We start from the raw sequence: 57671 nt of genomic DNA, 5'->3' as shown, positions 1-57671 counted from the left end.
CCGACCTCGTGGCCACCTCCCAGGAGTTCCTCCAGGCCTCCTGGGCGGCCACCGCCGGCGGCGGCGAGGCCCCGATCGACGTCGGCGCGGCTTCCCTGTGGTCCATCGCCGACATCCGCGACCGCGCGCGCGAGCTGGACATGATGTGGTGGTCCGTCTCGCCGTTCGCTGCTGACGCGGCGGGCGACGCGGACACCCTCAAGCTCGGCATGCACGCGCCCGAGAGCTACCGCGGCGACACCGCGCGGGCGCTCGCCGACACCAAGGGCTGGCTCGCCGACGGCTGGCGCGCGGTGTTCGTCACCGAGGGCCACGGCCCGGCCGCCCGCACGGTGGAGGTGCTCGGCGGCGAGGGCATCGCCGCCCGCCTCGACGCCGACCTGGTCGAACCGACCCCCTCGGTGGTGCACGTCTCCTGCGGCTCGATCGAGTACGGCTTCGTGGACCCGGGTCTGAAGCTCGCCGTGCTCACCGAGACCGACCTGTCCGGCCAGCGCACCGCGGGCCGCGAGGGCGCGCGGATGCCGGCCCGCCGCCGCAAGACCATCGACCCGCTCAGCCTGGAGTCCGGCGACTACATCGTCCACGAACAGCACGGCGTCGGCCGCTACATCGAGATGGTGCAGCGCACCGTCCAGGGCGCCACCCGCGAGTACCTGGTCGTGGAGTACGCGCCCGCCAAGCGCGGCCAGCCCGGCGACCGGCTGTACATTCCGACCGACCAGCTGGAGCAGATCACCAAGTACGTCGGCGGCGAGGCACCCACCCTGCACCGCCTGGGCGGCGCGGACTGGACGAAGACCAAGGCACGCGCGAAGAAGGCCGTCAAGGAGATCGCCGCCGACCTGATCAAGCTCTACAGCGCGCGCATGGCGGCCCCCGGACACACCTTCGGCCCGGACACCCCCTGGCAGCGCGAGCTGGAGGACGCCTTCCCGTACGCGGAGACCCCGGACCAGCTCACCACCATCGCCGAAGTCAAGGAGGACATGGAGAAGTCGGTCCCCATGGACCGCCTGATCTGCGGCGACGTCGGCTACGGCAAGACCGAGATCGCGGTGCGGGCCGCCTTCAAGGCCGTACAGGACGGCAAGCAGGTCGCCGTCCTCGTGCCGACGACGCTGCTGGTGCAGCAGCACTTCGGGACGTTCTCCGAGCGGTACGGCCAGTTCCCGGTCAACGTCAGGGCCCTGTCCCGCTTCCAGACCGACACCGAGGCGAAGGCCGTCCTGGAGGGCCTGAAGGACGGCGCGGTGGACGTCGTCATCGGTACCCACCGGCTGTTCTCCTCCGAGACCAGGTTCAAGGACCTCGGCCTGGTCATCGTGGACGAGGAGCAGCGCTTCGGCGTCGAGCACAAGGAGCAGCTGAAGAAGCTCCGCGCCAACGTCGACGTGCTGACCATGTCGGCCACGCCCATCCCGCGCACCCTGGAGATGGCGGTCACCGGCATCCGCGAGATGTCCACGATCACCACGCCCCCGGAGGAGCGCCACCCGGTGCTCACCTTCGTCGGACCGTACGAGGAGCGGCAGATCGGCGCCGCCATCCGGCGTGAACTGCTGCGCGAGGGCCAGGTCTTCTACATCCACAACCGGGTCGAGTCCATCGACAGAGCCGCGGCCCGACTCCGCGAGATCGTCCCCGAGGCACGCATCGCCACCGCGCACGGCCAGATGTCGGAGCAGGCGCTGGAGCAGGTCGTCGTCGACTTCTGGGAGAAGAGGTTCGACGTGCTCGTCTCGACCACGATCGTCGAGTCCGGCATCGACATCTCCAACGCCAACACGCTCATCGTGGAGCGTGGTGACACCTTCGGGCTGTCCCAGCTGCACCAGCTGCGCGGCCGCGTCGGCCGAGGGCGTGAGCGCGGATACGCGTACTTCCTGTACCCGCCGGAGAAGCCGCTCACCGAGACCGCGCACGAGCGGCTCGCCACCATCGCCCAGCACACCGAGATGGGCGCCGGCATGTACGTGGCGATGAAGGACCTGGAGATCCGCGGCGCCGGCAACCTGCTCGGCGGCGAGCAGTCCGGCCACATCGCGGGCGTCGGCTTCGACCTGTACGTCCGCATGGTCGGCGAGGCGGTCGCCGACTACCGGCGCCAGCTGGAGACCGGCGAGATCGAGGAGGAGACGCCGCTCGAAGTCAAGATCGAGCTGCCCGTCGACGCGCACGTCCCGCACGATTACGCCCCCGGCGAGCGCCTGCGTCTGCAGGCCTACCGCGCCATCGCCTCCGCCAACTCCGAGGAGGACATCAAGGCCGTCCGCGAGGAACTCACCGACCGCTACGGCAAGCTGCCCGAGCCGGTGGAGAACCTGCTGCTGGTGGCCGGGCTGCGGATGCTCGCGCGCGCGTGCGGCGTCGGCGAGATCGTCCTGCAAGGCACCAACATCCGCTTCGCGCCGGTGGAGTTGCGCGAGTCGCAGGAGCTGCGGGTCAAGCGCCTGTACCCGGGCACGGTCATCAAGCCGGCCGTACACCAGATCCTGGTCCCGCGCCCGAAGACCGCGAAGGTCGGCGGCAAGCCGCTGGTCGGCCGCGAACTGCTGGGCTGGGTCGGCGAGTTCCTCGCCTCGATCCTGGGGTCGTAGGAGCCGGAGGGGCATGAGGATCGGAGAGCTGGCGGCGGCGACCGGGGCGTCGCCGCGCGCCCTGCGGCACTACGAACAGGCCAGGAGGTTGGTCTCCAGCAGCGGTCGTACCGAGGTACGGGTGTAGGTGCGCAGGGAGTCGGTGGTGACCACCCCCGCGTTGTTGACCAGGACGTCGATCCGGCCGTACCGCTCCAGTGCGGCCCGTACGACGGTCTCCGGGCCGTCCTCCGCGGTCAGGTCGGCGGGCAGCGGGGTGACGCCAGGGTGCCCGTCGGCGGTCTCGGCCAAAGGCTCCGCGCGGCGGCCGACGGCGACGACCCGGGCGCCCTCGGCGGCGAACGCGCGCGCGGTGGCCCGGCCGATGCCGGTGCCGGCGCCGGTGACGAGGACGGTACGGGGCTGCTGGGCGCTGTCGTTGTTCATGCGGGGATCGTCGGACCCTGACACCGGCGTCAAGGTCAAGCCGCCGGGGCGCGGAGTGACCGGGCGCACAGGTTCCGCCGTCACGCTCCCCCGGACAGGCTCCGCATGTCCCAACTGGGCCACGGATTGCCCCGAAGCACCCCTTCAGGTCTCATCTGCACTCGGGCGCTGGGCGGTTAACGTGAGGGAAGGAACGATTCCCCCTGTGACCGAGGGGGACCAGGCCGAGCGAGGGGACGTACCGTGAGGCGTCTGAGGGGCGGGGCGATCACCGCGATGGTGGTGCTGGCGGCCGTGACCGGCTGCAGCAAGGACAAGACCACAGGGGCCTCCGGGCCCGAGCGGTCCGGCGGCGGGGGCGCGGTCATGGCCGCCGTCGACTCGCTGACCGTCAAGGGGCGGGCCCCGCAGACCGGTTACTCCCGTGCCCGGTTCGGCACGGCCTGGGCGGACACCGACTCCAACTCCTGCGACACCCGCGACGACATACTCAAGCGCGATCTGAAGGACGTGAAGTTCACCGGCGGCACCTGCCGGGTCACCTACGGCCTGCTCGAACCCGACCCCTACTCCGGCAAGGAGATCACCTATCGGCGCGGCGCCAGCCAGGTCGACATCGACCACGTCGTCCCGCTCTCCGACGCCTGGCAGAAGGGCGCCCAGTACTGGGACGCCGGCAAGCGCATAGCGCTGGCCAACGACCCCCTCAACCTCATCGCGGTCGACGCGAGCACCAACCGCGGCAAGGGCGACGGCGACGCGGCCACCTGGCTCCCGCCGAACGGGGCGTACCGCTGCACCTATGTCGCCACCCAGGTCGCCGTGAAGAAGAAGTACGGCCTGTGGGTCACCGCAGCCGAGAAGGCCGCGATGAAGAAGGTCCTCGCCGGCTGCCCGAACCAGAAACTCCCCGCCGGCGGCAACCCGACCGAGGCACCGCAGCGCTTCAAGGCGCGGTGAATCGGCGCGGACAAGAGCGAGCCGGCGCGAACAAACCGGTACGCGCCCCAGGAGGCCGGCACCTACCGTGGGCGTCATGAACGTCCAGGTGAGCAGCATCGCCGAGCGGCCCGACCGGCTGCGCGCGGTGTTCGAGATGGCCGACACATGGCCCGAGTTCGTGACCAACGACCCCGTGGGCGGCGCGTGCTACGGCCGTATCCCCGCCGAACTGCCCGAGTACGTGCTGTTCGCCGAGGACCAGCACGGCGAGATCGTCGCCCACGCCTTCAGCGTGCCCTTCGCCCTCGACGCCGACGGCCGGGGCGCGCTGCCCGCGCGGGGCTGGGACGAGGTCCTGCTCTGGGCCTTCGCCGACCTGCGCCGCGGCACCCGCCCGGACACGGTCAGCGCCATCTCCGTCACCATCGCCCCGCACGCCCAGGGCCACGGCCTGCCCGCCGTCATGCTCGCGGCGATGCGGGACAACGCGCGTGCCCACGGCTTCCGCGAGGTCGTCGCCCCCGTCCGCCCCAGCGCCAAGCACCGCGAACCGCGCACTCCGATCACCGAGTACGCCCACCGCGTGCGCCCCGACGGGCTGCCGGAGGACCCGTGGCTGCGCGTCCACGCGCGCGCGGGCGCGCACATCGACTCGATCGCCCCCGCCTCCATGACGGTGGGCGCCCCGCTGGCGGACTGGCGCCGCTGGACGGGGCTGCCGTTCGACACCACGGGGGACGTCGAGGTGCCCGGCGCGCTGGTACCGGTGCGCTGCGAGGCGGAGCGCGGGTACGGCGTGTACGTCGAGCCGAACGTGTGGATGCGGCACGCGCTCTGAGGCGCACACGCGTGAGCCGCGACCCGGAGGCCGCGGCTCACGCGCGGTTGGTACACGGGCGGGGACGCGCCCCTTGGATCAGGCGGTCTTGAGGTCCTTCAGGGAGCCCAGGATCCGCGTCGTCACCGTCCGTGCGGACGCGGCGCCGTTGTCGCTGCCCGCCGTGGACAGCACGGTGACCACCGAGGTGCCGGAACGGACCGCGATGAGCGTGGTGCCGTTCTGCCAGGCGCCGCTGGTCAGGGACATCGTGTAGGCCTCGTCGCCGAGTCCGGACACGGACCGGCCCGCGAGCTTCACCTTGGCGTGGGCATCGGTGTCCGTGAACACGGCGCACTCGGCGGCGACGGACCGCAGATCCTTCATCACCGCGGCCGCCGACGTGCCCTGGAACTCGTCGATCTCCTGGGCCACTTCCTCGGTCTTGTCCTTGTTCGCGTAGTCGTTCTGCGCGAACGACACGCCGCCCTTCAGGCCGGTCACCTGGATCCAGGACGTGCCCTCCAGCCGGGTGCAGTCCGGCTTGCCGGCGCTCTTGCCGGACTGCGGGAGGAGCTGGCCGCCGCTGTCCGCGGTGCCGTCCGCCTCGGGGGTGAGCCCGGCCGGGAAGGCCGACGCGGGCGCCAGCGCCTCCTTCAGCCGCGTACCGGTGACGAGACCGGCGTTCACGTCCTTCGCCTTGGCCGGCGCGGCGCTCGCCGTGGTGCCGGCGGACGCGTCGGAGGAACCGGAGGAGCAGGCGGTGAGGGCCAGCGGGAGTGCCGCGACGGCAAGCAGCGTGGCTACACGGGACGAGTGGCGCATGACGATCCTTCAGAGGATGGTTGAACAGGGAGAACAGAGAATGGAGCGTGTGAACGGCGTGCGGTGTTACCGGCGGGTCCCGGTCAGGAGGCCTTCTTCCAGTCGCCGCAGCCGGTGGTCTTGAAGTAGGCGTCGCCGGGGGCGATGGTCACGACGGCGGTGCCGGTCACGTTGTCGTTGGCGATGACCGAGTCCGTGGCGTGCTCGGCGTCCTTGGTGCGCTCCCAGTAGCAGGAGTCGTCCTTGTTGCCGGTCGACCGGTAGGTGCCGGGCGCGACGTCCGTGCCGACCTTGAACATCCCCCCGTTGCCCTTCATCGAGGAGGCGGGCGTGCCCTTCGCCTTCGGGTCGACGGCCTCCCAGCCCGTGCAGCCGCTGGACTTGAAGATCTTGTCGGTGGCCTTGATCGTCACGTAACTCGTGCCGGAGACGTTGTCGTTGGCCAGCAGCGAGTCCGTGTTGCCGGTGGCGTCCTTGGCGCGCTCCCAGTAGCACATGTCGTCGGTGTTGCCGGTGGTGCGGTACGTGCCCGGCTTCACGTCGGAGCCGACCTGGAAGTCGCCGTCGCCGGCGATCGCGGCCTTCTTCGGGGCCGCCGTGCCGTCCCCCGAGCCCTTCTCGCCCTTCTTGCCGCCGGGCTGGTGCTCGGCGGAGGCGGAGGAGTCCTTGCCGCTCGTGCCGGAACCGTCGCTGCTCTTGCCGTTGCTTCCGGCGTTCGCGGACACGGTACCGATGACGACGACGCCCACAACGGCACCCAGCGCGATCTTGGCCTTCATGCCCATGGCGAATTCCCTCCCCAACGTGGCGGCCTCCCCCTCCGGCGGCCGCTCGTTCGCTGGGTCAATAAGAGCAGAGCGTGTGAACCGAGTCAACATGGTTCGCACGGTTAGTCTTGTACACGGCCGTGAATGCATCGATTCCGTGTACGCCGGTATGCTCGGCGCACACACGGGACGAGGGGAGCGGGGCCGTGCAGGAGAACGCGACAGAGGTGACCGCGGCCGGTATCGCCCGGCTCGCCGGAGTGGGCCGCGCCGCCGTCAGCAACTGGCGCCGTCGGCACGCCGACTTCCCCAAGCCGGTCGGCGGCACCGAGACCAGCCCGTCCTTCGCGCTCGCCGAGGTCGAGGCCTGGCTTCGCAAGCAGGGCAAACTCGCCGAGGTGCCGCTGCGGGAACGCGTCTGGCAACAACTCGTCGGCCACCCCGAGGGTCCGCTGACCGCCCTGGTGCACACCGGCTGCGCCCTGTTGCTGATCCACGAGCGCCCCGCGGTCTGGCTCGACGCGAGCGCGGGCTCCGACGCCCGCCTGGCCGCAGTGCTGACCGGCGCACTGGAGCAGGTGCTGACCTCGCGCTTCGGTGGGGCGCCGTGGGGAGCTCACGGAGGCGGGTACGGGGGCACGGGCGCGAGCGCCGCGGCGGCTGTGAACTCGGTGGGCGCCGGATCGGGTGTGAACACCTCGGGTGGCGCGCCGGGTGTGAACACCTCGTGGGAGGCGCGGGATGTGGACACTGCTCCGGCCGCCTCCGGCGTGAACGCGCCCTCGGCGGCGCTCGCTGCGGATGCGGTGACCACAGGCCGTGGTGCGGATGCGGTAGCCACAGGCCGTGGTGCGGACGCGGCAACCACAGGCCGTGGTGCGGACGCGGCAACCACAGGCCGTGGTGCGGACGCGGTGACCACAGGCCGTGGTGCGCATGCGGTGACCACAGGCCGTGGTGCGGATGCGGTGACCACAGGCCGTGGTGCGGACGCGGCAACCACAGGCCGCGGTGCGGACGCGGCAGCCGTACCCGATGGTGTGAACCCCGCACGCACCCAGCCCGCTGTGAACCCTTCACCAGCGGGGCAGCCTGTGAACACCCCGCCGACGGCTCACAGCGCGCCGACCCCGCAAGCCCCGCACGCGACCCCCACGCCAAGCCCCACCCCCACCCCCACCTCCGCCTCCGCGCACCCCGCCTCCGTGCACCCCACCTCCGCCCTGCGCCCTCCCACCGGCCCCCAGCTCCTCTCCTCCGTCTCCCTCCTCCGGGGCGCCGCGGAGCTGGCCGCCGAGGTGGGGGCGCGGCAGGCCTTCGAGTTCCTGGTGGGGCGGCACCTGGACGCCAACCCCCGCCAGTACACGCTCACCCCGGCCGACCTGGCCGGACTCATGGCCGACCTCGCCGGTCCCGCCCGTATCGTCCTGGACCCGGCCTGCGGCACCGGTGCGCTGCTGCGCGCCGTGGACGCCCGCCCCGACCAGGAGCTGTACGCCCAGGACAGCGTCCCCGAGCTGGCCGCGCTGACCGCGCTGAGGCTCGCGCTGCACTCCCGCGCCGGCGTGCGCGGTGCCGCCGGGGACACCCTGCGCGCCGACGCCTACCCGGAGCTGCGCGCCGATGCGGTGCTGTGCCACCCGCCGTTCAACGAGCGGAACTGGGGTCACGACGAGCTCGCCTACGACCCCCGCTGGGAGTACGGCTTCCCGGCCCGCACCGAGTCCGAACTGGCCTGGGTGCAGCACGCGCTGGCCCGGCTGGCCGACGGTGGCGCCGCTGTGCTGCTGATGCCGCCGGCCGCCGCGTCCCGCCGCTCCGGGCGCCGGATCCGCGCCGACCTGCTGCGCCGCGGGGCGCTCAGGGCCGTGGTCGCGCTGCCGGTCGGGGCGGCGCCGCCGTACAACATCCCGCTGCACGTGTGGGTGCTGCGCCGGCCCGAGCGGACGCCTGTGGCGCCCGAGGTGCTGCTCGTGGACACGGGCAGGTTCGCGAGCGAGGGGCGTGGCGGTCCGGACTGGGCGGCGGTGCGCGAGGCCGTCCTGGACGCCTGGCGGGCCTTCGAGCGCGCCGGGCGGCTGGCGGAGCGGCCGGGGCTCGCGCGGTCCGTGCCGGTCATCGAACTCCTCGACGACGACGTCGACCTCGCGCCCGCCCGCCATCTGCCGCCGGAGGCCGTGGCCGACGGCGCGGAGCAGCTCACGGCGGTCCGCGAGCGCCTCGGCGCGACCCTGCGCCTGACCGCCGACCTCACGCCGCCCCCGGCCGCCCCCGCGCCGGGCGCGCGCTGGCCGCTCACCACCATCGGTGAACTCGCGCGCGGCGGCGCCCTGGTGATGCGCACGGGCGGAAACGGCGGCCACGTGCGCGTGCCCGTGCTCACCGACCACGACGTCCTCGCCGGAACGGCACCCTCCGGAGCGCTTCCGGAGAGCGAGGAGGAGGCCGTGCTGACCGAGCCGGGCGATGTCGTCGTACCGGTGCTCGGCGGGGGCTCGGTGGCGCGCGTGATCGACGAGGCGACGGAGGGCGCCGCCCTGGGGCGCAACCTCGTGCTTCTGCGCCCCGATCGCACGGCGCTCGACCCATGGTTCCTCGCCGGCTTCCTGCGCGGTACCGCCAACAACCGGCAGGCCAGCAGCTATGCCTCCACCGCGACCCGGCTGGACGTGCGCCGTCTGCAACTGCCCCGGCTCCCGCTGGACGAACAACGGCGCTACGGCGCCCGCTTCCGCGCACTCGACGAGTTCGAGCGGGCGCTGCGCCGCGCGAGCCGGCTCGGGGAGCACCTCGTGCGCGGGATGTACGACGGGCTGACGGACGGGACGGTGGCACCGGACTGAGGGCCCGGCGCACGGCAACGGTTCGGTACACCCGGAACCGGCTGTCCGTGGCGGCCTATACGCTCGGACTCAGCACACACGTCCGCACGCATCAGGCCTCCAGGAGCAGCCATGCAAGGCCACGGCTACGCGCCGCCTCCGCCGCAGCCACCCTCGACCTGGGTGCTGGTCCTGTGGCGCGTGATCTTCGTGGCAGTGGCGCTTCTCAGCATCGGATTCCTGGCGTGGGTGGCGCCGCTGCGCGCGGCGATCGTGTCCCGCAGGCCCGCCGAGTGGTGGTTCTTCGGTGGATCCGTGGTGGTCCTCGGCATGTGCTTCGCACTCTTCAGCACCGACCACACCGACGACTTCAGCTCGCCGAACGGCACCCTGGGCATGAGCATGCTGCTGCTGAACGCCGTCGCCTGCACCGGCTACTACCTCTACGCGGACATACGCCACTTCCATCGACTCCGTCAGGCCTACGCCGGGCAGGTGCCGTTCGTGCCGGGCTACGGATACCCGCGGCCCGCGTCGCCGTTCACCGTGACGACCGCTCCGAGCAGGCCGAGCACGCCACAACTCCCGTACGCCCCGCCCCCGATGCCGCACACCTCCGCGCCCCAGCCGCATGTCCCCGCACCCCCTCGGCGTCCGGCGCCCTCCCACATCGAACAGGTGCGTGCCGAACTGGACGAGCTGAGCGACTACCTGCGCCAGCACGACGGCCGGCACGACGGCGGGCAGGGCAGCCACGAGGGCGGAAGGTGAGCGTGGCGACAGGACGTGTCGTCGCCGGCCGGTACGAACTGTCCACGCTCATCGGGCAGGGCGGCATGGGCCAGGTGTGGACGGCGTACGACCGGCGGCTGGACCGGCGTGTGGCGGTGAAGCTGCTGCGCCCCGACAAGGTGGCGGGCCACGAGGCGGACGAGCTGCGCCGCCGGTTCCTGCGCGAGTGCCGGGTGACCGCACAGGTCGATCACCCCGGTCTGGTCACCGTGCACGACGCGGGCAGCGAGGGCGAGGAGCTGTTCCTCGTCATGCAGTACGTCGACGGCGCCGACCTGTCCGACCATCTCGCCGAGCACGACCCGTACCCGTGGCAGTGGGCGGTCGCGGTGGCCGCGCAACTGTGCGCCGTGCTGAGCGCCGTGCACGCCGTGCCGATCGTCCACCGCGACCTCAAGCCGCGCAACGTGATGGTGAAGCAGGACGGCACGGTCACCGTGCTCGACCTGGGCGTGGCCTCGGTCATGGACACCGACACCACCCGCCTGACCCACACCGGCTCCCCCATCGGCTCGCCCGCCTACATGGCGCCGGAGCAGGCGATGGGCGGTGCGGTCGGCCCGTACACCGACCTGTACGCGCTCGGTGTGCTGCTGCACGAACTGCTCAGCGGCGACGTCCCGTTCGCCGGCTCCACGGCGCTCGGCGTGCTGCACCGGCACCTGTACGAGCCCCCGCAGCCGGTGCGCCGTATCCGCCCCGAGGTCCCCGAGGCGCTGGAGACGCTCGTCCTGCGGCTGCTCGCCAAGGACCCGCAGCACCGGCCGGCCTCCGCGCAGGAGGTGTACGAGGACCTGGCGCCGCTCCTGCCCGCGCGCGGGATGCCCACCGGGGCGCCCCTGGACCCCACGCGCCCCTTCCTGCGCCCGCACGCCCCTTGGCCGGACCGCGCGCGGACCCCCGCGCCCCGGCCTGCCTCCGTCGCGCCCGCGCCGCCTGCGGCCGGGAGGCCCGACGTCGCCGCGGCCGTGGACGAGGTCAAGCGGCTGCTGGGGGAGGGGCGCATCACCCAGGCCGTGGACATCCTGGGCGCGATCCTGCCCGCCGCCGCCGAACAGCACGGCGAGCACTCCCCGGTCGTACGCACCCTGCGCAAGCAGTACGCGGCCACGCTCATGGACGACGGCCAGTACCGGCGCGCGCTGCCCGAACTGCGCCGGCTCGCCGCCGAACGCGCCGCCGAGGCCGGCCAGGCCGACCCGCAGTCCCTGCGCTACCGCTACGAGGCCGCGCAGTGCCTGGAGCAGTTGGGCGATCCGGCGGCGGCGCTCGCCGAGTACCGCGCGCTGCTGCCGTACTACGAGAACCAGTACGTCTCCGGCGACCCGCAGCTCGCCCACGAGGTGCGCCGGCGCATCGGCCATCTCCTGCTCGCCCTCGGCGACCGGCCGGCTGCCCACGACACGCTCGCGCGGCTGCTGATGGACGTCGAGCGGCTGCACGGCCCCGGTCATCCGATGGCCCTGGAGATCCGGCGCACGCTCCAGTGGCTGGGCCAGGTGCGCGGCTGACGGGAGCAGTTGATACCTTGCGCTTCGCTCTGCCAGGTGAGGCAGAGGCGACATACGCAAGGGGTGGGCTCATGGCCGGGCATCGGCAGTCGAAGAAGCGCAGATACATCACCTGGGCGGTGGCGGGTGCCGCCGTGGTCACCGGAGCCGGAATCGCCGCGCAGACCTCCATGGCCGCCACCACGTGGCCGGCACAGAAGACGTTCACGGGGCGCGCGTTCGACACCTGCACCGCGCCCTCGCTGTCCGCGATGAAGGCCTGGAACACCGGCTTCTACGGCGCCGCCGCCGTCTACGTGGGCGGCAAGAACCGCGGCTGCGCCCAGCCCAACCTCACCGCCTCCTGGGTGAAGTCGGTCAGCTCGACCGGCTGGAAGCTCATCCCGATCTACGTCGGCGCACAGCCGCCCTGCCAGTCCGGCTCCAACCCGGAGAAGCTGACCGCGTCCACGGCCGCCTCCCTCGGCACCCAGGACGCCGCCGACGCCGTCACCAAGGCCTCCGCGCTCGGCATGAAGGCGGGCAGCCCGGTCTACCTCGACATGGAGCCGTACGACATCACGAACACGGCGTGCAACAACGCCGTGCTCACCTACGTGCGTGCCTTCGACAAGGGGCTGCGCGCGAAGACGTACCGCAGCGGCTACTACGGCTTCTCCAGCTCCAGCGCCAAGGCCATCGCGACCGCCACGGACAAGACGGATCTGCCGGGCAACCTCTGGTACGCGCTGTGGGACAAGCAGAACACGACGACCACGGACTGGCCGTGGGGCGCGACCCAGTTCACCAACCACAGCCGCGGCCACCAGTACCTGGTCAACAGCAAGGAGACGTACGGCGGCGTCACCCTCACCGTCGACCGCGACGCCTGGGACGCGCCGGTGGCCATCACCGGCTGAGTCCGCAGTGGCGGGAGCGGCGGGCGTGACGGTGCCCGAAGCACGCGTGAATCGTTGGTCGAATGGGTTGGCCCCAGCCTTCCCACTGCCTACCATCGATCACCGCAAGACTTTGTGCACCGTCGCACAATCTCCCCTTGGAGGTTTCCTTGCACCGCCGCCGTCGCACCGCGTTCGTCCTCACCGCCGCGATCGCCGCCGCGGCACCCCTCCTGACCGCCTGCGGAAACGATGCGCATCCGGGCGCCGCGGCCGTCGTCGGAGGGCAGCGGATCACCGTCGGCCAGCTGGAGAGCCGGGTCAACGAGGTCCGCAGAGCGCAGCGGGCCGCGGTGCCGGACGAGGCCCAGTACCAGCAGGTCCTCGCCTCCACCAGCAGCCTCACCCGCGACACCCTGCACAACATGGTCCTCGACCAGGTGCTGCAGCGGGCGGCGCACGACGAGGGCATCTCGGTGACCCCCAACGAGGTCGAGCAGATGCGCGCGGGCCTGGAACAGCAGGCGGGGGGCGCCAAGGCCCTGGAGACGGCCTGGCTCCAGAAGTACGGCATCGCCCCGGCCCGCCTCGACGACAACCTCCGGCTCCAGCTGGAGGCGCAGAAGCTGGCGACGAAGCTCGGCACCGACACCAGCCAGCCCGCGTTCTGGAAGGCGCTGTCCACGGCCTCCCAGGAACTCCACATCGACCTCAACCCGCGCTACGGCACCTGGGACGTGCAGAAGAGCAGCCGGGTGGACGCGAAGACACCGTGGGTGCGGGAGGTCACGACCAGCGCCGCGGGCGGAGCGCCGGCGATCGCGTAGCGAGGGCCGGACCACAGCGCCGGGGCGGGTGCCGGAACGGTACGGCAGACCGCCTCGGGCGCAGGCCTCGGGCATACGATCACAGAATCTCCCCGGCCTGTGGATAACCAAATCCGCTCTCTCCCGCCGTGGGTTACGTTCGGATCGTGAACGCATCCAGCTCCGACCTCGCCCCCGCGGCCGACCCCGGCCGTATCGTCCTGCTCACCACCAGCCACCGCGTCGCCCCCGGCCTGCTGTCCTGGCCCGCCTGGCAGGCCCTGCACGCGGCCGACGCCGTGCTGTGCGCGGACGGCGCGCATCCGCAGCTGCCGTATCTGCGCGAGGCCGGCATAACGGTGGCCGAGGCGGCCCCCACCGCACAGGAGCTGGTGGACGCCTGCGCCGACGGGCGGACGGTGGTGGTCGTGGCCACGGCCGAGGGCGAGCCCGCGCTCACCGACGGCCTGGCCCGGCTGGCCGGCTCCGGCCGGGTCACCATGCCGGAGCTGGAGCTGCTGCCCGCCTCCTACGACCTGCCCGGCGCCCGTCTGCTGGACCTGGTGCAGGTCATGGACCGGATCCGGGCCGAGTGCCCCTGGTCCTCCCGGCAGACGCACGAGGGCCTCGCCAAGTACGGCATCGAGGAGGCCTACGAGCTGGTCGAGGCGATCGAGGCCGGTGACCGGGAGGAGCTGCGCGAGGAGCTGGGCGACGTCCTCCTCCAGGTCGTCTTCCACTCCCGGATCGCCGAGGAGCATCCGGACGCACCGTTCTCGGTCGACGACGTGGCGGGCGGCATCGTCGCCAAGCTCATCCACCGCCATCCGCACGTCTTCGGCGACGAGAAGGCCGAGACCCCGGAGGACGTCAAGGAGCACTGGCTGCGCACCAAGGCCGAGGAGAAGCGCCGCACCTCGGTCACGGAGGGCGTCCCGCTCGGCCAGCCCGGCCTGGCCCTCGCCGCCAAGCTCACCTCCCGCGCCCGCACGGCCGGCCTGGAGGTCCCGCTGCCCCAGGGACAGGGCATCGGCTACGAACTCCTCGCGCTGGCCGCCCGCGCCGACGCGGAGGGCGTGGACCCGGAGGCGGCCCTGCGGGCGGCGGCGCGTGCGTACCGGGACGCGATACGACAGGCGGAGGGAGTCGCACCCGAGGCGATACGCGCGGCCGGCGACGACCACCAGGACGCGGAGGCCCACCCGGATCCGGATACGGTCGAGGAGTGACCGACCAGCACGACCCCTCGACCGCCCCCGCCTCCCTGGCCTCCGCCGCCGACCCGGCAGCAGCGTCCGCCGAGGGCTCAGCCGCCGACCCGGCAGCAGCGTCCGCCGAAGGCTCAGCCGCCGCCTCCGCCGAGGGCCGCAACGCCCCCTCGGCGGCAGCGTCCGCCGACGGCTCAGCCGAGGGCTCCACCGCCGACGCAGCCTCCACCGCCGACCCGGCCGCCGCCTCCGCCGAGGGCCCCGCGGCCGAGGGCTCAGCCGCAGCCCACGCCGAAGGCACTGCCTCCGCCCCCGAGCTGTTCACCTGGGAGTTCGCCGCCGATCCGTACCCGGCCTACGCCTGGCTGCGGGAGCACGCGCCGGTGCACCGGACGCGGTTGCCCAGTGGGGTCGAGGCCTGGCTGGTCACCCGGTACGGCGATGCCAAGCAGGCCCTCGCCGACCAGCGACTGAGCAAGAACCCGGCGCATCACGACGAGCCCGCGCACGCCAAGGGGAAGACTGGTATCCCCGGCGAGCGCAAGGCCGAGCTGATGACGCATCTGCTGAACATCGACCCGCCGGACCACACCCGGCTGCGCCGGCTGGTCAGCAAGGCGTTCACGCCCCGGCGCGTGGCCGAGTTCGCGCCCCGGGTGCAGGAGCTGACCGACCAGCTCATCGACCAGTTCGCGGAAAGGGGGTCGGCCGACCTCATCCACGAGTTCGCCTTCCCGCTGCCCATCTACGCCATCTGCGACATGCTCGGCGTCCCGCGCGAGGACCAGGACGACTTCCGGGACTGGGCGGGGATGATGATCCGGCACGGGGGAGGGCCCAGGGGCGGGGTCGCGCGGTCCGTCAAGAAGATGCGCGGCTACCTCGCCGAGCTGATCCACAAGAAGCGCGAGGCGCTGCCCGCCGAGCCCGCGCCCGGCGAGGACCTGATCTCCGGTCTCATCCGCGCCTCCGACCACGGTGAGCACCTCACGGAGAACGAGGCCGCCGCGATGGCGTTCATCCTGCTGTTCGCCGGTTTCGAGACGACCGTGAACCTGATCGGCAACGGCACCTACGCGCTGCTCACCCACCCCGGGCAGCGCCGGCGGCTGCAGGACTCCCTGGCACGCGGGGAGCGGGACCTGCTGGAGACCGGGGTCGAGGAACTCCTGCGCTACGACGGCCCGGTGGAGCTGGCCACCTGGCGGTTTGCCACCGAGCAGCTCACCGTCGGGGGGCAGGACATCGCGCCCGGCGACCCGGTGCTCGTGGTGCTCGCCGCGGCCGACCGGGACCCGGAGCGGTTCGCCGACCCGGATGTGCTGGACCTCTCCCGCCGGGACAACCAGCACCTCGGCTACGGCCACGGCATCCACTACTGCCTCGGCGCGCCGCTCGCCCGCCTGGAGGGGCAGAGCGCGCTCGCCACGCTGCTCACCCGGCTGCCCGATCTGCGCCTCGCCGCCGATCCGGCCGACCTGCGTTGGCGCGGCGGGCTCATCATGCGGGGCCTGCGCACACTGCCCGTGGAGTTCACGCCGACCGCCCGGTAGCGCCGGCTGCGCGGGAGCCGGCGGCCGTCAGTAGTCCAGTCCCGCGAACCAGTCGCCACGGCCGCCCGGCGTCAGGTCGAGGAGGTGCCAGACGGGGTTGAGGAGGTCGAGGCCGCGCTGGTCGATGTCCTCGGCCATACGGGGGTGGGCGGAGTAGAAGTGGCGGACCGTGCCGTCCGGGTCCCGGGTGAAGACGGAGACGGTGGAGTCCTGAACCCCGTCCTCGTCCTCGCTGCCCAGGTCGTACTTGAAGGTGCTGTCCCCGGCGCTCAGCAGACGCAGCCGGGACCAGTCGCGGCTGCGGGCGTGCTGCCGCAGGACGGGCGGGTCGGCGGCCGCGACGACGACGAGGTCGGCGTTCCGGGCGACGTGGTGGGCGACGCCGTTGAAGCCGTCGATCCACAGGGTGCACATCGGGCACGGGTCGGTCTGCCGTTTGCCGTACATGAGGTGGTAGACGATCAACGGCCGGCCGGGGCCGGTGAACAGTTCGCTCAGCCTGACCTCGCGGACGGGGGTGTCGCCGGCATGGAGGTCGGCGGGGCCTTCGAGAAAGACGTAGTCGTCGACGCCGGCGCCCTGCGGAAGCGCCCTGCGCAGGGCCGCGACCTTCTCGCGGTGGCGCATGAGCTCGATCTCGGCGTGGCGGAGTTCCTCGCGGGCGGCGAGGTAGTCCGCGGACTCACCGGGCAGCCGGGTGTGCAAAACCATCGTCTCCTCCTGGGTGGGAAGCCCCCGGGGTCATGTCGAGTCCATGGTCGCGGCCGCTCCACGCGCCGGGCGTGAGGCGCCGCCGTTCCCGGCGGGTGACGAAGACGGGTGACAAAGCGGACGGAACCGGAGCGTCGGGCGTGGTGTGAGGACGCGTGAGGAGGAGATGACAAACCTTCAACTCTGTGATCTTCACGTGATCTGCGCGGCATTAACTTGTGACTAGTGATCGTCTGCCGATACGTTCACCCATCAGCGTGGCGACAGGCATCACCCGCCGCGCCGGCCCTGCTGTCGCACGAAAGGTTTCCGCATGCTCACCGGGAACGGTCGTCACCGTCGCCCCCGTCAGGCTCCGGCTCTCCTCGTCGCGGCCGGAGTGACCGGCTCCGCCATCGCGATCCCGCTGCTCGGTGCCGCGAGCGCCAGCGCCGCCGACGGCACCACGTGGGACAAGGTCGCCGAGTGCGAGAGCGGAGGTTCCTGGAGCGCGGACACCGGCAACGGGTACTACGGCGGCCTGCAGATATCGCAGGACGACTGGGACAAGTACGGCGGCACGCAGTACGCCCAGAGCGCCGACCAGGCCAGCCGCTCCCAGCAGATCGCCGTCGCCGAGAAGATCCTCGCCGACCAGGGCACCAAGCCGTGGACCATGTGCGCGCTGACCGCCGGGCTGACCTCCAGCTCGGGTTCGGTCGACGTCGACACGGGCGTCGGGGGCTCCGGGAGCAGCGCGAGGTCGGGTGGCGGCTCCGGATCGGCGGACGGCTCCAACTCGTCCGGTCTGTCGGATTCATCCTCTACTGGCGCCGGTTCCGGTTCCGGCTCGGGGTCCCAGTCCGGTTCGAAGTCCGGCTCCGGTGCGGACTCTTCGCCGGGTTCCAGTGCCTCGACGGCCCCGGGGCGGGGCGGCGGTGCCGGCAAGGCGCAGGGCGCGGGCGGCGGTTCCACTGAGAGCGGCAACCCCAAGACGGACAAGACCGACAAGGCGGGCTCATCCGGTTCCTCGGGTTCGACCGGTTCCGCCGGTTCCAGCGGCTCCCCCGGTGGCGGGAACTCGCCGGGGGGCGACAGCTCGCCCGCGGCCACCCCCGGGACCGACGAGTCGGACAATTCCCGGCAGAGTGTCGGCTCTTGGAGCCTCGTCGACACCGGAGCCCTCAGCAGTGGCGGACGTCACCGCGGCGACAGTGCGGACGAAAGCCTCACAAACGGTCAGAACGGCCAACCCTCCGGCCGTCACGCGAACCCTCAGCCGGGCACCTACACCGTCCAGGCGGGCGACACCCTCGCCTCCATCGCCGACTCCCTTGGCGTCCACGGCGGATGGCATGCGCTCTACGACGACAACAAGAGCGTCGTCGGCGCCGACCCGAACCACATCACCGCCGGTCAGACCCTGGAAGTGCGTCACGAAACGGACGCGAAGCAGGGGGAATTGACGCCCTGATTGATCGCTAAATGTCCGGTTTGGCGAAAGTGTGGGATGAGTCTCAGAAGCCCTGATCGTCTTTGAAATTCCGTCGATTCCGTGTCTACGGTCAGGACCGCTCGTCACCACGAGCCCCGGCAGCCGCAACGCCGAATCCTGCCAGCGGTCGTCCGGGAACAGTCGTCGCGTCATGCGCCGTAGGCAGGAGCGGGGGACCCAAGGTAGGCGCCGGAACCGGCAGTTGAGGCTGCCGGCACCGGCTTGGGGTGAAGCCGCAGGCCCGCGACAGCGGGCGTGCGACCGGGCAACTCAACCGGCCCGAACCCGACAGCTCACCTCGCAGGCGTCGGTGAGGGGATCGATCCATGCTGTTTTCCGGCAAGGGCAAGCACCGTCGCCCGTCCAAGGCCGTCCGTGTCGTCGCGCTCGCCGGTGTCACCGGTGCCGCTGTCGCCGCCCCGCTGATGGCGGCCGGCAACGCCTCCGCCGCCACCGCCTCCGAGTGGGACGCGGTCGCCCAGTGCGAGTCGGGCGGCAACTGGTCCATCAACACCGGCAACGGCTTCTACGGCGGCCTGCAGTTCACCAACTCCACCTGGGCCGCCTACGGCGGCACCGCCTACGCCGCGCGCGCCGACCTCGCCTCCAAGGCGCAGCAGATAGCCGTCGCCGAGAAGGTCCTCGCGGGCCAGGGCAAGGGCGCCTGGCCGGTCTGCGGCACGGGCCTGTCCTCCGCGGCGTACAACGGCTCCGCCCCCACCGCCTCGTCGAAGACGGCCGCGCCGAGCACGAGCAGCGGCACCGCCACCCGCTCCACCGACCAGCAGGCCGCCACCCGCTCCACCACGCGCACCGCGCCCTCGGCGAGCAAGACCGTCACCACCCCGACCGGCAAGACGGTCAAGAAGGGCGACGGCGAGTACAAGGTCGTCAAGGGTGACACCCTCAGCGCCATCGCCGAGAAGCACCACGTCGCCGGCGGCTGGCAGAAGCTGTTCAAGCTGAACAAGGACATCGTCCAGGACGCCAACCTCATCTACCCGGGCCAGCAGCTGCACCTGAAGTGACATCCGGCTCCGGCCGGACGCACAGTGCTCTCACAGCCCTTCCCCCCACACTGAAGCCCCCGTGAGGGCCACCCCCCGTCCCCACGGGCTCCCCGCCCCGGCGCGTGTTCCCCCGTACGCGCCGGGGCGGGGTTTTCATGTCCGCTCCTGTTTCCCCTCCCGTTTCCCCGTTCTTCACCCCCACCCCTCTTTGTTCCGCTCATGAACAATGGGTACCGTCTGCATGTCCCTCCCCGTCCACGGGACGGTCGGTCGGTGGCCGACAGCCCCGGGACGGTTAGGCTCTAGTCGCAAGGCACAGCCGTAAGGCAGACAGCCCCGCACTTCCAGCGTCACATCCAAGAAGGAGATGCTCGTGCCGTCCATCGACGTCGTCGTAGCCCGGGAAATCCTGGACTCCCGAGGCAACCCCACGGTCGAGGTCGAGGTCGGCCTCGACGACGGCAGCACGGGTCGTGCCGCCGTCCCGTCCGGCGCCTCGACCGGTGCCTTCGAGGCCATCGAGCTGCGCGACGGTGACCCGAACCGCTACCAGGGCAAGGGTGTCGAGAAGGCCGTCCTCGCCGTCATCGAGCAGATCGGCCCGGAGCTGGTCGGCTACGACGCCACCGAGCAGCGCCTGATCGACCAGGCCATGTTCGACCTGGACGCCACCGACAACAAGGGCTCCCTCGGCGCCAACGCCATCCTCGGCGTCTCCCTCGCCGTCGCCCACGCCGCCTCCGAGGCCAGCGACCTGCCGCTGTTCCGCTACCTGGGCGGCCCGAACGCGCACCTGCTGCCGGTGCCGATGATGAACATCCTGAACGGTGGCTCGCACGCCGACTCCAACGTGGACATCCAGGAGTTCATGATCGCCCCGATCGGCGCGGAGTCCTTCTCCGAGGCCCTGCGCTGGGGTGCCGAGGTCTACCACACGCTGAAGAAGGTCCTGAAGAGCAAGGGCCTGGCCACCGGCCTCGGCGACGAGGGCGGCTTCGCCCCGAACCTGGAGTCCAACCGCGCCGCGCTCGACCTCATCCTTGAGGCCATCAAGGAGGCCGGTTACATCCCCGGCCAGCAGATCGCCCTCGCGCTCGACGTCGCCGCCTCCGAGTTCTACAAGGACGGCAAGTACCTCTTCGAGGGCAAGGAGCGCTCCGCCGCCGAGATGACGGAGTACTACGAGGAGCTCGTCGAGGCCTACCCGCTCGTCTCCATCGAGGACCCGCTGTTCGAGGACGACTGGGCCGGCTGGAAGGTCATCACCGACAAGCTCGGCGACAAGGTCCAGCTCGTCGGCGACGACCTGTTCGTCACCAACCCCGAGCGCCTCGCCCGCGGCATCGAGGAGGGCACCGCCAACGCCCTGCTGGTCAAGGTCAACCAGATCGGTTCGCTGACCGAGACCCTGGACGCCGTCGAGCTGGCCCAGCGCAACGGCTTCAAGTGCATGATGTCGCACCGCTCCGGCGAGACCGAGGACGTCACCATCGCCGACCTCGCCGTCGCCACCAACTGCGGCCAGATCAAGACCGGCGCCCCGGCCCGCTCCGAGCGCGTCGCCAAGTACAACCAGCTGCTGCGCATCGAGGAGATCCTCGACGACGCCGCGGTGTACGCCGGCCGCAGCGCCTTCCCCCGCTTCAAAGGCTGAGCCTTCCCGGACGTCCGCTCTGCGGACCATCAGGCACAGCAAGGGCTGAGCCAACCTGGCGTAAGGCTTAGCCAGTCGTACGTACGTCCCCGTACCCGGTCCCGTACCGTGTCCGGGGACGTACGCGCGTGTGTGTACGGGACCGACGGGATGGACGGGAGGCGGGGATCATGGCCGTGAAGGACCGGGACCGGTTCTCCACCGCGACCCGGCTGCGGCTGCTCGGCGAGCAGACGGCGGCGCGGGTCTACCGCTCCCAGACCAAGCGGCAGGCCCGCCGCTCCCGGCTCACCGGCCGCGCGGCCCTGCTCGCGCTGGTGCTGTGCTCGATCATCGTCGCCCTCGCCTATCCGATGCGCCAGTACGTCTCCCAGCGCGCGCAGATCTCCGACCTCCAGCGGCAGCAGGAGCAGGCCCGTGAGCGCGTGGAGCAGCTGCGCGACCTCAAGGCACGCTGGCAGGACGACGCCTACGCCGAGCAGCAGATCCGGCGCCGGCTGCACTATGTGATGCCGGGGGAGACCGGGTACGTGATCGTCGAGCCGGGCGCCGCCCGGCAGTCCCGCGCCGACCTGAGGGCCGCCCAGCGTCCCTGGTACGCCAACGTCTGGGACGGAATCGACAAGTCCGACGCCTCGGACCAGTGAACCGACAGTCCGACGCCTCGGACCAGTGAAACGACAGAAAGCCGATCTGAAGCAGTCATGGAAACGCCTCCGCCGCCCACCCCGCGCACCGAGCCCACCGCCGCGGACGTAGCGGCCTTCAAGCAGCAGCTCGGCCGTCCGCCGCGGGGTCTGCGGGCCATCGCGCACCGCTGCCCCTGCGGTCAGCCGGACGTCGTGGAGACGGCGCCGCGGCTGCCCGACGGCACGCCGTTCCCGACGCTGTACTACCTGACGTGCCCGAAGGCGTCCTCCGCCATCGGCACGCTGGAGGCGAACGGCGTGATGAAGGAGATGACGGAGCGGCTGGGGACCGACCCGGAGCTGGCCGCCGCCTACCGGGCCGCGCACGAGGACTACATCCGGCGCCGGGACGAGATCGAGGAGCTGACGGGCTTCCCGAGCGCGGGCGGCATGCCGGACCGGGTCAAGTGCCTGCACGTCCTGGTGGCCCACTCGCTGGCCGCGGGGCCGGGTGTGAACCCGCTCGGCGACGAGGCCCTGGCGATGCTGCCGGAGTGGTGGCGCAAGGGCGCGTGCGTGACGCTCGGCGAAGGCACCGAGCCGCTCCCCACCGAGGAGGACGAGAAGTGACCCGCGTCGCCGCCATCGACTGCGGCACCAACTCCATCCGGCTGCTCGTCGCCGACGCCGACCCCGAGACCGGTGAACTGGTCGACCTGGACCGCCGGATGACGATCGTGCGGCTCGGCCAGGGCGTCGACCGCACCGGGCGGCTCGCACCGGAGGCGCTGGAGCGGACGTTCGCCGCGTGCCGCGAGTACGCCGCGATCATCAAGGAGCACGGCGCCGAGAAGCTCCGCTTCGTCGCCACCTCCGCCTCCCGGGACGCCGAGAACCGCGACGAGTTCGTGCGGGGCGTGCTGGACATCCTCGGGGTCGAGCCGGAGGTGATCACGGGCGACCAGGAGGCCGAGTTCTCCTTCACCGGCGCCACGAAGGAGCTGACCGGTCGGGCCGACCTCACCCAGCCGTATCTCGTCGTGGACATCGGCGGCGGCTCCACGGAGTTCGTCGTGGGGAACGAACACGTCCGGGCCGCGAGGTCCGTGGACGTCGGCTGTGTGCGGATGACCGAGCGGCACCTGGTGCACGGCGGCGAGGTCTCCGACCCGCCCACTGAGGAGCAGATCGCGGCCATAAGGGCCGACGTCGAGGCCGCCCTGGACCTGGCGGAGCAGACGGTGCCGCTGCGCGAGGCGCACACGCTGGTGGGCCTCGCCGGGTCCGTCACCACCGTCTCGGCCATCGCCCAGGAGCTGCCCGAGTACGACTCCGCGCGCATCCACCACTCCCGGGTCTCGCACGACCGCGTCCGCGAGATCACCGAGTGGCTGCTGCGCTCCACGCACGCCGAGCGCGCCGCGGTGCCGTCCCTGCATCCGGGCCGGGTCGACGTCATCGCCGCGGGCGCCCTCGTCCTGCTCGCGATCATGGAACGCGTCGGTGCCGAGGAGGTCGTGGTGAGCGAACACGACATCCTGGACGGGATCGCCTGGTCCCTCGCATGAGCCTCGCAGGGGGCGTGAGGGTCTCTTTCCCGCCCCTTTGCTACTCACCGGTAGCCTCCGTTGAGCAGGTTGGATAACGTGTGAGCGGGCTGTTCGAGGGTTCCGATGACACGCCGTCGGAAAAGTTCGTGAAGTTCTTCACAAGGAAATCGGTCCCGGCGGGGGATCAGAAGCCCCCGCTTGGCCCTTTCGGGGGCTCAATGGGCCTTTGAGCGTGCTCAGCCGAGTGGTACGAGGGTGTTTCGGGAGGGTGTCCGCGAGGGCTCTCCCGGGCGCCTCACGCGACGGCCGCCGGGGCAGAGAGGCAGCTCACGCGGCCTTGACAACGGGTCAGACCGCCCGTGGGTTCCCCTTCCCCGACATGACCTGCGTCACGCGGGCCGCGGAGTTTAGCACAGGCCCTGTAGGACCTTGTGAAGGGGCGCACGAGCACCGCTCAAGAGGCGGGTGGATACTCGATGCCATGAGCACCACGGAGCGTCCCAGGATCCTCGTAGTAGGCGGTGGGTACGTAGGCCTGTACGCAGCTCGGCGCATCCTCAAGAAGATGCGCTTCGGAGAGGCGACCGTCACGGTCGTCGACCCCCGGTCGTACATGACCTACCAGCCCTTCCTCCCCGAAGCCGCCGCCGGCAGCATCTCCCCTCGCCACGTCGTCGTCCCGCTGCGACGCGTGCTGCCGAAGGCGGAGGTCCTCACCGGCCGGGTCACCACCATCGACCAGGACCGCAAGGTCGCCACGATCGCCCCGCTGGTGGGCGAGGCGTACGAGCTGCCCTTCGACTACCTCGTCATCGCCATGGGCGCGGTCTCCCGCACCTTCCCGATCCCCGGCCTCGCCGAGCAGGGCATCGGCATGAAGGGCATCGAGGAGTCCATCGGCCTGCGCAACCACGTCCTGGAGCAGCTGGACAAGGCCGACTCCACGACCGACGAGGAGATCCGCCGCAAGGCGCTCACCTTCGTCTTCATCGGCGGTGGCTTCGCGGGCGCGGAGACCATCGGCGAGGTCGAGGACATGGCCCGGGACGCGGCCAAGTACTACAAGAACGTGTCCCGCGAGGACATGCGCTTCATCCTGGTCGACGCCGCCGACAAGATCCTCCCCGAGGTCGGTCCCAAGCTCGGCCAGTACGGCAAGGAGCACCTGGAGGGCCGGGGCGTGGAGATCTACCTCTCCACCTCGATGGACTCCTGCGTCGACGGCCACGTGGTGCTGAAGAACGGCCTGGAGGTCGACTCCAACACCATCGTGTGGACCGCCGGCGTCAAGCCGAACCCGGCCCTCGCCCGCTTCGGTCTGCCCCTCGGCCCGCGCGGCCACGTCGACTGCGAGCCGACCCTCCAGGTCAAGGGCACGGACTACATCTGGGCCGCCGGTGACAACGCACAGGTCCCGGACCTCGTCGGCCGCAAGGCGGGCAACGAGAACGCCTGGTGCCCGCCCAACGCCCAGCACGCGCTGCGCCAGGCCCGGGTCCTCGGCGACAACGTGGTCTCCGGTATGCGGGGCTTCCCGCAGAAGGAGTACGAGCACGCCAACAAGGGTGCGGTCGCCGGTCTCGGCCTGCACAAGGGCGTGGCGATGATCGTCATGGGCAAGATGAAGATCAAGCTCAAGGGCCGCCTCGCCTGGTACATGCACCGTGGCTACCACGGTCTGGCGATGCCGACCTGGAACCGCAAGATCCGCGTCTTCGCCGACTGGACCCTGAGCATGTTCCTCAAGCGCGAGGTCGTCTCCCTCGGCGCCATGGAGAACCCCCGCGAGGAGTTCTACGAGGCCGCCAAGCCGGCGCCGGTCGCCGCCGCGAAGACCGAGGAGAAGGCCAAGGCCTCCTGACCTTCGACGGTCGCTGAACCAACCGGAGGACCTCCCGCCATCCGTGGTGCGGGAGGTCTTCCGGCGTTTTCGGGGGTGATCGGGGGTACTTGGTAGGCCGATTGCGGGATTACGGGGAGTGGCCGACGTCGTTTACGTGGTAACCGGCATCCGGGATCTCGTCTTGGAGGTGTGCCATGGCGGACGCCGCGTCGCGGCTGAGGAGTCTTGCCGAGCAGGTACTGGGAACACCGCTGCCGCTCCGGCTGCGGGCCTGGGACGGATCGCAGGCCGGGCCGCCGGACGCGCCGGCGCTGGTCGTGCGCAACCGCCGCGCCCTGCGCCGGATGCTGTTCAAACCGGGTGAACTCGGCCTCGCCCGCGCCTGGGTCGCCGGTGACCTGGACATCGAGGGCGACCTGTACACCGCCCTCGACGCGATGGCGGCCCTGGTGTGGGAGCGCGAGGAGGACTCCAGGACCCTCCTTCAAGCCCTGCGCGACCCGGACGTACGCGCCGCCGCCCGCGACCTGCTCAAGCTCGTCGGCCCCCCGTTCCCGCCCGCCCCGCCGCGCGAGGAGGTGCGCAGGCCCCGCAGGCATCTGCACAGCCGGCATACCGACAAGCGGGCCATCAGCCACCACTACGACGTCGGCAACGACTTCTACGAGCTCGTCCTGGGCCCGTCCATGGTGTACTCCTGCGCATACTGGGAGGACGGCGGCTCGCTTGAGTCCGCCCAGCGCGACAAGCTCGAACTCATCTGCGCCAAGCTCGGCCTGAAGGAGGGTCAGCGGCTGCTGGACGTCGGCTGCGGCTGGGGCTCGATGGCCATCCACGCGGCCCGCGAGCACGGCGTGAGCGTCGTCGGGATCACCCTCTCCCAGGAACAGGCCACCTACGCCCGTAAGCGGGTCGCCGACGAGGGACTGGCCGACCGGGTGGAGATCCGCGTCCAGGACTACCGGGACGTGACGGACGGGCCCTTCGACGCCATCTCCTCCATCGGCATGGCCGAACACGTCGGAGCCGAACGCTATCTGGAGTACGCGGGCCAGCTGTACGCGCTGCTGAAGCCGGGCGGACGGCTGCTGAACCACCAGATCGCCCGCCGCCCGCAGCGCGACGAATCGGCGTACGAGGTGGACGCGTTCATCGACGCCTATGTCTTCCCCGACGGCGAACTCGCACCCGTGGGCACCACGGTCACCCAGCTGGAGCGCGCCGGGTTCGAGGTGCGGGACGTGGAGTCGATCCGCGAGCACTATGCCCGCACCCTGCGGCAGTGGGTCGCCAACCTGGAGGCGGACTGGGCCCGCGCGGTCCGGCTCACCAGCCCCGGCCGGGCCCGCGTCTGGCGGCTGTACATGGCCGCCTGCGCGCTGGCCTTCGAACGCAACCGCATCGGCGTCAACCAGGTCCTGGCCGTCCGCACCCCGGAGTCGGGTTCTTCCGGGCTGCGGCTGCGCCCCCGCACCTGGCACGACTGACACGGCGAGGGGCCCCGCTCCGGTGACGGAACGGGGCCCCTCGCACTGCCGTACGGCTACTCGGCCTTGATCGCCGTCAGCATGTTCAGCCTGGCCGCGCGCCGGGCCGGCCACAGGGCGGCCAGGACGCCGACCGCGCCCGCCAGCAGCAGGAAGACCGCCATCCGGCCCCAGGGCAGGACCAGTTCGTACGTCGGCATCTTCGTGCCCAGCAGCTGCCCGGCCGCCCAGCCGAAGAACACGCCCAGGCCGACGCCGAGCACGCCGCCGAACAGGGAGATCACCAGGGACTCCAGCCGGACCATCCGCTTGACCGCCTTGCGGTCCAGGCCGATCGCGCGGAGCATGCCGATCTCCTGGGAGCGCTCGAAGACCGACATGGCCAGGGTGTTGATGACTCCGAGGACCGCGACGATCACCGCCATGCCGAGCAGGCCGTAGAGCATGTTCAGCATCGTCGTGAACAGCTGGGCGATGTCATTGGAGATGTCCTTCTTGTCCTGGATCTTGATCGCCGGGTTGGTGCCGAGGACCTTCGCCAGCCGGTCCTTCGTCGCGCTGGAGGCGCCGTCCGCCGTCTTGACCATGACCTGCATGTCGGCCGGGTCCTTCAGATGCGGGGTGAGGACCTTGTTGTCGAGCATGATCCCGTTGATCATCTGGTTGCCCTCGTAGATGCCGGCGACCGTGAGCGTACGGGCCTTGCCGTCCTCGAAGTGCGCGGTGACGTGCGAACCGGGCGTCCAGCCGTACGACGTGGCCAGCTTCTTGTCGACGACGATCTGCGAGCCGCCCACCGTGAAGGAACCGTCGTCCACCTTCAGGTCCGTCAGCTTGCCGATGGACGCGCCGTCGACGCCGGTCAGGTACTCGGTCTTGCCGTCGATGCGGGACACGGCGTTGCGCAGCGGGCTGCTCGCGGTGACACCGTCCGCCGCGGCGAGCTTCGTCGCCACCTCCGGGGAGAGCGGGGAGCGGTTGGCCATCGAGACGACGTAGTCCGCGCGGATCGCCGAGGACGCCATCTTGTCGATCGCCGTCTGCAGGCTGCCCGCCATCACCGTCATGCCGGTGATCAGGGTCAGGCCGATCATCAGCGCGGAGGCGGTGGCCGCCGTACGGCGCGGGTTGCGCACCGAGTTCTGCCGGGCCAGCTTGCCCGAGACACCGAAGACACGCAGCACCGGGGCGGCGGCCGCGATCAGCGGGCGGGACAGCAGCGGGGTCAGGATGAACACGCCGATGATGAGCAGCACGGCGCCGATGCCCATCGGGGCCTGGGCGGAGTCGGTGCTCATCGTCGTGGCCGCGAGGACCACCGCGATGCCGGCCCCCGCGAACAGCGCGCCGAACGTGTTGCGCAGCACCAGCGACTTGGTGGTGGCCTTGGCATGCACGCTGCTCATCGCCGCCACCGGCGGGATCTTCGCGGCGCGGCGGCCGGGCAGCCAGGCGGCCAGCATGGTGATGAGGATGCCGACCGCGAGGGCGGACATGACGGTGCCGGGGGTGATCACCAGCGGCCCGTCGGGCACGCTCGCGCCGAAGGAGCCGAGCAGCGAACGCAGTCCGGCGCCGATGCCGACACCGGCGGCGAGCCCGGCCACACCGGCGACCGCGCCGACCGCGAACGCCTCGATCAGCACCGAGCGGGTGACCTGGCGGCGGGAGGCGCCGACCGCGCGCAGCAGGGCCAGTTCGCGGGTGCGCTGGGCGACCAGCATGGTGAAGGTGTTGGCGATGATGAACGTGCCGACGAACAGCGCGATACCGGCGAACACCAGCAGTGCCTGCTTCAGGCCGCTCATCGAGTCGGCGATCTGCTTCGCCTGGTCGTCGGCGAGCTGCTTGCCGGTGGTGGTCTCCACCAGGTGCGTGGGCAGGGCCTTGTCCAGCTCGGCCTTCAGCGCGGACTGGCTGGTGCCGGGCGCGGCCTTGACGTCGATCTCGTCGTACGTGCCCTTCTTGCCGAACAACGCCTGCGCGGTCGGGGTGTCGAAGAGTACGAGGCTGCCGCCCGCGGCGACATTGCCGTCGTCGGTGGTGAAGACGCCCGCGACGGTCGGGGTGAGGACCGGGCCGTCGACGGAGAGCCGTACGGTGTCGCCGGCCTTGTAGCCGGTGCGCTCGGCGGTCCTGGAGTCGATCAGCACCTCGCCCCTGCCGTGCGGGGCGTGACCGCTGACCAGCGGGTAGCGGGCGTCCTTGGTGCCCCAGTAGTTGCCGCCGGCGGACTGCCAGTCGCCGCCGGCCAGCTTGCCGTCCTTGCCGGCGAGCGCGGTGAAGCCGCCGACGACACCGGTCGCGGAGGCGGCGCCCGGGACCTTGGCGGCCTTGTCCAGCGTGGCCTGGGTCAGCTCGGGCGTCCGGCCGACCTGGTCGCCCTTGGAGTCCTGGTACTTGGGCTGAACGGCGACGTCGACCTGGTCGAAGCCCTTGGCGGAGCTCTTCTGGTAGGCGTCGGAGACGGTGTTGGTGAAGACGAGCGTCCCGGACACGAACGCCACGCCGAGCATGACGGCGAGCACGGTCATCAGGAGCCGGGCCTTGTGCGCGAGGACGTTGCGCAGGGCGGTGCGGAACATCAGGAGGTCCGGCCCTTCGCGTCGAACTGCTTCATCGTGTCGAGGACGGCGTCGGCGGTCGGGCCGTAGATCTCGTCCACGATCCGGCCGTCGGCCAGGAAGACCACGCGGTCGGCGTAAGCGGCGGCGACCGGGTCGTGGGTCACCATGACGACGGTCTGGCCCAGTTCGCGCACGGAGTTGCGCAGGAAGCCCAGCACCTCGGCGCCGGAGCGCGAGTCGAGGTTTCCGGTCGGCTCGTCGCCGAAGATGATGTCCGGCTTGGAGGCGAGGGCGCGGGCGACCGCCACGCGCTGCTGCTGGCCGCCGGAGAGCTGGGAGGGCCGGTGGCTGAGCCGCCCGGACAGTCCGACCATCTGGATGACCTGATCCAGCCACTGCTTGTCGGCCTTCCGGCCCGCGATGTCCATCGGGAGGGTGATGTTCTCCAGCGCGGTCAGCGTCGGCAGCAGGTTGAAGGCCTGGAAGATGAAGCCGATCTTGTCCCGGCGGAGCTTGGTGAGCTGCTTGTCCTTCAGGGAGCCCAGCTCGGTGTCACCGATCCTGACGGACCCCGAGGAGAAGGTGTCCAGGCCGGCCACGCAGTGCATCAGCGTGGACTTGCCGGAACCGGACGGGCCCATGATCGCGGTGAACTCGGCCTGCCGGAAGTCGACCGAGACCCGGTCCAGGGCGACCACCCGGGTCTCACCCTGTCCGTAGATCTTCGACAACTCCGTGGCGCGTGCGGCCACGGCGGTGGTCCGGCCGGCGGTGGGTGTGGTGGTCACGGGAGGGTGCTCCTGTCGGGGGGTGACGTGTGTTCCTGGGGACCGCTCCATCGTCTCGGCGGGAAGGGCGCGTGAAGTCAGTCGCTGTTCCGGTTCCGGAGGGCGACTCGGGTCGGACGGGAGGCCGCCGTGTCATACCTGGGGAGGACCGCCGACCCTGAGGGCCGGGCGGTGAAGACCATGTCGAACGTTGTCGAACGATGTCGAGAACAGGTGGAACGCCCTCGTTCAGACGGTGAAATTCCGTCATTTCACGTACACGCTTGCCCACCTCGCGTCACGCTGTCTGGCAAGTGCGGATGGCGCGTTCCGCGGGCTGATGAACCCTCAGACGTCAATAAAATAAGACAACATCGGTCCACCCTTCCGCTGTTCGGGGGATGGGTCCCGATAGGCTCGGATCCTCGACGCGGAGCCCATGGCCTGCCCGGATGGTGGAATGCAGACACGGCGAGCTTAAACCTCGCTGCCCCTTCGCGGGCGTGCCGGTTCAAGTCCGGCTCCGGGCACCACCGCGCCTCTCGTTCACCCATTGACATCGGCTACGGCCCGGCGGAGACTCATCGCTCGAAAGTTGGTGAAGAAAATTTCACCAGACGAACAGCAGGCAATATTACGGAAGGGGCGGAGCCGATGCGCACCACCGTCGGGATCATCGGAGCGGGTCCGGCCGGGCTCCTGCTCGCACGGCTGCTGCACCGCGCCGGCATCGACTCGGTCGTCCTGGAGGCCCACGACCGCGCCTACGTCGAACACCGCCAGCGCGCCGGGATCCTGGAACAGGGGACCGTGGACGTGCTGCGCGCGGCGGGCGCCGGGGAGCGGATGGACCGGGAGGGGCTGCGCCACGACGGCATCGAGCTGCGCTTCGACCGCACCCGCCACCGCGTGGACTTCCCCGGCCTCACCGGCGGACGGTCCGTGATGGTGTACGCCCAGACCGAGGTGTGCAAGGACCTCATCGCCCTCCAGCTGAAGGAGGGCGGACCGCTGCTGTTCGAGGCGGAGGCGCTCGCCGTCGAGGGCGCCGAGAGCGACAGCCCGCGGGTGCGGTTCCGCCGCGAGGGGCGCGAGGAGGTGCTGGAGTGTCAGTACGTCGTCGGGTGCGACGGCTTCTGGGGTGTCTCGCGCAAGGCGGTGCCCGAGTCCCTCTCCCGGGTGCACGAGCGGACGTACCCCTATGCCTGGCTCGGCATCCTCGCCGACGTCGCGCCCTCGCACGACGAACTCGTCTACGCCCGCCACGACCGCGGCTTCGCTCTGCTGTCGATGCGCTCGCCGTCCGTGTCCCGTCTCTACCTCCAGGTGCCGGCGGGCGCGGAGGCGGGGGAGTGGACCGACGAGGAGATCTGGTCGGAACTCGACCGGCGCTTCGAGACGGACGACGGCTGGCGGCTGGAGCGCGGGCCGATCACCCAGAAGTCGGTCACGCCCATGCGCTCCTTCGTCCACGAACCGATGCGCCACGGCCGGCTCTTCCTCGCCGGCGACGCGGCCCACATCGTCCCGCCGACCGGCGCCAAGGGCCTGAACCTCGCCGTCGGCGACGTCGTCACCTTCGCCCGCGCGCTCGTCCACGAGCGGGAGACCGGCTCCCCGGACCTCCTCGACGCCTACTCGGCGACCTGTCTGCGCCGGGTGTGGCAGGCCGAGCGGTTCTCCTACGACATGACGACCCTGCTGCACACCGCCCCCGACGCCACCCCCTTCGACGCCCGCCTCCAGCTGGCCCGGCTGGAGCGGATCGCCTCCTCGCGCGCGGCCGAGACCGATCTGGCCGAGGCGTACACGGGGTTCCCGCTCGGGTAGGTCGGCCGTTCGAGCGATTTTCTCTCGGTTCGGTAGCAGCTTCGTCATGGAACGCGATCACCCATGGCCGGGAATCGCCCGCACGCGTAGCGTGTTGGGCAGCACGGCAGGGGAAAGATCCTCCTCAAGTATCATGGTCGACCCTTTGCCAATCCATTACTCTTTGAGCCAAGGCTGCGCACGGCAGCCATGGAGGAGTGAAATGAGGAGCAGCAACCCGGTCTTCTCGCGACGGGGGTTCAGCCGCGACAACGGCTACGCCGGCTTCAACACCGCACCGCAGGCCGGGTACGCACAGGGCAACCCGTACGCGCAGAACCCGTACGCGCAGAACCCCTACGCTCAGGCGGACCTCCAGTACGGCGCGCCGCCCCAGGCACCGGTCACCACCGACCGGATGACGATGGACGACGTCGTCGTCCGCTCGGCCATGACGCTCGGCACGGTCGCCCTCGGCGCCGTCCTCGCCTGGGCGCTGCTGCCGGTCTCGGCGACGAGCTACGGCCTGGCCGTCGGCTCCGCGCTGGTCGCGTTCGTCCTGGCGATGGTCCAGAGCTTCAAGCGCACCCCGTCGCCCGCCCTGATCCTGGGGTACGCCGCGTTCGAGGGCGTCTTCCTCGGCGTCATCAGCGAGATGTACAACAGCCGCTGGAGCGGCGCCCCGTTCCAGGCGGTGCTCGGCACCATGGCGGTCGCCGGCGCGACCCTGCTCGTCTACAAGGCGGGCTGGATCCGCGTCACCGCCCGCTACGCCCGGATGGGCCTCGCCATCGCGATGGCCTTCATGGTCGTCATGGCGGTCAACCTGCTGCTGGTCGTCTTCGGCGTCGCCGAGAACGGCGGTCTGCGCAGCTTCGGCCCGCTCGGCGCCCTGGTCGGCATCGTCGCCGTTCTCATCGGCGCGTTCTTCCTCACGCTGGACTTCAAGCAGATCGAGGACGGCATCGCCTACGGCGCCCCGCGGAACGAGTCCTGGCTCGCCGCGTTCGGTCTCACCATGACCCTGGTGTGGATCTACGTCGAGATGCTGCGGCTGGTGGCCATCTTCACCAACAACGACTAGCCGGCACGCTCGCCGGCCGGCAGCCGGCAGCCGGCCGGCGAGCGTGCGAAGGGCCCCGGGTTCCGACCCGGGGCCCTTTCGCGTCTCAGAGCAGCTTGCGGGCCGCCCTCCTCAAGTCGTACTCGTGCACGATCGCCTTCGCGTGGCCGTACGCGAGGTCGTACTCGTGCCTGAGCCAGCTGACCTTCTCCTCGAAGCGGAACAGTGCGGGGCCTTCTTCGACGGTGCGCAGCCAGTCGGAGACTTCACGACCGGTGCAGTGGGGGATGCGGGCGAGCAGATTGCGATGGGTCTCCTCGGAGAAGAGCTGGGACATCGGCGCCTCCGAACGCAAAGGGGATGTAAGCCGGTCCTTCACGTCACCGTGCCTGAGCGTTCGCGTATTGGCAACAGTCCGGCACGTTACGCTCGGCGCGTGGTTGATACGACGCCCTTGACGCAAGCAGTGGATCACTTCGCCGACAGGCTGCGCGCGGCGCCGCAGAGCAGACTTCAGCGGGGGGCCGCGGCCGAGGCGCTGGCGCTGGCCCGGGAGTTGGCCCGGTGGGCTCAGCGCGTCGAGGACCCCGGGGCCGAGCCCCGGGAGATGCCGGACGCGGGGATGTTCGCCGCCGCTGATCAGATCCTCGTGGCCGCACACGATTTGGAGGTGGTGCTGCGGAGCGAGGAGCAGGTCGCCGAAGCGGTGCGGCTGGTGGAGGAGGCGCGGCAGCGGGCCGGCGTCTGAGGAACCCCTACAGGGACGCTATGACCCGGTCCGCCAGGATGTAGACCATCTCCTCGCCGAACGCGAAGGTGAGGGTGTAGGCGCCGGAGATGCCCGAGCCGCCGAGGAGGTACGGGGTCTCGCCCGACGCCACCGCCGCGGCCAGGCGTTCGGCGGTCTCGCGGTGGCCCGGGGTCATGCACAGGGTGGTGCCGTCGGCGAAGACGTAGACGTCGAGGGTGCCGAGCGGGCCCGGACGGACGTCGGCCAGTTCGACACGGTCGGCGGCGAGCTGCTCCAGCGTGGTCACCGTACGCTCGTGGTCGTTCACGGCCGGCGACTGCACCGGGACGAAGTCGGGGTGCGAGGGGTGCCGGCGGCGGGCCGCGGCCAGTTCCGGGGACTCCCCGGCGAACTCGTCGGCCTCGGTGGTCGGCTCGGACACCGGCTCCAGGCCGGCGAAGTCGCTCTGCCGGGGCAGGAAGATCTCGGTGTCGGTCAGGCCGAGCAGAGAGGGCGCGTCGGAGGCGTCACGGGCCTCCTGTGCGGCCCAGAAGGCGCGCGCCTCGGCCAGCTCACGCTCCCGCTCCTCGGCGAGCGCCTCGGCCACGGCCGCGCGTATCTGGTCGGCGTCGGCGTGAGTGCGGGCGCTGGGCAGCAGGGCGCGGGTGGTGGCCGCCTGGTCCTCGGCGAGCCGGTGCTGCAGCTCGGTGAGCTGGCGGCGCAGCTTCACGACGGTGCGCAGGACGGCGACGCCCACGGCGCCGGTGGCGGCCGTGGTGAGCAGCAGGGCGATGGGCATGGCGCTCACTGACGTACTCCCGGTTCAAAGTCGACCCCCGACTTCCTACATCAGCTTGAAGGGTGGACTATCCAGCTGTCAGTGCGTAACGTCACGAAACGGACAGGTCTTTGGTCTCGTGGATTCTTCGAGCGGCGCGCTGACCCACGTTGACCTGCACTGTTGTGGTGCGCGAGCGAGATAGGTCACATCCTGGGGGAGATTGGATCACGAAAAGGCCCAGAACCGTGGAGATTCCTGGGTTCTGGGCCGATTCGCGACGTGACGTGCCTGTCCCGCTACGGACGGTGTGTCAGCTGAGGCGCTCGATGACCATCGCCATGCCCTGGCCGCCGCCGACGCACATCGTCTCCAGGCCGAACTGCTTGTCGTGGAACTGCAGGGAGTTGATGAGCGTGCCGGTGATGCGGGCGCCGGTCATGCCGAAGGGGTGGCCCACGGCGATGGCGCCGCCGTTGACGTTCAGCTTGTCGATGTCGATGCCGAGGTCACGGTAGGAGGGGATCACCTGGGCGGCGAAGGCCTCGTTGATCTCGACCAGGTCGATGTCGTCGATGGTGAGGCCCGCGCGCCGCAGCGCCTGGTTGCTGGCCTCGACCGGGCCGAGGCCCATGATCTCGGGGGACAGGCCCGAGACGCCGGTGGACACGATGCGGGCGAGCGGGGTCAGGCCCAGCTCGCGGGCCTTGGTGTCGGACATGATGACGACGGCGGCGGCGCCGTCGTTGAGCGGGCAGCAGTTGCCGGCGGTGACGAGGCCGTCCGGGCGGAACACCGGCTTCAGGCCCGCCACGCCCTCCAGAGTGACGCCGGCGCGCGGGCCGTCGTCCTTGCTGACGACGGTGCCGTCGGGAAGGGTGACCGGGGTGATCTCGCGCTCCCAGAAGCCGTTCTTGATGGCTTCCTCGGCGAGGTTCTGCGAGCGGACGCCGAACTCGTCCATCTCCTGGCGGGTGATGCCCTTGGCGCGGGCCAGGTTCTCGGCGGTCTGGCCCATCGCGATGTACGGGTCGGGCAGCAGGCCGTCCTCGCGCGGGTCGTGCCAGGTCGTGCCCTCCTGCTGGGCGACGGCCTCGGTGCGGGCCTGCGCCTCGGCGAACAGCGGGTTGTAGGTGCCCGGCATGTCGGAGCTGCCGTGGGCGTAGCGGGAGACCATCTCCACGCCGGCCGAGATGAAGACGTCGCCCTCGCCGGCCTTGATGGCGTGCAGGGCCATGCGGGAGGTCTGGAGGGAGGAGGAGCAGTAGCGGGTGATCGTGCAGCCGGGCAGGTGGTCCATGCCCATCTGTACGGCGACGATACGGCCGAGGTTGTGGCCCTGCTCGCCGCCGGGGAGGCCGCAGCCGAGCATGAGGTCGTCGATGTCCCTGGGGTCCAGCTCGGGGACCTTGGCGAGCGCGGCCTGGATGATCGTGGCGGTCAGGTCGTCGGGGCGCAGGTCCTTCAGGGAGCCCTTGACGGCGCGGCCGATGGGGGAGCGGGCGGTCGAGACGATGACGGCTTCGGGCATCACGGCTCCAGTGGACTGTGTGTGCTTTTCGGGCAGGGCCGCTTGGGAAGTTACCGCTCCGTATGGTCCAGGTCACGGGTGCGGTGGTGTGACACTGGCCGCAATTTACTAAGCGCTTGCTTGGGCCTCCCGCGCGGCAGAGGTTCAGACCGACGGAGTCGCCGGCTCGGCTTCCGGTACCCGGCGCCGGCGCCGCCGCTTGAGCAGCGCCCACGGTCCCCGCGGCCCCGTCGGCATCGCCGCGGTGACCTCCGTGCCCGCCTCCGAGGCGGCCTCCGCCGCGGCCCGGGCCACCGGCAGGAAGCCCTCGCGCCGCATCACGTCCGGCCGTTCCTCCTCCGCCGGCCACAGACCCAGGGCCGCGCAGACCGTCGGCAGCACCGCCATCGCCGCTGTCGCGTAGCCCTCCGCCGAGGGGTGGTAGTTGTCGGGGCCGAAGAGTTCCCGGGGGTTCGCCTCGAACTCCGGGCCCAGCAGGTCGCCCAGGGACACCGTGCGGCCGCCCTGCTCCACCGCCCCGATCGTCTGGGCCGCCGCCAGCTGGCGGGACGCCCGCCGGGCCAGCCAGCGCAACGGCTGCTGCACCGGCTCGATCGTGCCGAGGTCGGGGCAGGTGCCGACCACCACCTCCGCGCCGGCCGTGCGCAGCCGTCGTACCGCCGACGACAGGTGCCGTACCGAACGGGTCGGCGGCATCCGGTGCGTCACGTCGTTCGCGCCGATCATGATCACGCAGATGTCCGGGACGGGAGCGGCGGCCGACAGCACCAGCGCCACCTGCCGGTCCAGGTCGTCCGACCGGGCCCCGGGCAGCGCGACGTTACGGAGCTCCACCGGGCGTTCCGCCACCGCCGCCAGCCCCGACGCCAGCAGCGCCCCCGGGGTCTGGCCCGCCCGGTGCACGCCCTGCCCGGCCGCCGTCGAGTCGCCGAGCATGACCAGACGCAGGGGCGGTTCGCCGGGCACGGCGTAGGTGAGGCCGTACATGCCGTCGGCGACCGGGACCCGGCCGCCGCTGCCGTTGCCCACATGGCGCCGGGCCAGCCGTACCTCCGCCAGCAGCAGACCGACGGCGGCCGCTCCGGCCAGGCCGACCCCGCCACCGCCGTACGCCGCTCCGGCCGCGATGCGCCGGGCCACCCGCGCCCTCGACATGTTCGTCATGCGTCGCCGCCACCTCCTCGTAGCCGTACAACCACTCCTTGCCCCGTACAGCCCGTGCGCCAATCTCGACGGGGAGTGAACGGCCACCACGTCCCACTCGTGGGCCGTAGGCTGACTTGACCACTACGACCACTGCTTTTGTGCACAGCAACCGGAGACAACGGTGCAATTCCACGACTCGATGATCAGCCTCGTCGGCAACACCCCGCTGGTGCGGCTCAACAACGTGACCAAGGGCATCCAGGCGACCGTCCTTGCCAAGGTCGAGTACTTCAACCCCGGCGGCTCCGTGAAGGACCGCATCGCCCTGCGCATGATCGAGGCCGCCGAGCAGAGCGGGGAGCTGAAGCCGGGCGGCACCATCGTGGAGCCGACCAGCGGGAACACCGGTGTGGGGCTCGCGATCGTCGCTCAGCAGAAGGGGTACAAGTGCATCTTCGTGTGCCCCGACAAGGTGAGCACCGACAAGATCAACGTGCTGCGCGCGTACGGCGCGGAGGTCGTGGTCTGCCCGACCGCCGTGGATCCCGAGCACCCCGACTCGTACTACAACGTCTCGGACCGGCTCGTCCGCGAGACCCCGGGCGCCTGGAAGCCTGACCAGTACTCCAACCCCAACAACCCGCTCTCCCACTATCACTCGACCGGCCCCGAGCTGTGGGAGCAGACGGAGGGGAAGATCACGCACTTCGTGGCGGGCGTGGGCACGGGCGGGACGATCTCCGGCACCGGCCGGTATCTGAAGGACGCCAGCGACGGCAAGGTCAAGGTCATCGGCGCCGACCCGGAGGGCTCCGTCTACTCCGGCGGCTCCGGGCGGCCGTATCTCGTCGAGGGCGTGGGTGAGGACTTCTGGCCGACCGCCTACGACCGCACCGTCGCCGACGAGATCGTCGCCGTCTCCGACAAGGACTCCTTCCAGATGACCCGCCGCCTGGCCAAGGAGGAGGGCCTGCTGGTGGGCGGCTCCTGCGGGATGGCCGTCGTGGCCGCGCTGCGGGTCGCCGAGCGGCTCGGCCCGGACGACGTGGTGGTCGTGCTGCTGCCGGACAGCGGGCGCGGGTACCTCTCGAAGATCTTCAACGACGAGTGGATGGCCGACTACGGCTTCCTGGAGGACGAGGGCCCGAGCGCCCGCGTCGCCGACGTCCTGAACCACAAGGCGGGCGGCACCATCCCCTCCCTGGTGCACATGCACCCCGAGGAGACCGTCGGCCAGGCCATCGAGGTGCTGCGCGAGTACGGCGTCTCGCAGATGCCGGTCGTCAAGCCGGGCGCCGGCCACCCCGACGTGATGGCCGCCGAGGTCGTCGGCTCGGTCGTGGAACGGGAGCTGCTGGACGCCCTGTTCTCCAAGCGCGCCTCCCTGGAGGACCCGCTGGAGAAGCACATGTCCGCCCCGCTGCCCCAGGTCGGCTCCGGCGAGCCCGTCGGCGACCTGATGTCCGTGCTCGGCTCGGCCGACGCGGCGATCGTCCTCGTCGAGGGCAAGCCGACCGGCGTGGTCAGCCGGCAGGACCTGCTGGCGTTCCTCGCCAAGGGCGGCAAGCAGTAGCCGAACGGGGGGTGAACTGCCGGTTTCGGTGTGGCACTTGTGGGTGGTCCGCCGGTCGGGCGGTCTTCCCGGAAGTGGTACGAGCGTGTCACGTCCACGCAGCACACGCTTAACACGGGTCCGGCACATTAGTGGGTGTCGGCAGGGCGGGAGCGGCTCCCCGCCCCGGCCGACGCCGAACGGCGCCAAGGACCTCCGGAGCGGCTCCCGGACCTCCATGGACGCCACGGACGCGCAGCCCGGCCCTGACCCGGCCCGCGTCCCTCGCGGGGACCGCCGTCGTCCCGCCCCCCGGCAACGGGGGTGCGGCGGTCCCCGCGAAAGCTTTCTGCACGGCCGTCAGCTTTCTGGAGGGCCGTCAGCTTTCTAGACGGTCGTCCAACTCCCCAGCAGCGCCAGCCGCTCCGCCGTCTCCGACCCCTTCTCCGGGGTGTACACCACGATCGTCTGCTCCGGGTCGTGTCCGACCGTCAGCGTCTCGTACGGCAGGGTCAGCAGGCCCGCCACCGGGTGCCGGACCTTCTTCACGCCGTACGCGCACTCCCTGACCTCGTGGTCCGCCCACAGCCGGCGGAAGTCCTCGCTCTTCAGGGAGAGTTCGCCGACGAGCGCGCACAGCTCGGGGTCGTCGGCGTACTTCCCGGCGGCCAGGCGCAGGTTGGCCACCGTCGTCGCGGCCACCGCGGACCACTCGGGGTACAGGTCACGGGCGGCCGGGTTCAGGAAGACCTGCCGGGGCATGTTCCGCTCGGCCGGGGACATACGGCTGAAGCCGTTCACCGCGTCGCCGAGCGCGTTCCACGCGAGCACGTCCATCCGGCGGCCCAGCACGAACGCCGGGCTGTGCTCCATGCCGTCGAGCAGCGTCTGCACGCCGGGGCGCACGCGGGGCGCGGGCTGCCGCCGGGGCTGTCCGCCCTGGCGCCGGTGCCGCGGGCGGGCCACCGTCCGCAGATGGGCGTGCTCGGTCTCGTCCAGCCGCAGCACCCGGGCGATCGCGTCCAGCACCGCGTCACTGACGCTCGGGCCGCGCCCCTGCTCCAGCCGGATGTAGTAGTCGACGCTCACGCCCGCGAGCTGGGCCACTTCCTCGCGGCGCAGGCCCGGTACGCGGCGCCGCCCATGGCCGGGCAGCCCCACCTCCTCGGGCTGGATCCGTGCACGTCGTGAGCGCAGGAAGTCGCCGACTTCCCCTTCCAGCCAGTCCCCGTCCATGGGGTCGATCGTAGGGGAGGGGCCGCGGCCGAACCTGGTACTGGCAGACCCAGGAAAAGCGCATCCCTGGGTACGGCCGCCGGATCCGGCGAGGGTGGTGTCAGCCGCCGGGGAGCAGCCCCGGCGCCCACATCCAGGGGGAACACCCATGTCGTACCCGAACCTGTCCGGCCGCACCGCCGTCGTCACCGGCGCCGCCAGCGGCATCGGCGAGGCGCTCGCGGTGCAGCTCGCCGCCGAGGGCGCCCGTGTGGCGCTGCTGGCCCGGCGCGCCGACCGGCTTCAGGCGCTGGTGGAGAAGATCCGGGCCGACGGGGGCGAGGCGCTCGCCGTGGCCGCCGACGTCACCGACGACGCGTCCGTGGCGGCCGCCCGCGACCTGGTGCACGACACGTTCGGCGCCGTCGACCTGGTCGTGAACAACGCCGGCGTCATGCTCCCGAACCCGATCGCCGACGGCCGCATCGACGAGTGGCAGCGCATGCTCGACACCAACGTCACCGGAGTGCTGCGGGTCATCCGTGCCTTCGGCGCCGACCTGGTGGGCGCGGCCGACGAGGGGCGCACCGCCGACCTGGTGAACATCTCCTCCATCGGTGCCCACATCCCCTACCCCAACTACGCGGTGTACGGCGCCACGAAGGCCGCCGTCACCTATCTCTCGCAGTCCCTGCGCACCGAGTTCGGCCCGCGGGACGTGCGGGTCACGAACATCGAGCCGGGGCTGACGCAGACCGAGCTGGCCGCGCATATCGACAGCGCGGAGCTGTCCGGGCAGCTGGACGGCATGTTCGAGGCGATCGGCAGCCTGTCGGCGGCGGAGGTCGCGGACGTCGTCGCCTACGCCACCAGCCGGCCCCGGCACGTCAACCTGCGCCAGATCATGGTGCTGCCGACCCGGCAGGCGTGAGGGGCGTACAGGCCGCGGGGCAGTGCGGGCCGTGGGGCAGTGCGGGCCGTGGGGCAGTGCGGGCCGTGCGGGTCAGCCGTCGTCGCGGGAGCGGGCGCGGCGGCCGGAGAGCAGTTCAGGGTTGTACCGGACCGCCTGGGCGAAGTTGACGCCGACGATCCCGAGCCAGGCGGCCACCGTCCCGGCCGTCCCCGCGACGCCGCCGGCGACGGCGGTCAGCGGGATCGCCAGGACCAGCGAGACGATCGCGAGCCCGAAGCGCTCCGGCCAGGTGTCGGCGCCCTTCGGGCGCCGGGCGCCGCGCGCGCTCGCCATCTGCTGCTCGGCCAGGTGCCGCCGTACCCGGCGGTCCACCGCGTCGTCGATGCGCTGCTCGACCTTCTCCAGGAAGGAGTCCAGCAGCGCGGCGTCGTAGTCCTCGCCCAGGTCACGGCGAGCCTGCAGCGTGGCGTCGAGGTCCTTGCGCAGGTCCACGTCCCGCGGGTCCAGAGTGTCCATGCCGTTCAGGTTAGGGAGCGGCCGCCGGCGCCGCACTGGGGTTAGCCCCCCTGTCCGGGACCCCTGGTTCCGGATGCCGCCGGCCGTCTACTTCACCAGCCCGTGCTGCCTGGCGTAGGCGTAGGCCACGTCCTCGGGGTCCTTCTTGTCCTTGTCCACCTGCCGGTTCAGCTCGGTGAGCTGGGCCGTGGTCAGCAGGTTGCCCAGCCTGGCGAGGGCCTTGCGGACGGTGTCGTCGGCCTTGCGGTCGGCGATGAGCGGGACGATGTGCTGGCTGGGGATCAGGTGCTCGGGGTCGGTGAGCACCACCCAGTCGTTGGCCTTGATGTCGGTGTCGGTGGTGAACAGGTTCGCCACGTCCACGTCGCCCTTCTTGAGCGCGCCCTTGACCAGCGGCCCGTCGGAGTCCAGCGACTTGAACTCCTTGAACGCGACGCCGTACACGTCCTTCAGGCCGACCGCACCGACCTGGCGCTTCTTCACCTCGGGCGCGGCGCCGATGACGAGCTTGCCGTTCTGCTTCTTCAGGTCGGCGAGGGAGACCAGCCCGTACTTCTTCGCGGTCTCGCGGGTGACGACGAAGGCGTCCGAGTCCTCCGCCATGCCGTACGGCAGCACCTGGAGGCCGGACGGGAGGGCCTGGGTGAGGGCGTTCTGCATCTCGCCGGACTCGCTGGCCGTGGCCTTCGGGGCGAGGTAGTTGAGCAGGGCGCCCTGGTACTCGGGCAGCAGGTCGATGTCGCCGCCCCTGAGGGCCGGGATGACGATCTCGCGGGTGCCGAGGTTGGGGCGGACGGTCGTCTTCACACCGGCGCCCTTCAGAGCGGCGGCGTAGAGGTAGCCGAGGACCTGGTTCTCGGTGAAGTTGGCCGTGCCGATGGTGACCCCGCCCTTGCTGGAGCCACCGCCGCCGGTGCCGGCGCCCGAGCCGTTGAGGGAGGTGATGCCGCTCGCGCAGGCGGAGAGGGCGGGGACGGAGGCGACCGCGAGCAGGCCGCCGAGGGCAGTACGACGATTCATCGGAAGTTCCCGGGGGTTCAGGCGGTGCGGATGGGGGCGCCCCCGCGCGAGCGTCGTCGAGCGTGGGGGAGGAAGAGGAAGCGCTGGAGGCCGGCGAGGGCCAGGTCCAGGACGACGGCGACGAGGGCGACCAGCACCGCGCCGCCGAGCACCTGGACGAGGTCGCGCTGGGCGAGGCCGTCGAAGACGTACCGGCCGAGGCCGCCGAAGGAGACGTACGCGGCGATGGTCGCCGTGGCGACGACCTGGATCAGGGCCAGCCGCAGGCCCGTCATGATCAGCGGAAGCGCGAGCGGCAGCTCGACCTGGAACAGGACCTGGTGGCCGCGCATGCCCTGGCCGCGCGCCGCGTCCTTCACGTCCGGGTCTACGGCCGTCATGCCGGCGTAGGTGTTCGTGACGATCGCGGGGACCGCGAGGGCGACCAGGGCGACGTACACCGGCAGCATCGACAGGCCGCCGGCCAGGAAGACCAGCACGACCAGGCCGACGGTCGGCAGGGCCCGCCCGAAGGAGGCGAGGTTGATCGCGAGGAAGGCGCCCCTGCCGGTGTGGCCGATCAGCAGGCCGAGCGGGAGACCGATGGCGGCGGCGATGAGCGTGGCCAGCAGGGAGTACTGGAGGTGTTCGGCGAGGCGGTGCGCGATGCCGTCGGGTCCGGTCCACTGGGAGCCGCTGACCAGCCACGTGCCGAGGTTCTTGAGGAGTTCGTACATCAGGCTCGCCTCCTGGCCCAGGGGGTGAGGGCGTACTGGACGGCGACCAGCGCCGCGTCCGCGACGACGGCGAGGAGCAGGGTGAGGACCACTCCGGCGATCACCGGCGTCGGGAAGTCGCGCTGGAAGCCGTCGGTGAAGAGCTGGCCGAGGCCGCCGTCGCCGATGTAGGTGGCGACGGAGACGAGGGAGATCGACATGACGGTGGCGATGCGGACGCCGGCCATGATCACGGGGAGCGCGAGCGGGAACTCGACGGTGAGGAGCGTGCGCAGGGGGCGTGTGCCCATCGCTTTCGCCGCCTCCTTCACCTTCACGGGCACCGAGTCCAGGCCCTCGACGGTGTTCCGCAGCAGGACGACCAGGGTGTAGACGGTCAGACCGGTCACGGTGGTGGTGCGGGTCAGGCCGCTGACCGGCAGGAGGAGTACGAAGATCGCGATCGACGGGATCGTGAAGAGGACGTTGGACGCGCCGAGGAGGAAGCCGCGCAGCGGGGGGATCCGGTGGGCGACCACGGCCAGCGGGAGTGAGATCAGCAGGCCGAGGGCGACGGCGGTGAGGGCGGCCTGGAGGTGGGAGAGCGTCAGGGTGGTGAGGTCGTCGGTGTGGGCGGACACCCAGGACCAGTCGATCGTCATGCGGCCACCCGTACTTCGGCGTGGGCGCGGCCCGCGTGCTCGTGGATGTCGTCGCGGGAGGAGACGCCGGTGAGCACGCCGTCGGTGTCGACGCGGGCGATCAGGCCGGTGGGGGAGGCGACCGACTCGTTGAGGGCGGAGAGGAGGGAGCCGGTGTCCCGTAGCGGGCGGACGGGGATCTCGGCGTCCTTCGAGGCCCAGTGGAGGGGCTTGTTCTGCGCGTCGAGGACGAGGGTCCAGGTGCCACCCTCGGGAGCGGGGCCCTGCGGGACGTCGGCGAGGGTCTTCAGGGACAGCAGCTTCAGTCCGCGCTCGGCGCCGAGGAAGTCGGCCACGAACTCGTCGGCGGGGCGGGCCAGGAGCTCGGCGGGCGGGGCGCACTGGATCAGGTGGCCGCCCGTGCGGAACACGGCGATCTGGTCGCCGAGGCGCACCGCCTCGTCGATGTCGTGCGTGACGAACACGATGGTCTTGCTCAACTCGGCCTGAAGGCGCAGTAGTTCGTCCTGGAGCTGGGTGCGCACGACCGGGTCGATCGCGCCGAACGGCTCGTCCATGAGCAGCACGGGCGGGTCGGCGGCGAGCGCGCGGGCGACGCCGACGCGTTGCTGCTGGCCGCCGGAGAGCTGGTGCGGGTAGCGCTTGCCGGTCTCGGGAGCCAGCCCGACGGTCTCCAGCAGTTCGGCGGCGCGGGCCCTGGCCTCCCTGCGGGGCCGGCCGAGCAGGAGCGGGACGGTGGCGATGTTGTCGAGCACCGTGCGGTGCGGGAAGAGGCCGGCCTGCTGGATGACGTAGCCGATGGAGCGGCGCAGTTCGGCCGCGTCCTGCCGGGTGACATCCTTGCCGCCGACGCGGATGGTGCCGGAGGTCGGCTCGACCATCCGGTTGATCATTCGCAGGGTGGTGGTCTTGCCGCAACCGGAGGATCCGACGAGGACGGTGACACCGCCCTCCGGTATCTCCAGGTTGAGGTCGTTCACTGCCGTGGTGCCGTTGGGGAAGCGCTTGTGGACCGCGTCGAACTGGATCATGAGATGTCCCTTGCCCGGCTGTATAACGTCATGCAGAGTTCTTGGTGTGTGAATAGCTTGGCAACGGTTTGGCGTTAATTCGCTGTAACGGATGATCGAGAGGCAAGATCCGGTGTCCGGATCGAGGGGAGTTTGGGCGTGATGTCGTCTCGTATCGTGGACAATCCGCCGTCCGTTCCGGCCGTGGAGCCGTCCGAGCGATCCGCGACGGTGGTCCTGGACGGGTCCGGCCTCGGCGTCGAGGACGTCGTACGTCTCGCCGACGGCGCCGCGCGTCCCGTCCCCGGGGCCGATGCCCTGCTGCGCGTGGAGCACTCCTGGAACACCGCCCGGCAGATCGCCGCCACCGGGCGGGTCTACGGCCGCTCCACCGGCGTCGGCGCCAACCGGAACGAGGACGTGCCCACCGAGGCTGCCGCCGATCACGGCCTGCGCCTGCTGCGCAGCCACGCCGGCGCCGTCGGCGAGGAACTCCCCGCCCGTCAGGTACGTGCCGCCCTCGCCGTCCGCGCCAACCAACTGCTCGCCGGTGGCGCCGGCTTGCGGCCGAGCGTGGTCACCGCGCTGTGCGACGCACTGGAGTCCGGCGCGTATCCGGTGGTCAACGAGTTCGGCTCGGTCGGCACCGGCGACATAGCGGGCCTCGCCCAGGTCGGCCTCGCGCTGGCCGGGGAACACCCCTGGCGAGGCCCGGCCGCCCCCGAGCCGCAGCCCCTCGACAACAACGACGCCCTGGCGCTGATCAGCAGCAACGCCGTCACCCTCGGCCAGTCCGCGCTCGCCCTGCACGAACTGCGCGGGCTGATCGGCGCCACCCAGGTCGTCGCGGCCCTGTCCCTGCTCGCCGTCGACGGCTCCCACGAGGCGTACGCCGCCCCCGTGCACGCCGCCCGCCCGCACCGGGGCAGCGCCGAGGTGGCCCGGCGGATGCGCGAGCTGATCGGCGCCGCCGACCGGCCCACCCCGCCGCTCGGCCGGATCCAGGACCCGTACGGCCTGCGGTGCGTGCCCCAGATACACGGCCCCGCGCACGACGCGGCCGACGCCCTGGAGCAGGTCCTCACCGTGGAGATCAACGCGGCCGCCGAGAACCCGCTCATCGCTCCCGAGGACCTCGCCGCCTACCACCACGGCGGCTTCTACGCCCTCCAACTCGCCCTCGCCCTGGACCACTTCAGACTCGCGCTCACCCAGGTGGCCCGGCTGTCGACCTCCCGGCTGTCCACGCTCAACGAGCCCGCCTACACCCGCCTGCGCCCCTTCCTCGCCGACCACGAGCCGGCCGCCTCCGGCGTGATGATCCTGGAGTACGCGGCCGCCGCCGCCCTCGGCGATCTGCGGGCCTTCTCCGCGCCCGCCTCGCTCGGCCACGCTGTACTCTCCCGGGGCGTCGAGGAACAGGCGAGCTTCGCCTCGCTCGCCGCGCGGCAGACCCTGCGCGCGTGCGGTGCGTATCGTCTGGTGGTCGGCTGCGAACTCGTCGCCGCCGTCCGCGCGCTGCGTCAGCGCGATCTGCGGCCCGACCCGGGGCTGCCGGCCGGCCGGGCGTTCGCGCTCGCCGAGTCGGTCCTCGACCCCGACCCGGCCGACCGGCCGCTCACGCAGGACGTGACGCGGGCGGCCGCACTGCTCGACCGGTTCACGGACATCTGGAGGGGGAGCGCGTCATGAGTGTGGACAGGGTTACCGGTGTGGACTCCGCGGAAGGCGCCGCGTCCGGCGGTGTGACCGACAGCCCCGCGGGCCGGCTGCAGGCGCTCTTCGAGGGGCACCGGCTCACCCCGACCCAGCGCCGGATCGCGCACAGCATGGTCCGGCGGGCCGCCGACGTGCCCTTCCTGTCCAGCGTGGAGCTGGCCGAGCTGGCGGGCGTCAGCCAGCCGTCCGTCACCCGCTTCGCGGTCGCCCTCGGCTTCGACGGCTATCCGGCGCTGCGCAGGTATCTGCGCGAGGTCGTCCCCGTCGAACCGGCCGCCGAGGCAGGCGCGTTCAACGAGTACCAGCAGGCCGTCGAGGCCGAGATCGAGAACCTGAGGCACCTCGCCGAACTCCTCGCCGACCCGCGTCCGGTGCAGCGGGCCGGCCGGATCCTCGCCGCCTCCCGCCCGCTGCCGGTGCTCGGCCTGCGGGCCGCCGCCTCCCAGGCGTACGGCTTCTCGTACTTCGCCGCCAAGGTCCACCCGGACGTCCGGCTGCTCAACGAGGGCGGCACGATGATCCAGGACCGCATCGATGCCGCCGTCCGCGCGGGCGCCTCCGCCCTGCTGTGCTTCGCGCTGCCCCGGCACCCCCGCGAGGTCGTGGACACCCTCGCCTACGCCCAGGACGTCGGGCTGACGACGGTCACGGTCGCCGACTCGGCGTTCGCACCGGTCGCCAAGCACTCCGACCTGCTGCTGCCCGCCGCCGTCGGCACCGGCCTCGCCTTCGACACCGCGTGCGCCCCGATGCTGCTCGGCCGGGTGCTGCTGGAGGCGCTCTGTGACGACCTGCCCGACGCCCAGGCCCGCCTGGAGGAGTTCGACACGAAGGCGGTGGCGCGCGGGCTGTTCGTGGAGTGATCTCCTTCCGGGCGCCCTCCTTCCGGGCGCGCTCTCAGACTCGTCTCACGTTCTGCCCCTAGCTTCTGCGGGAGACAACAGGCGCTGGATGGACACGTGACACGGGAGGCTGACGTGGCGCGCGGAGGGCAGGGACTGGCCCGGGTGGCCGTCGTCGTACGGGCCGGGGCCGCACCGCTGTGGTGGTTCGGGGTGGCCGCGGCCGGGGTCGGGGTGCTGCCGCCCGGGGTGACCGGCCGCCGGATCGGGGTGCTGGCCGGGGCCGCGCTGTTCCTCGTCGCCGCGGCCGGCGTACCACTGGCACGGCGGAAGCGGTACGACGCCCTCGCCCGCGGGGCGGCCCGCGCGGGCAAGTTCGACGTGCTGCAGGACCGGGCGGTGACCGTGCGCGCCTGGCGCCGGGGCCACCGGTGGTGGCTGCTGGCGGCCTTCGCCGCGGCCCTCGGCTCCGCCTTCGCCGTCCCCGCCGCCGGCGGCATGCTGCTCGCCGGGCTCGGCACCGGGCTGCGGCTGAAGGCGGCCCGCATCGGGCGGCGCGAGCGGGCGGAGCAGACTCTGCTGTGGGTGCGCGTCGACTGGCTCGGCCGACGCGGCGGCAGCCCGGTGGGCAAGGCCGTGAAGGGGTGGCGCGGTACGGGTGTCGCGGCCGGCGACGCGGCCCCGGGCGGGGCCCGCCGCCGTACCGCTGCGCTGGTCTAGTGCCGCGGCAGGCAACGTCTGCCCGTCAAGGAGCGGCGTCCGGTGCGTGCTCTGGGGGTCCCCCCGGCCGAAGGCTGGGGGAGTGCCGGCCGGAAGCCCTCGTACTGGACGTACTTGGGCTTTCGGCCGGTGCGGCGAGTGGGGGTACCCCCTCTGGGGGAGCGTGCAGGGCGTCGCGACGGGGCGAACGTTGCCTGTTGCGGCACTAGATCTCCAGCTCCTGCTCGATCTTCTTCAGCTGGTGCCGTGCCATCGCCAGGTTGGCCCGGGAGGTGTCCAGGACCAGGTAGAGGAACAGGCCGTTGCCGCCGCGGCTCTTGAGCAGGCGGACCAGGTGGTACTGGTCCGTCAACGTGATCAGGATGTCCTCGATCTCGCTCTTGAGCCCCAACATCTCCATCGTGCGCATCTTGGCGCGGATCACGTCGGTGTTGCCGGCGGCGGCCACGTTCAGGTCGAAGGTCTTGCTGCCGCCCATCGTGCCCAGCGCCATCCCGCTGGTGTAGTCGACGAGCGCGACGCCGGTGGCGCCCTCGATGGAGGTGAGCGCTTCTTTCAGTGCGGTTTCGGTGTTCGCCACGGTGAGTCCTCTCGAATCGTTCAACTGTCGGTCGCGGTGCGCATGTCGGCGCCCGCGGTGCGGGTCGTACGGGTACGGGCCGGTGGCGCGGGGCTGACGGCGCCCAGCGTCCTTCGGGGCGGGGCGGCGGCCCGGGCGGCGGCCTCGGCGGCGTCGAGCAGCTCCCCGATCCGGGCGCCGGCCCGGCGGCCCTCCAGGTGCAGCCGCCCGACGTTGACCCGGCCCTCGGCGAGCAGAGTCAGTACGGCGGTGCGGCCCGCGGCGTAGGTGGCGACGTAGCCGCCCTCGCCGCGCACCAGCAGCTCGCGGAAGCCGCCGTGCCCGGTGGCGTCGCTGACCCGTACGGCCACGCCGAGCGCGGCGGCGGTCAGCGCGGCCAGGCCCTCCGGGTCCACCCCCGGGGTGTCGTGGGCGACGACGAGCCCGTCGACGCCGGCCGCCAGGGCGCCGGTGAGCTGCGGCACCCGGGTCCGCAGCCGGCGCAGCTCCTCCAGGACGGCCTGGAGGTCCTCTTCGGACACGATCAGCTCTCTCCTCTCGGCGGGGCGGTGCCGTTCAAAGCGCCTCCAGCGCATCCCTGAGCCTCTTCAGCAGCGCGATGTCGGGGTCGGTGACCGGGGGTGGGTACGGCAGGGAGGCCGGGACCGCGGGCGGCACCGGTGCGAGGTGGCCGGCCGCCGCGAGCCGGCGCACGTCGACCAGCGTGTGGAAGGCCTGCCGGCCCAGGTTCCGGGCGATCCCGGTGGCCGTGCGGACGCCGTCCACGCGGTCCAGGACCACCCGCTGCCGGGCCGTGACCGGCGCGGGCGCCGCCGGGTCGGCCCGGATCAGCGGGGCGCTGTCGATGGCCGGGTCGGGCCACAGCCGGTGCAGCAGCAGCCGGCGGCGCAGCGTCTCGCGTTCCAGCGCGACGACCGGGACCGAGGGCAGCGGGCCGAGCCGGGGGGTGTTGTCGTAGCGGAAGCGGCCCGGGGTGCTGCTCGGCGCCAGCGCGAAGTACCCGGCGTCGTACAGCGCGTCCAGATGGCACAGCTCCAGCGCACCTGTGGTCAACAGTCCCGACTCCAGCAGGAGTTCGGCGGCCTGCGGCGGGCCCGCGGTGCGCGCGGCGGCCCGCTGCCAGGCGGCGGCCGCGAGGGTGCCGTGGGCTGTGAGGAGCACGTCGAGGCCCGGGGAGCAGGGGCTCTCGGCGTGCACCACCCGGCCCTCGGCGAGGTACAGGGTGCCGTGCTCGCGCACCAGGACGCCGGTGGCCCGCTCCTCGGCCAGCCGGGTCAGCATCGGCGACAGGGCCCGGCCGGCCGTCTTGTCCCGTACCGGCAGCGGAGGTATGTGCGTCACGGTCATCCCAGCACCAGCCGGGCGGCCATCTCGCCGAGCCGGATCCGGGCGAGCGCGAGGTTGCCGTCCTCGCGGCCGAGCCACAGATGCAGGAACACACTGCTGTCGAAAGACGTGTCCACGAACCGCAGCAGGTGGTAGCTGTCGCGGTTGCTGACGATCACGTCCTCGACGGGTGGCCGCCCGTCATCCGCGCGGGCCGCGAACGCGCCGTGCTCGGCGGCCATCCGGGCCAGTTCGGCGGCCTCGGCGGCGGTCGTCTCGTGATCGCCGCCAGGCGCCTCCCCGACCGTGCCGAGCGCCAGTCCGCTCGTCCAGTCCACGAGCGCGGCGCCCCGCGCACCAGGCAACCGCATCGCTTCCAGCAGGCACTCGTCGATTCCGGGCACCGTGGCTCCCCTCCCGCCTGGGAATCCGGCTGAGTGACGCCGACACTACGCACCGTGCGCGCCGCGGGGGGAGCCTTTGGCATTTTCCAGTGGAACATGCGTCCGGCGTACTAGTGTGGGTCAACTGAACTCTGTGTCAGGGGAGTTGATCGAGTTGTGCGCGGGGGAGGGGGCGTGCGTCAACGGCTCCCGGGCGCCCGCAGGGTGGTGAGCGCGTCCACGTGCGCGCCGCCGGACTCCGCCACCACCTCGGCCATGGTCTGCGGCTCCCGTACGACCGCGAAGGCGACACCTCCCGCACCGTCCGGCGCGAAGCCGTAGATTCCGGGCCGGGCCAGGGAGTTGTAGGCGTAGTGGTGGGCGAAGTAGTACGCGCCCGTGTCCAGCGCCGCCGCGTAGTCGCCCTGCTCCAGCGCGGGCAGCGCGCGCCCCTCGGCGAGCAGGTCGCCCGAGAAACAGGCCGGCCCGGCCACGTCCTGCACCACGTCCGGCCCCTGCTTGGGGCGCCCCTTGGCGTCGTACCCGGCGATCCTGAGCGGCCACGCCTCGGGCACGTACACCGTCCGCGTCGCCACCTGCACGCCCGCGTGCGTCACCGCGATCCGCCGCCCGCCCGCGCTCTTGGCGTACTCCACCCGCGCCACCACCGTCCCGTGCCGGGCCATGAGCGAGCGCCCGAACTCGGTCACCAGCCCGTACCGCCCGTCGAACAGCCCCGGCACCTGCTCGGCCAGCACGCGCGCGTACTGCGCGTACGTCGGCGCCGCCACCTCGGAGGCGAAGTCCACCGAGAGCCCGCCGCCGATGTCGAGCGTGTCGATCTGCCGCCGCCCGGCCCGCGCGTTGACCTCCTCCGCGAGCGCGTACGTCTCCGCGACGCCCCGCGCCAGCAGCGGCAGCGGGATGCCCTGTGAGCCGGTGTGGGCGTGCAGCCGGGTCAGCCACGGCCGCTCCAGGAACGCCTGGACGACCCACTCGCGCGCCCCCTCGTCCCGCAGCGCCACCCCGAACTTCGAGGTCGCCGTCGCCGTGGACGTGGCCCCGATGGCCCCGCCGCCGATCTGCGGGTTGACCCTGAGGCCCAGCGGGGAGCGGGTGGACGTCTGCCGGACGAGGGCGTCCAGCCGGTCCAGCTCCTGCGGGTTGTCGGCGTTCACGGCGATGCCCAGCGCCAGCGCCTCGCGCAGCTCGGCCGGGGTCTTCGCGGGCGCGTCCAGCACCGTCCGCCCCGCCGGCATCCCGGCGGCCCGCGCCAGCGCCAGCTCGCCCGGGCTCGCGACCTCCGCGCCGAGACCCGCCTCGCCCAGCAGCCGCAGCACCGGCACCAGCGGGGTCGCCTTCACCGCGAAGGCGTGCAGCACCGGGGTGCCGGGCGCCACCGCCGCGTCGAACGCCGTCCGCAGGGCCGCCGCCGACCGCCGGATTCCGGTCACGTCCAGCAGCCCGACCACGGCCGCGTCCGGCCCGAGCAGCCCCTGCTCCACGGCGGCGCGCACCGCCTCGTCCCGCCGGGCGGCGCGGTCCTGGGCCTCGGTCTGGATGTCCCGCTCCACAGCGTCTCCCCTCGTCTCCGCCTCAGGTACCTGTCCAGCCAAACACCGGCGGCGCGCGAACGGGGGGCCTCCGATGTATTGACTAGTTCTATTCAGACCTACAGGATGTGAATAGACGTAGTAACAGGAGGAGGCAGACGATGTCGGGACCCCGCCCCGTACGAGCACCGCGCGGCACGGAACTGAGCGCCCTGGGATGGCAGCAGGAAGCCGCCCTGCGGATGCTGCAGAACAACCTCGACCCCGAGGTGGCCGAGCACCCGGACAAGCTCGTGGTCTACGGCGGCACCGGCAAGGCCGCCCGTGACTGGCGCTCCTTCGACGCCATGGTCCGCACGCTGAAGACCCTCAAGCAGGACGAGACCATGCTGGTCCAGTCCGGCCGCCCGGTCGGCGTCATGCAGACCCACGAGTGGGCCCCGCGCGTCCTCATCGCCAACTCCAACCTGGTCGGCGACTGGGCCAACTGGGAGGAGTTCCGCCGTCTGGAGGCCCTCGGCCTGACCATGTACGGCCAGATGACCGCCGGTTCCTGGATCTACATCGGCACCCAGGGCATCCTCCAGGGCACCTACGAGACCTTCGCCGCCGTCGCCGCGAAGAAGTTCAACGGCACCCTCGCCGGGACGATCACCCTCACCGCCGGCCTCGGCGGCATGGGCGGTGCCCAGCCCCTCGCCGTGACGATGAACGACGGCGTCGCCCTCTGCATCGACTGCGACCCGCGCGCCATCGAGCGTCGCATCGAGCACCGCTACCTGGACGTGAAGGCCGACTCGCTGGACCACGCGCTCCAGCTGGCGGTCGAGGCCCGTGACGCCCGCCGTCCGCTGTCGATCGGCGTCCTCGGCAACGCGGCCGACCTGGTCCCGCAGCTGCTCGCGATGAACGCCCCCATCGACATCGTCACCGACCAGACCTCCGCCCACGACCCGCTGTCCTACCTGCCGGTGGGCATGGCCTTCGAGGACATGGCCGACGCCGCCGCCAAGGACCCGGCCGGCTTCACCACACGTGCGCGTGAGTCCATGGCGAAGCACGTCGAGGCCATGGTCGGCTTCATGGACGCCGGCGCCGAGGTCTTCGACTACGGCAACTCCATCCGCGGCGAGGCCCAACTGGCCGGCTACGGCAGGGCATTCGCCTTCCCCGGCTTCGTCCCCGCGTACATCCGCCCGCTCTTCTGCGAGGGCAAGGGCCCCTTCCGCTGGGCCGCGCTGTCCGGCGACCCCGCCGACATCGCCAAGACCGACAAGGCGATCCTGGAGCTGTTCCCCGAGAACGAGTCCCTGGCCCGCTGGATCAAGATGGCCGGCGAGCGCGTCCACTTCCAGGGCCTGCCCGCGCGCATCTGCTGGCTCGGCTACGGCGAGCGCGACAAGGCCGGCGAGCGCTTCAACGACATGGTCGCCTCCGGTGAGCTGGCCGCTCCGCTGGCGATCGGCCGTGACCACCTGGACTGCGGTTCCGTCGCCTCCCCGTACCGCGAGACCGAGGCCATGCTCGACGGCTCCGACGCGATCGCCGACTGGCCGCTGCTGAACGCCATGGTGAACGTGGCCTCCGGTGCGTCGTGGGTGTCCATCCACCACGGTGGCGGTGTGGGCATGGGCCGCTCCATTCACGCCGGGCAGGTGACGGTGGCCGACGGCACCAAGCTGGGCGGCGAGAAGATCCGCCGCGTACTGACCAACGACCCGGGCATGGGCGTCATCCGGCACGTGGATGCCGGGTACGACATCGCGGAGTCCGTCGCTCAGGAGCGCGGGGTCCGGGTGCCGATGCGTGAGGGTGACCAGGCGTGACCCAGCGCTCCGCCGAGCTGAGCGGCAACGGTCCGGTGGGGGCTGAGCCCTCGTCGCCGTCTGCCGCTTCGGCCGCCCCTTCCTTCCAGGAGATGTGGCGCGAGCTGCTCCCCATCGGGCGGCACCCCGACTCCAAGGGATACCGGCGCTACGCCTGGACCGGGGCCGACACCGAGTGCCGGGCCTGGTTCGAGGAGCAGGCCGAGGCGCGTGGGCTGGCCTACGAGGTCGACCGGAACGGGAATCAGTGGGCCTGGGCCGGGGACCCGGCCGCCGGGGACGCGGTCGTGACCGGGTCGCATCTGGACTCGGTGCCGGACGGCGGCGCCTTCGACGGGCCCCTCGGGGTCGTGTCCTCCTTCGCCGCCCTGGACGAACTGCGCGGGAGGGGAGCGCGGTTCACCAAGCCCCTGGCCATCGTCAACTTCGGGGACGAGGAAGGGGCCCGCTTCGGGCTCGCCTGCGTCGGCTCCCGGCTCACCGCCGGGCAGCTGACCGTCGAGCAGGCGCACCGGCTGACCGACGGGGACGGGGTCACGCTGCCGCGGGCCATGGAGGCCGCCGGATACGACCCCGACGCCCTCGGGGCCGACCCCGAGCGGCTGGCCCGGATCGGCGCCTTCGTCGAGCTGCACGTCGAACAGGGCCGCGCGCTGGACCTGTCCGGCGACCGGGTCGGCATCGCCAGCGCCATCTGGCCGCACGGGCGCTGGCGGTTCGACTTCCGGGGCGAGGCGAACCACGCCGGCACCACCCGGCTGGTGGACCGGCGCGACCCGATGCTGTCGTACGCCGAGACCGTGCTCGCCGCCCGCCGCGAGGCCCGGCTCGCCGGGGCCGTCGCCACCTTCGGCAAGATCGCGGTGGAGCCCAACGGGGTCAACGCGATCCCCTCCCTCGTGCGCGGCTGGCTCGACTCCCGCGCCGCCGACCAGGACACCCTGGACACCGTCGTCGGCGGCATCGAGAAGGCCGCGCGGGAGTACGCCGACGCCCACGGCATCGATCTCGACGTCGTACGGGAGTCCTTCACGCCCGTCGTCGAGTTCGACCACGCCCTGCGCGACGAACTCGGCCGCATCCTGGGAAAGGACACCGGCACGGACACCGGCCTGACCGTGCCCGTCCTCGGGACCGGCGCCGGACACGACGCCGGGATCCTCGCCGGGAGCATCCCGACCGCCATGCTGTTCGTGCGCAACCCCACCGGTGTCTCGCACTCCCCGGCCGAGTTCGCCGCCGAGGACGACTGCCTGGCCGGGGTGCGCGCACTCGCCGACGTACTGGAAGGGCTGGCCTGCAGGTGACCAAGGCGACCTACTGGTTGGAACACGCCTGGCTCGGCACCACCGTCGAGCCGGGCGTGGCCCTGGACGTGGCGGACGGCCGCGTCGCCGCCGTGCGCACGGGGGTCGACGCGCCGCCCCCTGGCACCGAGGTGTTGCGCGGGCTGACGATTCCGGGCTTGGCCAATAGTCATAGCCATGCCTTCCACCGGGCGCTGCGCGGCACCGTCCAGGTGGGCAGCGGCACCTTCTGGACCTGGCGCGAGGTGATGTACTCCGTCGCCGGCCGTCTGACCCCGGAGACCTACCACGCCCTGGCCCGCGCGGTGTACGCCGAGATGGCCCTCGCCGGTATCACCGCCGTAGGCGAGTTCCACTACGTGCACCACGCGCCCGGCGGCACCCCCTACGCCGACCCCAACGCGATGGGCGAGGCGCTGATCGAGGCCGCCGCCGACGCCGGTATCCGCATCACCCTCCTCGACACCTGCTACCTGTCTTCCGGCTTCGGTGAGGCTCCGAACGCCCACCAGCTGCGCTTCTCCGACGGCAGTGCGGAGGCCTGGGCCGCACGCTGTGCAGTTCTCAAGGAGCGGGATCACGCGCGGATCGGGGCGGCGATTCACTCCGTACGGGCCGTGCCCGCCGGCCAGTTGGCGACCGTGGCCCGGTGGGCCGAGGAGCGGCGGGCCCCGCTGCATGTCCACCTGTCGGAGCAGACCGCCGAGAACGACGCCTGCCAGGCCGCCCACGGCTGCACGCCCACCCGGCTGCTCGCCGACCACGGCGTCCTCGGGCCGCGCACCACCGGGGTGCACAACACCCACCTCACGGACGAGGACATCGCCCTGCTCGGCGGCTCGGGCACCGGCACCTGCATGTGCCCGACGACCGAGCGGGACCTGGCAGACGGCATCGGCCCGGCCGTCGCTCTCCAGCGGGCCGGCTCCCCGCTCTCCCTCGGCTCCGACAGCCACGCCGTCATCGACCTGCTCGAAGAGGCGCGCGCGATGGAGCTGAACGAGCGGCTGCGCACCCGCACCCGGGGCCACTGGACGGCGAACGCCCTGCTCAGGGCCGCCACCGCCGACGGCCACGCGGCCCTCGGCTGGGACGAGGCCGGCACCCTGGAAGCAGGCGCGCTCGCCGACTTCACGACGATCGCCCTCGACTCGGTCAGGACAGCGGGCCCGCTGCCCCGGCTGGGCGCCGAGACGGCCGTATTCGCGGCGAGCGCGGCGGACGTACGGCACACGGTCGTGGGCGGCCGGCACGTCGTACGCGACGGGGCGCACACCCTCGTACCGGACGTACCGCACGCTCTCGCGCGGGCGGTCGAAGCCCTCCGCGCCTGACGACCACCCATGAGGACACCATGAGCAGCAGCACCGTCATCACCAACATCGCCACGCTGGTCACCAACGACCCCTCCCTCGGTGAGAGCTCCCCTCTCGGTCTGATCCAGGACGCGGCCGTCGTCATCGACGGCGACCGCATCGCGTGGACCGGTGAATCCAGCAAAGCACCCGCCACTGACAACCGGGTCGACGCGGGCGGCCGGGCGGTGCTGCCGGGCTTCGTGGACTCGCACTCGCACCTGGTCTTCGCCGGTGACCGTACGCAGGAGTTCAACGGCCGGATGTCCGGCCGCTCCTACACGGCGGGGGGCATCCGCACCACGGTCGCGGCCACCCGGGCCGCGACCGACGCGGAGCTGGAGCGGAACCTCACCCACTACCTGGCGGAGGCCCTGCGCCAGGGCACCACCACCTTCGAGACGAAGTCGGGCTACGGCCTCACGGTCGAGGACGAGTCCCGCGCCCTGCGCATCGCCGCACGGCACACCGACGAAGTGACGTACCTCGGTGCGCACATCGTCTCTCCCGACTACGCCGACGACCCGGCTGCCTATGTCGCCCTGGTGACCGGCGAGATGCTGGACGCCTGCGCGCCGCACGCCCGCTGGATCGACGTGTTCTGCGAGAAGGGCGCCTTCGACGGCGACCAGGCCCGCGCGATCCTCACCGCCGGCCGGGCGAAGGGCCTGCACCCCCGCATCCACGCCAACCAGCTCTCCTACGGCCCCGGCGTCCAGCTCGCCGTCGAACTCGACGCGGCCAGCGCCGACCATTGCACCCACCTCACGGACGCGGACGTCGACGCCCTGGCGAACAGCGACACGGTCGCCACCCTCCTGCCGGGCGCGGAATTCTCCACCCGAGCGGAGTGGCCGGACGCCCGCCGGCTGCTGGACGCGGGCGTGACGGTGGCCCTCTCCACGGACTGCAACCCGGGCTCCTCCTTCACCTCCTCCGTCCCCTTCTGCATCGCCCTGGCCGTCCGCGACATGCACATGACCCCCGACGAGGCGGTCTGGTCGGCCACGGCCGGCGGCGCCGCAGCCCTCCGCCGCACCGACATCGGCCACCTGACCCCGGGCGCCTACGCCGACCTGACCCTCCTGGACGCCCCGAGCCACGTCCACCTGGCCTACCGGCCGGGGGTGCCGCTGGTGAGCGGGGTGTGGCGGAGGGGGGTGCGGGTGGTGTGACGGGCGGTCAGCGTCCGTTCAGCGCACCCTGACGGTCTCGGCCGGCCCGACCATCTGCAGACGGAGCTTGTTCGAGCCGAAGTCCGCCTCGTAGAGCGCGCCGCGGAACTGCAGCGTGCCACGGCGCTTTGCCTGCACCCAGGTGTCGACCGAGCCACCGAGGCCGATGCCTCCGTGCGCGCACTTCACCGTACGCCAGGCCCCTTTGCCCTGCCGCTGCTGCACACAGAACCTCTGAAGGACATCGCTGTCGTTCGCGGCGTCCCCCTTCACGTGGACGCGCCCGCCGACCTTCACGGTGTGCGGGCTCACCTTGAAGTCATAGCTGACCTTCGCGGAGGCCGTCACCGCACTCAGCCCGAGTGCCGCGATACCGGCTGCTGCAACGACGGCTGCTCGTGCAGTACGCCGGTTGAGAAAACCCATCGTTCGTCTCCCCCTTCTCGGAACCGATCGCAACCTGTCAGAAGGGGAAGGCGGGAGCGCCGTTGCCCCGCAATTGGTCATTTTTTTCGTAGACCGAGTCGCAGCCCCAGATGCCCACGCCCCGGTCGGTCGCACCCCGGCTGTCCAGGCAGCGGCCCGCGGCGAGGTTCACCACCTGGG

General features: G+C 71.7%; 52 protein-coding genes, 1 tRNA gene, 1 pseudogene and 1 riboswitch (1 of these 55 only partly in view). Of the genes and pseudogenes, 32 read left to right on the top strand and 22 right to left on the bottom strand.

Annotated features, from left to right (window positions below):
- Both mfd and LE548_RS46590 read left to right on the top strand, forming a co-directional pair.
- Positions 1-2600: the 3' portion of a transcription-repair coupling factor gene (mfd, locus tag LE548_RS24585; protein ID WP_225099117.1), read on the top strand. It extends 934 nt beyond the left edge of the window; the window shows 2600 of its 3534 coding nt (coding positions 935-3534); its start codon lies off the left edge, out of view; the stop codon is at positions 2598-2600.
- A gap of 13 nt (positions 2601-2613) precedes the next feature.
- Positions 2614-2727 (top strand): MerR family DNA-binding transcriptional regulator, encoded by a 114-nt coding sequence (locus tag LE548_RS46590; protein ID WP_374116169.1) that lies wholly within the window; start codon positions 2614-2616, stop codon positions 2725-2727.
- Here LE548_RS46590 and LE548_RS24580 read toward each other — a convergent pair.
- Positions 2679-3026: pseudogene (locus tag LE548_RS24580) on the bottom strand (SDR family oxidoreductase); the annotation flags it as partial. The gene LE548_RS46590 and the pseudogene LE548_RS24580 overlap by 49 nt on opposite strands.
- 243 nt (positions 3027-3269) lie before the next feature.
- Between LE548_RS24580 and LE548_RS24575 the strand changes: the two are divergent.
- Positions 3270-3986 carry an HNH endonuclease family protein gene (locus LE548_RS24575; RefSeq protein WP_225099116.1) on the top strand — a complete coding sequence of 239 codons (717 nt, stop codon included), beginning with the start codon at positions 3270-3272 and terminating at the stop codon, positions 3984-3986.
- Positions 3987-4062: 76 nt separating this feature from the next.
- Positions 4063-4806, top strand: coding sequence for an N-acetyltransferase (locus tag LE548_RS24570; protein ID WP_225099115.1), 744 nt, complete (start codon positions 4063-4065; stop codon positions 4804-4806).
- Positions 4807-4884: 78 nt separating this feature from the next.
- On the opposite strand, the gene LE548_RS24565 is transcribed toward LE548_RS24570, so the two are convergent.
- Complete coding sequence (locus LE548_RS24565; protein WP_225099114.1) at positions 4885-5610, bottom strand: hypothetical protein; 726 nt, start codon at positions 5608-5610, stop codon at positions 4885-4887.
- An 83-nt stretch (positions 5611-5693) separates the two neighbouring features.
- On the bottom strand, positions 5694-6395 hold the full coding sequence (locus tag LE548_RS24560) for a hypothetical protein (RefSeq protein ID WP_225099113.1): 702 nt from the start codon (positions 6393-6395) through the stop codon (positions 5694-5696).
- A gap of 188 nt (positions 6396-6583) precedes the next feature.
- Between LE548_RS24560 and LE548_RS24555 the strand changes: the two genes are divergently transcribed.
- The 7 genes from LE548_RS24555 (at position 6584) to LE548_RS24525 (ending at position 15947) form a co-directional block, all read left to right on the top strand.
- A complete protein-coding gene (locus LE548_RS24555) occupies positions 6584-9220 on the top strand; it encodes an N-6 DNA methylase (RefSeq protein WP_225099112.1) in 2637 nt (878 codons plus the stop codon).
- Positions 9221-9331: 111 nt separating this feature from the next.
- Positions 9332-9970 carry a hypothetical protein gene (locus LE548_RS24550; RefSeq protein ID WP_225099111.1) on the top strand — a complete coding sequence of 213 codons (639 nt, stop codon included), beginning with the start codon at positions 9332-9334 and terminating at the stop codon, positions 9968-9970.
- 38 nt (positions 9971-10008) lie between these two features.
- A complete protein-coding gene (locus LE548_RS24545; RefSeq protein ID WP_263636536.1) occupies positions 10009-11502 on the top strand; it encodes a serine/threonine-protein kinase in 1494 nt (497 codons plus the stop codon).
- Between the two features lie 71 nt (positions 11503-11573).
- Complete coding sequence (locus LE548_RS24540) at positions 11574-12401, top strand: glycoside hydrolase domain-containing protein (RefSeq protein ID WP_225099109.1); 828 nt, start codon at positions 11574-11576, stop codon at positions 12399-12401.
- Between the two features lie 149 nt (positions 12402-12550).
- Entirely contained in the window at positions 12551-13207 is a 657-nt protein-coding gene (locus tag LE548_RS24535; protein ID WP_225099238.1) for a SurA N-terminal domain-containing protein, read from the top strand.
- A 146-nt stretch (positions 13208-13353) separates the two neighbouring features.
- On the top strand, positions 13354-14415 hold the full coding sequence (locus LE548_RS24530) for a nucleoside triphosphate pyrophosphohydrolase (RefSeq protein ID WP_225099108.1): 1062 nt from the start codon (positions 13354-13356) through the stop codon (positions 14413-14415).
- A 296-nt stretch (positions 14416-14711) separates the two neighbouring features.
- Positions 14712-15947, top strand: coding sequence for a cytochrome P450 (locus LE548_RS24525; RefSeq protein WP_225099237.1), 1236 nt, complete (start codon positions 14712-14714; stop codon positions 15945-15947).
- Between the two features lie 27 nt (positions 15948-15974).
- On the opposite strand, the gene LE548_RS24520 is transcribed toward LE548_RS24525, so the two are convergent.
- Positions 15975-16658 (bottom strand): DUF899 family protein, encoded by a 684-nt coding sequence (locus tag LE548_RS24520; RefSeq protein ID WP_225099107.1) that lies wholly within the window; start codon positions 16656-16658, stop codon positions 15975-15977.
- Positions 16659-16971: 313 nt separating this feature from the next.
- Here LE548_RS24520 and LE548_RS24515 point away from each other — a divergent pair, with 313 nt between their 5' ends.
- From LE548_RS24515 to LE548_RS24480, 8 genes are all read left to right on the top strand, one after another.
- Positions 16972-18111: a transglycosylase family protein gene (locus tag LE548_RS24515; protein WP_225099106.1), complete on the top strand. Its 1140-nt coding sequence runs from the start codon at positions 16972-16974 to the stop codon at positions 18109-18111.
- 165 nt (positions 18112-18276) lie between these two features.
- Positions 18277-18454: riboswitch (cyclic di-AMP (ydaO/yuaA leader) on the top strand.
- A 4-nt stretch (positions 18455-18458) separates the two neighbouring features.
- Positions 18459-19160, top strand: coding sequence for a transglycosylase family protein (locus tag LE548_RS24510; RefSeq protein WP_225099105.1), 702 nt, complete (start codon positions 18459-18461; stop codon positions 19158-19160).
- 349 nt (positions 19161-19509) lie between these two features.
- Complete coding sequence (eno, locus tag LE548_RS24505) at positions 19510-20796, top strand: phosphopyruvate hydratase (RefSeq protein WP_225099104.1); 1287 nt, start codon at positions 19510-19512, stop codon at positions 20794-20796.
- A 170-nt stretch (positions 20797-20966) separates the two neighbouring features.
- Positions 20967-21443 (top strand): septum formation initiator family protein, encoded by a 477-nt coding sequence (locus LE548_RS24500; RefSeq protein ID WP_225099103.1) that lies wholly within the window; start codon positions 20967-20969, stop codon positions 21441-21443.
- A gap of 57 nt (positions 21444-21500) precedes the next feature.
- Positions 21501-22055, top strand: coding sequence for a DUF501 domain-containing protein (locus tag LE548_RS24495; protein ID WP_225099102.1), 555 nt, complete (start codon positions 21501-21503; stop codon positions 22053-22055).
- A complete protein-coding gene (locus LE548_RS24490) occupies positions 22052-22993 on the top strand; it encodes a Ppx/GppA phosphatase family protein (protein WP_225099101.1) in 942 nt (313 codons plus the stop codon). The genes LE548_RS24495 and LE548_RS24490 overlap by 4 nt, the downstream gene beginning before the upstream one ends.
- Before the next feature lie 463 nt (positions 22994-23456).
- A complete protein-coding gene (locus tag LE548_RS24485) occupies positions 23457-24836 on the top strand; it encodes an NAD(P)/FAD-dependent oxidoreductase (RefSeq protein ID WP_225099100.1) in 1380 nt (459 codons plus the stop codon).
- Between the two features lie 176 nt (positions 24837-25012).
- Positions 25013-26305, top strand: coding sequence for a cyclopropane-fatty-acyl-phospholipid synthase family protein (locus LE548_RS24480; RefSeq protein ID WP_225099099.1), 1293 nt, complete (start codon positions 25013-25015; stop codon positions 26303-26305).
- 56 nt (positions 26306-26361) lie between these two features.
- On the opposite strand, the gene LE548_RS24475 is transcribed toward LE548_RS24480, so the two are convergent.
- Both LE548_RS24475 and LE548_RS24470 read right to left on the bottom strand, forming a co-directional pair.
- The gene (locus LE548_RS24475; RefSeq protein WP_225099098.1) at positions 26362-28890 is read right to left on the bottom strand and encodes an ABC transporter permease; all 2529 of its coding nucleotides are present in this window, start codon (positions 28888-28890) and stop codon (positions 26362-26364) included.
- Positions 28890-29660 (bottom strand): ABC transporter ATP-binding protein, encoded by a 771-nt coding sequence (locus tag LE548_RS24470; protein WP_225099097.1) that lies wholly within the window; start codon positions 29658-29660, stop codon positions 28890-28892. The genes LE548_RS24475 and LE548_RS24470 overlap by 1 nt, the downstream gene beginning before the upstream one ends.
- A gap of 425 nt (positions 29661-30085) precedes the next feature.
- Between LE548_RS24470 and LE548_RS24465 the strand changes: the two genes are divergently transcribed.
- The 3 genes from LE548_RS24465 to LE548_RS24455 all read left to right on the top strand — a co-directional run bounded on the left by LE548_RS24465 (position 30086) and on the right by LE548_RS24455 (position 32532).
- Positions 30086-30172 (top strand) — tRNA-Leu (locus LE548_RS24465).
- 121 nt (positions 30173-30293) lie between these two features.
- Positions 30294-31469, top strand: a complete 1176-nt coding sequence (locus tag LE548_RS24460) for a 4-hydroxybenzoate 3-monooxygenase (protein WP_225099096.1) — start codon at positions 30294-30296, stop codon at positions 31467-31469.
- Positions 31470-31671: 202 nt separating this feature from the next.
- Positions 31672-32532, top strand: coding sequence for a Bax inhibitor-1/YccA family protein (locus tag LE548_RS24455; protein WP_225099095.1), 861 nt, complete (start codon positions 31672-31674; stop codon positions 32530-32532).
- A gap of 85 nt (positions 32533-32617) precedes the next feature.
- On the opposite strand, the gene LE548_RS24450 is transcribed toward LE548_RS24455, so the two are convergent.
- Positions 32618-32848, bottom strand: coding sequence for a DUF4287 domain-containing protein (locus tag LE548_RS24450; RefSeq protein ID WP_020940491.1), 231 nt, complete (start codon positions 32846-32848; stop codon positions 32618-32620).
- 99 nt (positions 32849-32947) lie between these two features.
- Here LE548_RS24450 and LE548_RS24445 point away from each other — a divergent pair, with 99 nt between their 5' ends.
- Positions 32948-33259, top strand: coding sequence for a hypothetical protein (locus LE548_RS24445; protein ID WP_225099094.1), 312 nt, complete (start codon positions 32948-32950; stop codon positions 33257-33259).
- A 7-nt stretch (positions 33260-33266) separates the two neighbouring features.
- Here LE548_RS24445 and LE548_RS24440 read toward each other — a convergent pair whose 3' ends face one another.
- From LE548_RS24440 to LE548_RS24430, 3 genes are all read right to left on the bottom strand, one after another.
- A complete protein-coding gene (locus tag LE548_RS24440; RefSeq protein ID WP_225099093.1) occupies positions 33267-34049 on the bottom strand; it encodes a hypothetical protein in 783 nt (260 codons plus the stop codon).
- Between the two features lie 283 nt (positions 34050-34332).
- Positions 34333-35550, bottom strand: a complete 1218-nt coding sequence (locus LE548_RS24435) for an acetyl-CoA C-acetyltransferase (RefSeq protein ID WP_225099092.1) — start codon at positions 35548-35550, stop codon at positions 34333-34335.
- A gap of 144 nt (positions 35551-35694) precedes the next feature.
- Entirely contained in the window at positions 35695-36714 is a 1020-nt protein-coding gene (locus tag LE548_RS24430) for an SGNH/GDSL hydrolase family protein (RefSeq protein ID WP_225099091.1), read from the bottom strand.
- A 163-nt stretch (positions 36715-36877) separates the two neighbouring features.
- Here LE548_RS24430 and LE548_RS24425 point away from each other — a divergent pair, with 163 nt between their 5' ends.
- Positions 36878-38269: a cystathionine beta-synthase gene (locus LE548_RS24425; protein ID WP_225099090.1), complete on the top strand. Its 1392-nt coding sequence runs from the start codon at positions 36878-36880 to the stop codon at positions 38267-38269.
- Positions 38270-38635: 366 nt separating this feature from the next.
- Here the strand turns inward: LE548_RS24425 and LE548_RS24420 are convergent, their stop codons facing one another.
- Positions 38636-39484, bottom strand: a complete 849-nt coding sequence (locus tag LE548_RS24420) for a helix-turn-helix transcriptional regulator (RefSeq protein ID WP_225099089.1) — start codon at positions 39482-39484, stop codon at positions 38636-38638.
- A gap of 148 nt (positions 39485-39632) precedes the next feature.
- Between LE548_RS24420 and LE548_RS24415 the strand changes: the two genes are divergently transcribed.
- Positions 39633-40394, top strand: a complete 762-nt coding sequence (locus LE548_RS24415) for an SDR family oxidoreductase (RefSeq protein WP_225099088.1) — start codon at positions 39633-39635, stop codon at positions 40392-40394.
- A gap of 72 nt (positions 40395-40466) precedes the next feature.
- Here LE548_RS24415 and LE548_RS24410 read toward each other — a convergent pair whose 3' ends face one another.
- From LE548_RS24410 to LE548_RS24390, 5 genes are all read right to left on the bottom strand, one after another.
- Positions 40467-40892, bottom strand: coding sequence for a hypothetical protein (locus LE548_RS24410; RefSeq protein ID WP_225099087.1), 426 nt, complete (start codon positions 40890-40892; stop codon positions 40467-40469).
- Positions 40893-40979: 87 nt separating this feature from the next.
- A complete protein-coding gene (locus LE548_RS24405; protein ID WP_225099086.1) occupies positions 40980-41912 on the bottom strand; it encodes an ABC transporter substrate-binding protein in 933 nt (310 codons plus the stop codon).
- Positions 41913-41929: 17 nt separating this feature from the next.
- The gene (locus LE548_RS24400; RefSeq protein WP_225099085.1) at positions 41930-42628 is read right to left on the bottom strand and encodes an ABC transporter permease; all 699 of its coding nucleotides are present in this window, start codon (positions 42626-42628) and stop codon (positions 41930-41932) included.
- Entirely contained in the window at positions 42628-43269 is a 642-nt protein-coding gene (locus LE548_RS24395) for an ABC transporter permease (RefSeq protein WP_225099084.1), read from the bottom strand. The genes LE548_RS24400 and LE548_RS24395 overlap by 1 nt, the downstream gene beginning before the upstream one ends.
- Entirely contained in the window at positions 43266-44300 is a 1035-nt protein-coding gene (locus LE548_RS24390) for an ABC transporter ATP-binding protein (RefSeq protein WP_225099083.1), read from the bottom strand. Before LE548_RS24390 ends, LE548_RS24395 begins: the two co-directional genes overlap by 4 nt.
- Before the next feature lie 141 nt (positions 44301-44441).
- On the opposite strand from LE548_RS24390, the gene LE548_RS24385 reads away from it, so the two are divergent.
- From LE548_RS24385 to LE548_RS24375, 3 genes are all read left to right on the top strand, one after another.
- The gene (locus LE548_RS24385) at positions 44442-45971 is read left to right on the top strand and encodes an aromatic amino acid ammonia-lyase (protein ID WP_225099082.1); all 1530 of its coding nucleotides are present in this window, start codon (positions 44442-44444) and stop codon (positions 45969-45971) included.
- Entirely contained in the window at positions 45968-46861 is an 894-nt protein-coding gene (locus tag LE548_RS24380; protein ID WP_225099081.1) for a MurR/RpiR family transcriptional regulator, read from the top strand. The genes LE548_RS24385 and LE548_RS24380 overlap by 4 nt, the downstream gene beginning before the upstream one ends.
- 114 nt (positions 46862-46975) lie before the next feature.
- Complete coding sequence (locus tag LE548_RS24375) at positions 46976-47560, top strand: hypothetical protein (protein WP_225099080.1); 585 nt, start codon at positions 46976-46978, stop codon at positions 47558-47560.
- Positions 47561-47765: 205 nt separating this feature from the next.
- Here the strand turns inward: LE548_RS24375 and LE548_RS24370 are convergent, their stop codons facing one another.
- The 5 genes from LE548_RS24370 to LE548_RS24350 all read right to left on the bottom strand — a co-directional run bounded on the left by LE548_RS24370 (position 47766) and on the right by LE548_RS24350 (position 51423).
- Positions 47766-48140, bottom strand: a complete 375-nt coding sequence (locus tag LE548_RS24370; protein ID WP_225099079.1) for a hypothetical protein — start codon at positions 48138-48140, stop codon at positions 47766-47768.
- Positions 48141-48160: 20 nt separating this feature from the next.
- The gene (locus LE548_RS24365) at positions 48161-48664 is read right to left on the bottom strand and encodes a roadblock/LC7 domain-containing protein (RefSeq protein ID WP_225099236.1); all 504 of its coding nucleotides are present in this window, start codon (positions 48662-48664) and stop codon (positions 48161-48163) included.
- A gap of 31 nt (positions 48665-48695) precedes the next feature.
- Complete coding sequence (locus tag LE548_RS24360; RefSeq protein WP_225099078.1) at positions 48696-49487, bottom strand: transcriptional regulator; 792 nt, start codon at positions 49485-49487, stop codon at positions 48696-48698.
- A complete protein-coding gene (locus LE548_RS24355; protein WP_225099077.1) occupies positions 49484-49870 on the bottom strand; it encodes a hypothetical protein in 387 nt (128 codons plus the stop codon). The genes LE548_RS24360 and LE548_RS24355 overlap by 4 nt, the downstream gene beginning before the upstream one ends.
- A gap of 179 nt (positions 49871-50049) precedes the next feature.
- The gene (locus tag LE548_RS24350; protein ID WP_225099076.1) at positions 50050-51423 is read right to left on the bottom strand and encodes a diaminopimelate decarboxylase; all 1374 of its coding nucleotides are present in this window, start codon (positions 51421-51423) and stop codon (positions 50050-50052) included.
- 140 nt (positions 51424-51563) lie between these two features.
- Here LE548_RS24350 and hutU point away from each other — a divergent pair, with 140 nt between their 5' ends.
- From hutU to hutI, 4 genes are all read left to right on the top strand, one after another.
- Positions 51564-53228 carry a urocanate hydratase gene (hutU, locus tag LE548_RS24345; protein WP_225099075.1) on the top strand — a complete coding sequence of 555 codons (1665 nt, stop codon included), beginning with the start codon at positions 51564-51566 and terminating at the stop codon, positions 53226-53228.
- A 92-nt stretch (positions 53229-53320) separates the two neighbouring features.
- A complete protein-coding gene (locus LE548_RS24340) occupies positions 53321-54535 on the top strand; it encodes an allantoate amidohydrolase (RefSeq protein ID WP_225099235.1) in 1215 nt (404 codons plus the stop codon).
- Positions 54532-55869, top strand: coding sequence for a formimidoylglutamate deiminase (locus tag LE548_RS24335; RefSeq protein WP_225099074.1), 1338 nt, complete (start codon positions 54532-54534; stop codon positions 55867-55869). Before LE548_RS24340 ends, LE548_RS24335 begins: the two co-directional genes overlap by 4 nt.
- Before the next feature lie 20 nt (positions 55870-55889).
- Entirely contained in the window at positions 55890-57065 is a 1176-nt protein-coding gene (gene hutI / locus LE548_RS24330; RefSeq protein WP_225099073.1) for an imidazolonepropionase, read from the top strand.
- A gap of 18 nt (positions 57066-57083) precedes the next feature.
- Here the strand turns inward: hutI and LE548_RS24325 are convergent, their stop codons facing one another.
- Positions 57084-57491, bottom strand: a complete 408-nt coding sequence (locus tag LE548_RS24325) for a hypothetical protein (protein WP_225099072.1) — start codon at positions 57489-57491, stop codon at positions 57084-57086.
- Between the last annotated feature and the right edge of the window lie 180 nt (positions 57492-57671).

The organism is Streptomyces sp. CoH27, assembly GCF_020181035.1.
GTDB lineage: Bacteria > Actinomycetota > Actinomycetes > Streptomycetales > Streptomycetaceae > Streptomyces > Streptomyces camelliae.
This window is presented reverse-complemented; position numbering and strand designations above follow the sequence as displayed.

Coding starts and splice junctions, on each gene's coding strand:
- LE548_RS46590 (WP_374116169.1), top strand. CDS start 2,614: ATGAGGATCGGAGAGCTGGCGGCGGCGACCGGGGCGTCGCCGCGCGCC.
- LE548_RS24570 (WP_225099115.1), top strand. CDS start 4,063: ATGAACGTCCAGGTGAGCAGCATCGCCGAGCGGCCCGACCGGCTGCGC.
- LE548_RS24565 (WP_225099114.1), bottom strand. CDS start 5,610: ATGCGCCACTCGTCCCGTGTAGCCACGCTGCTTGCCGTCGCGGCACTC.
- LE548_RS24560 (WP_225099113.1), bottom strand. CDS start 6,395: ATGGGCATGAAGGCCAAGATCGCGCTGGGTGCCGTTGTGGGCGTCGTC.
- LE548_RS24550 (WP_225099111.1), top strand. CDS start 9,332: ATGCAAGGCCACGGCTACGCGCCGCCTCCGCCGCAGCCACCCTCGACC.
- LE548_RS24540 (WP_225099109.1), top strand. CDS start 11,574: ATGGCCGGGCATCGGCAGTCGAAGAAGCGCAGATACATCACCTGGGCG.
- LE548_RS24520 (WP_225099107.1), bottom strand. CDS start 16,658: ATGGTTTTGCACACCCGGCTGCCCGGTGAGTCCGCGGACTACCTCGCC.
- LE548_RS24515 (WP_225099106.1), top strand. CDS start 16,972: ATGCTCACCGGGAACGGTCGTCACCGTCGCCCCCGTCAGGCTCCGGCT.
- LE548_RS24510 (WP_225099105.1), top strand. CDS start 18,459: ATGCTGTTTTCCGGCAAGGGCAAGCACCGTCGCCCGTCCAAGGCCGTC.
- eno (WP_225099104.1), top strand. CDS start 19,510: ATGCTCGTGCCGTCCATCGACGTCGTCGTAGCCCGGGAAATCCTGGAC.
- LE548_RS24500 (WP_225099103.1), top strand. CDS start 20,967: ATGGCCGTGAAGGACCGGGACCGGTTCTCCACCGCGACCCGGCTGCGG.
- LE548_RS24495 (WP_225099102.1), top strand. CDS start 21,501: ATGGAAACGCCTCCGCCGCCCACCCCGCGCACCGAGCCCACCGCCGCG.
- LE548_RS24485 (WP_225099100.1), top strand. CDS start 23,457: ATGAGCACCACGGAGCGTCCCAGGATCCTCGTAGTAGGCGGTGGGTAC.
- LE548_RS24480 (WP_225099099.1), top strand. CDS start 25,013: ATGGCGGACGCCGCGTCGCGGCTGAGGAGTCTTGCCGAGCAGGTACTG.
- LE548_RS24475 (WP_225099098.1), bottom strand. CDS start 28,890: ATGTTCCGCACCGCCCTGCGCAACGTCCTCGCGCACAAGGCCCGGCTC.
- LE548_RS24460 (WP_225099096.1), top strand. CDS start 30,294: ATGCGCACCACCGTCGGGATCATCGGAGCGGGTCCGGCCGGGCTCCTG.
- LE548_RS24455 (WP_225099095.1), top strand. CDS start 31,672: ATGAGGAGCAGCAACCCGGTCTTCTCGCGACGGGGGTTCAGCCGCGAC.
- LE548_RS24450 (WP_020940491.1), bottom strand. CDS start 32,848: ATGTCCCAGCTCTTCTCCGAGGAGACCCATCGCAATCTGCTCGCCCGC.
- LE548_RS24435 (WP_225099092.1), bottom strand. CDS start 35,550: ATGCCCGAAGCCGTCATCGTCTCGACCGCCCGCTCCCCCATCGGCCGC.
- LE548_RS24430 (WP_225099091.1), bottom strand. CDS start 36,714: ATGACGAACATGTCGAGGGCGCGGGTGGCCCGGCGCATCGCGGCCGGA.
- LE548_RS24420 (WP_225099089.1), bottom strand. CDS start 39,484: ATGGACGGGGACTGGCTGGAAGGGGAAGTCGGCGACTTCCTGCGCTCA.
- LE548_RS24415 (WP_225099088.1), top strand. CDS start 39,633: ATGTCGTACCCGAACCTGTCCGGCCGCACCGCCGTCGTCACCGGCGCC.
- LE548_RS24410 (WP_225099087.1), bottom strand. CDS start 40,892: ATGGACACTCTGGACCCGCGGGACGTGGACCTGCGCAAGGACCTCGAC.
- LE548_RS24405 (WP_225099086.1), bottom strand. CDS start 41,912: ATGAATCGTCGTACTGCCCTCGGCGGCCTGCTCGCGGTCGCCTCCGTC.
- LE548_RS24400 (WP_225099085.1), bottom strand. CDS start 42,628: ATGTACGAACTCCTCAAGAACCTCGGCACGTGGCTGGTCAGCGGCTCC.
- LE548_RS24395 (WP_225099084.1), bottom strand. CDS start 43,269: ATGACGATCGACTGGTCCTGGGTGTCCGCCCACACCGACGACCTCACC.
- LE548_RS24390 (WP_225099083.1), bottom strand. CDS start 44,300: ATGATCCAGTTCGACGCGGTCCACAAGCGCTTCCCCAACGGCACCACG.
- LE548_RS24385 (WP_225099082.1), top strand. CDS start 44,442: ATGTCGTCTCGTATCGTGGACAATCCGCCGTCCGTTCCGGCCGTGGAG.
- LE548_RS24380 (WP_225099081.1), top strand. CDS start 45,968: ATGAGTGTGGACAGGGTTACCGGTGTGGACTCCGCGGAAGGCGCCGCG.
- LE548_RS24360 (WP_225099078.1), bottom strand. CDS start 49,487: ATGACCGTGACGCACATACCTCCGCTGCCGGTACGGGACAAGACGGCC.
- hutU (WP_225099075.1), top strand. CDS start 51,564: ATGTCGGGACCCCGCCCCGTACGAGCACCGCGCGGCACGGAACTGAGC.
- LE548_RS24340 (WP_225099235.1), top strand. CDS start 53,321: ATGTGGCGCGAGCTGCTCCCCATCGGGCGGCACCCCGACTCCAAGGGA.
- hutI (WP_225099073.1), top strand. CDS start 55,890: ATGAGCAGCAGCACCGTCATCACCAACATCGCCACGCTGGTCACCAAC.
- LE548_RS24325 (WP_225099072.1), bottom strand. CDS start 57,491: ATGGGTTTTCTCAACCGGCGTACTGCACGAGCAGCCGTCGTTGCAGCA.